The sequence below is a fragment of the Microbacterium sp. A20 genome (genome assembly GCF_004794515.1).
Lineage (GTDB): Bacteria > Actinomycetota > Actinomycetes > Actinomycetales > Microbacteriaceae > Microbacterium.
The window spans coordinates 1-50,485 of the sequence record NZ_SSDF01000037.1; the positions used below are offsets into that span (position 1 = coordinate 1).

Genomic DNA, 50,485 nt, shown 5'->3' on the forward strand with positions numbered 1-50,485 from the left:
GGCGCCGTCGCGCGAACCCGTCGCGCGCTTCACGGCGGTGCAGATGGAGGCCCTGCTGGTCGAGCTCGGCGACCTGGTCCGCGCCCGCGGCGACCAGCCGACCGGCCCCGTCGCACAGCTCCTGGCACAGGACCGGGAGAAGGGCACTCACCTGGTGGAGACTCTGCGGGCCTGGCTCGACGCCTTCGGCGACGTGGCGGTGGCGGCCGGCCGGGTGTACACGCACCCCAACACGTTCCGGTATCGGCTGCGCCGGCTGTCGGAGATCAGCGGGCTGGACCTGACCGACCCGGAGGCGCGGTTCTCCGCGATGGTGCAGCTGCGGCTGCTCGTGCCCGGCGACTGAGGAGACGGGGCCGGCTGAGGCTCGTGGCCCGTCGCCGTCGACACCCGGCGTGTGCGGCTTGTGGCCTTCCGTCGAGTGCGCGTGATGCCCGCTCGTGGCCGGCATCCTGCGTTCTGACAGATATCTCACCACGAGATGCGCATTCAGACCATAGAGTGATTTCCGATTGATCGATCCGATCAATCTTGACCGCGCGAGGAAGGCGACGGTGATCGAAATGGCCACTCTCGATGAGACCGACCGGAGGATCCTCGGGGTCCTCGACACGGACCCCCGGCGTCCGGTCGCCCTGATCGCCCAGGATCTGGGCCTCGCCCGCGGCACCGTGCACGCACGGCTCGATCGACTCGAGTCCGGTGGATACCTGCGCGCGCACAGCTCCCGCATCCTCCCGCAGGCGCTGGGCCGCGGCGTCGCGGCCTCGATCCTCGTCGAGCTCGATCAGCACAAGATCACCGCCGCGATCGACGCGCTCAGTCGCGTACCCGAGGTTCTGGAGTGCTTCGCCCCCGCCGGCGACACCGACCTGCTGCTGCGGGTCGTCGCGAAGGACCCGGACGACCTCTACCGGGTGGCCGAGGTGGTGCGACTGTGCCCCGGCATCCTCCGCACCTCGACGAGCCTGTTCCTGCGCGAAGTGATCCCCTACCGAGTGAGCGCACTGCTGAACGCGGAGTAGTGCGCGGCGGTCAGCCGATGATGCGGGCGCCGGGCACCGGACCGTGCACGTGCAGCGGATCGAGGCCGATATCGCGCAGGGAGGACTGCACGTCCTGCGCCGTCTCGGGGTTCGGGCAGAGCAGCGCGACCGTGGGGCCGGATCCGGACACGATGCCCTGGAGCGCCCCGGCGGCGACTCCCTGACGGATCGTCTCGGCGAGGTCGGGCCGCTCGTACAGCGCGGCGGCCTGCAGGTCGTTGTACAGGGTGTCGGCGAGCTGGGCGGGGTCGCCCGTCCGCAGGGCCTGGAGCACCGGGATCGGCACATCGAGTGACAGCGGCGGGTCGTCGGCGAGAGCGCCCTCTTCCTCCCGCATCAGGTCGAGACGCTCATAAACCACCGGCGTCGAGAGTCCCTGGTCGCTCGGGACCAGGATCCAATCGAAGCGGCCGCGTGCGAGCGCCGGATTGAGCTGATCGCCACGGCCGGTGCCGACCGCCGTGCCGCCGTGCAGAGCGAACGGCACATCGGCGCCGAGACGGGCGGCGAGGTCGTGCAACCGCGCCGGCGACAGCCCCGTGCCCCACAGCGCGTCGCAGGCGACCAGAGCGGCCGCGGCATCCGCCGACCCACCGCCCATGCCGCCGGCGACCGGAACGCTCTTGCGGATCTCGAGCGCGACGCCGCCCCGATGGTCGACGGCGAGCGCGAGGAGTTTGGCGGCGCGCATCGCGAGGTTGCGGTCGTCGAGCGGGACGGAGTCGATGTCCTCCACTCCGGTGACCGTCACCGAGAAGTCGTCGGCCGGGCGCGCGATCACGTCCTCATACAGCGAGACCGCCTGGAAGACCGTCGCCAGTGCGTGGTAGCCGTCGTCGTGCCGCCCGCCGACCCCGAGGTAGACGTTGATCTTCCCCGGGGCGCGCACGTGCACGGAATCGGTGAACGCGGCGTGGCTCATGATGGGGTCACAGCTCCGAGGACTTCGCCCACAGGTTGACGTCGATGGCACCCGCGAGCTCGTCGATGCGGGCCAGCTCCTCGGTCGTGAAGGCCGGGCCGTTCACGGCCGCGATGTTCTCGTCGAGCTGCTCCGGACGCGAGGCCCCGATCAGCGCGGATGCGACGACCGGATTGCGCAATGTCCACTGCAGCGCCAGCTGCGCGAGCGACTGGCCACGCCCCTGCGCGACGTCGTTCAGCGACCGCAGGGTCTGCACGGCCTCATCCGTCAGGCGGCCGTCCGGCAGCGAGCCGCGCTTCTGCGCACGCTCGGCCGTGCCGTCGCCGAGGTACTTGTCGGTGAGCAGCCCCTGTGCCAGCGGGGTGAAGGCGATGGCGCCGAGTCCCGACTGCTCGAGGGTGTCGGTCAGGCCGTCTTCGACCCAGCGGTTCAGGATCGAGTAGGCCGGCTGGTGGATGACGAGCGGCGTGCCGAGCTCCTTCGCGACGGCGACGGCCTCGGCCGTGCGCTCGGCACTGTAGGAGGAGATGCCCACGTAGAGGGCCTTGCCCTGGCGCACGAGCGTGTCGAGCGCGCCCACGGTCTCGGCGATCGGCGTGACCGGGTCGACACGGTGGGAGTAGAAGATGTCGACGTAGTCGAGGCCCATCCGGGTCAGCGACTGCTCGGCGCTCGCGAGGATGTACTTGCGGCTGGCGAAGTCGCCGTAGGGCCCGGGCCACATGTCCCAGCCGGCCTTCGACGAGATGATCAGCTCGTCGCGGTACGGGCGGAAGTCCTCGGCGAAGATGCGTCCGAAGTTCTTCTCGGCCGAACCGTAGGGCGGGCCGTAGTTGTTCGCCAGGTCGAAGTGCGTGATACCGCGGTCGAACGCGTGGCGCAGCAGGGCGCGCTGGTTGTCGAGCGGGATGTTGTCGCCGAAGTTCCACCACAGCCCGAGCGAGATCGGGGGCAGGTACAGACCGGACGTGCCGACCTGGCGGTAGGAGAACTGCTGGTAACGGCTCTCGTCCGCCGCGTACGGGCGGTGCAGCTCGGGGACATCGGGACGGAAGCGGGGGGAGTCGGTCACGGTGCCAGATTAGTCCCTGGTGCCTGTGCGGCGATGCGCTGGTAGTCCTCGACCGTGAGGTCTTCACCACGGGCCGTCGGCGCGACCCCGGCGGCGATCAGCACCTCGGAGGCGGCCGCCGAGCTGCCGAAGATGCCCGACAGCGCCTGACGGAGCATCTTGCGACGCTGGTTGAAGGCCGCATCGACGATCTGGAACGTGCGACGCCGCTCCTCCTCCGTGCCGCGTTCCCCTTCGGAGCGGTCGAAGCCCACGAGCAGGCTGTCGACGTTCGGCACCGGCCAGAACACCTGGCGCGAGACGTTGCCGGAGAGCTTCCACTCGCCGTACCAGGCCGCCTTGACGCTGGGCGAGCCGTAGATCTTCGAACCCGGCTTGGCGGCCAGCCGCTCGGCGACCTCGGCCTGCACCATCACGACGCCGCGCTGCAGGTACGCGAAGTTCTCGAGGAAGTGCAGCAGCACCGGGACCGAGACGTTGTACGGCAGATTCGCCACCAGCACGGTGGGCTCCCCCGGCAGTTCGGTGATGCGGAGCGCATCCGCGTCGACGACCGTGAGCCGGTCGGCCTCGACCCCGTGCTCGGCGGCGGTCTGCGCGAGGCGTGCCGCGAGGCGGTGGTCGATCTCGACGGCGGTGACGGAAGCCCCGGTCTCGAGGATCGCGAGGGTCAGGGAGCCGAGCCCCGGACCGACCTCGACCACGCGCTCGTGCGGCTGCACACGAGCCGCCTGCACGATCTTGCGGACGGTGTTCGCGTCGGTGACGAAGTTCTGGCCGAGCTTCTTGGTCGGGGTGACGTCGAGCTCGGCGGCGAGTCGGCGGATCTCGGTGGCGCCGAGCAGGGTGACGGTCATCCTGCCATTGTCCCCTACTCTCGCGGTGTCCCCCGCCCGCCGATGTCCCCCGCCGTCAGTAGTCTTCTCTGGTGCCCTCCCTCGGTGAACTGATCGCGCCCCGCCGCATGGGCCGCGATTTCCGCTGGCTCCTCGCGTCGTCGTGGACCAGCAACATCGGCGACGGCGTCGCGCTCGCGGCGGCACCCTTGCTGATCGCCTCGATGACCTCGTCGCCGATCCTGGTGGCGGCCGGCGCGATCCTGCAGTTCCTCCCCTGGCTGCTGTTCGGGCTGCACGCCGGGGCGATCGCCGACCGCTTCGACCGACGCCGACTGGTCATGTTCGCCAACGCCGCACGAGCCGTCGTGCTCGCGGCGCTCTGCGTGTTCCTCGTCACGGGCGTCGCGAACATCTGGATCGTGCTCGCCGTCGCGTTCCTCTACGGCACCGCCGAGGTCTTCGTCGACACGGCCGGCAGCACGCTGCTGCCGATGCTGGTGAAGCCCGCCGACCTGGGCATCGGCAACGCACGACTGCAGGCCGGGTATCTGGTCGCGAACCAGTTCGCCGGCCCGCCGCTGGGCGCGTTCCTGTTCGCCGCGGGCTCCGCGTGGCCCTTCCTGCTCGAGGTGGTGTGCGTGAGCTTCGCCATCGTCCTCATCTCGCGCATGGCGAAGACGCCCGTCCCGCCCCGCGAGAGCGACACCCATCCGCCCGTGCACACCGACATCGCCGAGGGCATCCGCTGGCTGTGGCGCAACCCACCGGTGCGCATGCTGGTGCTCATCATCCTGGTCTTCAACATCACCTGGGCGGCGCCCTGGGGCGTGCTCGTGCTGTACGCGACCGAACACCTGCACATGGGCGCTGTGGGCTACGGAGCGCTCACGACGGCATCCGCGGCGGGCGGCATCCTCGCCACCCTCAGCTTCGGCTGGCTGGAGCGGCACGTGTCGTTCGCGACACTGATGCGGGTGGTGCTCTCACTCGAAGTGCTCATGCACCTGTCGTTCGCGCTCACCACGACCGGCTGGGTGGCCCTGGTCATCATGTTCTTCTTCGGCGCCTACGCGTTCGTGTGGGGCACGATCTCCACGACCGTGCGGCAGCGGCTGGTCCCCGCCGAGCTTCAGGGGCGCGTCGCCTCGGTGAACATGGTCGGGGTGTTCGGCGGCATGGTCGTCGGCCAGGCGCTCGGCGGCGTGATCGCCCAGGTCTGGGGGCTCACGGCACCCTGGTGGTTCGCCTTCGTCGGCGCGGCGCTCACGCTGCTGCTGGTGTGGAAGCCGATCTCGCAGATCGTGTCGGCGAAGCCGGTGGACGAACCGGAGAGTCAGTCGGCGAACGAGCCGTAGACCCGCAGGGTGTTCTCGGCCAGCTGGGCGCACAGCTCATCGACCTCGATGCCGAGCTCGGCCGCCATGAAGCGCACCGTGATCGGCACGAGGTAGGGCGCGTTCGGGCGGCCGCGCAGCGGTACGGGAGTGAGGAACGGCGCATCCGTCTCGACGAGGATGCGGTCGAGCGGGGTGACCTTCAGCGCATCCCGCAGGTTCTGCGCGTTCTTGAAGGTCACGTTGCCCGCGAAGGAGAGGTGGTACCCGGCATCGGCGCAGATGCGGGCCATCGCGTCGTCGCCCGAGAAGCAGTGGAACACCGTGCGCTCCGGGGCGCCGACGCGCGTCAGGGTCTCCAGCACCGCATCGTGCGCGTCACGGTCGTGGATCTGCATCGCGATGCCGTGCTTCTTCGCCAGCGCGATATGCGCCTCGAACGAGGCGAACTGTGGCGCCCGGCGCTCGGGCTCGGTGCGGAAGAAGTCGAGTCCCGTCTCGCCGATCGCCCGGGTGCGCGGGTGCCCCGCGAGCTCGTCGATCACCGCGATCGCCTCATCCAGGCGCCCTTCTTCCGCATAGGTCGGCGCGTCGTTCGGGTGGATGGCGACGGCGGCGAGCACGCGCGGATCGGATGCCGCGGCCTCGACCGCCCACCGCGACGACTCGATGTCGCCCGACGCCTGGATGACGCCGGCGATGCCCACGGCCGCCGCCCGATCGAGCTGCTCGGTCAGCGACAGCGGGTCGTCACCGTCGACGATCTCCAGATGCGCATGGTTGTCGTACACCGGGACCGTGAGCGGCTCAGGAGCGGCCGGATACTTCAGATCCTTGCGTCCGTCGCCGTCACGGCGCTGCACATACGTGCCCGACATAGACGTGCCCGACCTCTCCGTCCCCGACCTGGCTCAGGCCGTGGACTCCACCCGCGGGAACAGCGGCGCGAGGCCGTTGACGCTGGTGCCGGGGCGCAGCACACCCCAGGCTCCGGCCTCGCGGAGCGGCTGGTCCTGCAGACGACCTAGGGTCTCGGCGGCGCCGAGCGCGACCCACAGCTTCTCGGTCGACTGCGGCATCACGGGCGAGAGCAGCACTGCGAGCGCGCGCAGGCCCTCGGCGCAGGTGTACAGCACGGTGCCGAGGCGCGCGCGCTGGCCCTGGTCGCGAGCGAGCGCCCAGGGCTCGTTCTCCGTGATGTAGCCGTTGAGCGCATCGACGATCGTCCAGATCGAGGAGATCGCCTCGTCGATGCGGAACTGCGCGACAGCGGCATCCGCGTTCGACCCGGCGTCCGCGACGATCTTCTGGATCGCGAGGTCCTTCTCGGTGTACTCGGCCGCGGGCGGCACGACGCCCTCGAAGTACTTCTCGATCATCGCCGTGGTGCGCGAGGCGAGGTTGCCGAAACCGTTCGCGAGCTCGGCCTGGTAGCGGGCCGAAAGGTCTTCCCACGAGAACGAGCCGTCCTGGCCGAACGCGATCGCCGAGAGGAAGTAGAAGCGGTACGCGTCGGAGCCGAACACGTCGGTGATCTCGGTCGGCGCGATACCGGTGAGCTTCGACTTCGACATCTTCTCGCCCCCGACCAGCAGCCAGCCGTGCGCGAAGACGCCCTTGGGCACGTCGAGCCCGGCCGCCATCAGGAGGGCGGGCCAGATCACCGCGTGGAAGCGCAGGATGTCCTTGCCGACCACGTGGTACGCGGGCCACCGGCGCTCGAACGTCTCCTCATCGGAGCCGTAGCCGACGGCCGTGGCGTAGTTGAGCAGGGCGTCGACCCACACGTAGATGACGTGCGACTCGTCCCACGGCAGCGGGATGCCCCAGTCGAAGGTCGAGCGCGAGATCGACAGATCCTTGAGGCCCTGGCTCACGAACGACACGACCTCGTTGCGCGCCGAGTCCGGGCGCACGAAGTCGGGCTGCGTCTTGTACAGCTCGAGCAGGCGGTCCTGGAACTCGCTGAGCTTGAAGAAGTAGTTCTTCTCCTGCAGCAGCTCCAGCGGCTTCGAGTGGATCGCGCACACCTTCAGCCCCTCGAAGGGACCGGTGCCGTCGACGATCTCCGACTCGGGCTTGAACTCCTCGCAGCCCACGCAGTAGAGCGCCTCGTACTCGCCCGCATAGATGTAGCCGCGGTCGTACAGCCGCTGGAAGAACGTCTGCACGTTCGTCTCGTGGCGCTCCTGCGTCGTGCGGATGAAGTCGTCGTTCGCGACGTCGAGGGTCTTCAGCAGCGGGAACCAGCTCTCGCTGACCAGCTTGTCGACCCACTCCTGAGGAGTGACGTTGTTCGCCGCCGCGGCACGCAGCATCTTCTGACCGTGCTCGTCGGTGCCGGTGAGCATCCAGGTGTCATCCCCCGCCTGGCGGTGCCACCGTGCGAGCGTGTCGACGGCCACCGTCGTGTACCCGTGGCCGATGTGCGGCACGTCGGACGGGTAGTAGATGGGCGTGGTGATGTAGAAGGATTCGCCTGCGGGCATGGAGCAATTCTAGGTGTCCGGGCACGGGTGGTTACGCGCTCAGGCCACCGAGACGTCGATGCGATGCCATCCCTGTGCACCGTCGGGTGCAGGTGGCGCCGGATCCGACGTCTGGGTCTCCCCGTCGACGCTGAGCGCCCGGCACTCGATGGTGTGCGATCCGCTCTCCGCCGTCCAGTCCAGGCTCCACTGCACCCAGGTGTCCGCGGAGATGGCGGTCCCGAGTTCGGCACGACGCCACGGCCCGTCGTCGACGCGCACCTCGACCCCCGCGATGCCGACCTGCTGCTGCCACGCCATCCCCGCGATCACCGTGTCACCGGCCGGGACCGACTGGCCGCGCCGCGGCACATCGATGCGGGACTGCAGCTTGATCGGCCCGCGCTCAGACCATCCACGTGTGGTCCAGTACGCGGTGGCGCGGTCGAAGCGGGTGACTTCCAGCTGGGTGACCCACTTCGTGGCGGACACGTAGCCGTAGAGCCCCGGGACCACGAGTCGCGCCGGGAAGCCGTGTTCGATCGGCAGCGGCTCACCGTTCATGCCGACGGCCAGCAGGGCGTCGCGGTCGTCGGTGAGGGCCTCGATCGGTGTGGATGCCGTGAAGCCGTCGGACGAGGTCGACAGCACCATGTCCGCGTCGGGGTCGACGCCCGCGCGGGCGAGCAGCTCCCGCACCGGGACGCCCAGCCAGCGGGCGTTGCCGATCAGCGAGCCGCCGACTTCGTTCGACACGCACGCGAGGGTGACGTCCGACTCCTGCATCGGCAGGGCGAGCAGCTCGTCCCACGTGAGGCGCACCTCGCGCTCGACCATGCCGTGGATGCGCAGCGACCAGTCGACCGGATCGATCCGAGGGACGATCAGTGCGGTGTCGATGCGGTAGAACTCGGCGTTCGGGGTGACGACGGGAGCGAGTCCGGGGATCTTCAGGTCCGCACCGGCGGGGATCGGTGCCGCCGTTCGCGCGGCCTTCGGCAGCCGCAGCGCATCGCGGACCGCTTCGATCGAACGGGTGGCCCCGCGCGCGACGTTCCCGACGATCAGGAACACGAGTCCGGCCGCCGCGGCACCCGTCGTCCAGATCAGGAACCGGCGCCGGTCGATCTCGTCCGGGGCGAGGCCCGCGACCGGCCGGAGCCGCTGCACCAGCATCCGCAGGGCGATCACCGCGACGAGACCGGCGACGAGGCCGGGGAGCCAGGCGAACGGCCCGGCGCCGGGGCGGATCAGCGCGGCCACGACGGCGAGCGCGCCGAGGGCGGCGAGGATCACGGCCCCGATCGGCGGACGCCGCAGCTCCAGGATGCCGGCGAGCGCGGCGACGACCGCGAGGACGATGGCGACGCCCACGATCAAGGCCACCTTGTCGCCGGTGCCGAACAGCGCGATCGCCGTGTCCTTCGCCCAGCTCGGCGCGAGATCGATGAGTCCGCTGCCGATCACGGCGAAGGGGCTCGCGCTCGGCTCGACGATCGCCGCGACCAGCTCGGCCAGGCCGACCGCGACCAGGGCCGCGACCAGGCCGGCGGCCGCGGCCCGGAGCGTATCCGATCGCCTGGCGTGCATCGCGGGGGTCATGTCCCGAGGGTAACCCCCGGCGCGCGTTCGCGCGCCGCATCCGGTTCGCGCGCGTGCCTCGGCCTTCCGCGCTTCCCTCGGCCGAATTGCGGGGAATCGGCCGAGGGAAGCGCGTTTGTCCGAAAGTGGTGCGGGCACCAGCGGACGCGGATGCTCAGAAGTCAGAGCGCATTGCGGCGCGCGACCTCCCCGAGCCAGGCGAGCGAAGGCTTCGGCGAGCGCTCGAACGTCTCGCGGTCGAAGCCGATCAGGCCGAACGTGGGGGCGAAGCCGCTGGCCCACTCGTAGTTGTCGAGCGCACTCCAGTGCTGGTACGCGCGCACGTCGATGCCGTCGGAGATCGCGCGGTGCAGCCCCTCGAGCGCACCCTGCGTGTAGGCGATGCGGCGGGTGTCGTCGGCGGTCGCGATGCCGTTCTCGGTCACGAGCACCGGCACCCCGCCGCTGCGCTCCCACGCGCTGCGCACACCCATCTCGAGCGCCTCGGGGAAGAACTCCCAGCCGGTCAGTGTCGTCTCGACATCGGGCGACACGGGCCGCGGCCCCTCCGGACCGATGAAGGTGCGCGTGTAGGCCTGCACACCCACGAAGTCGTCGCCGGCCGACTGATCCAGGTACCAGTGGTCGCGCGGGTCGCCGTACTCGGCGAGCATCTCGTCGGCGCCGGGCTCACCGGTGGAGTGGAAAGCCTGGGTGGCGATCGTCCAGCCGGCCTTGACCCCGGACACCGAGTGCAGGATCTCGGCGGCACGGTGGTGCGCATCGAGCAGGGTGTCGGCCACGGCGAGGTCGGGGTTCGGGAGGCCGAAGGCCACGAGGTTCGCGGCATCCTCTCCCCCGGCCAGCATCGCGGCGATGTTCGGCTCGTTGATCGTGCACACGTACTCGACGCCGTCGAGGATCGGGAGCACGGTCTCGACGTACCGGGCGAACAGGTCGACCGCGTCATCCGCACGCCAGAAGCCGTCTTTCTGGAACCACTGCGGCACCGTGAAATGCATGAGCGTGACCGTGGGGTCGAGCCCGTTCTCGCGCGCCGTGTCGATCATGCGGCGGTAGTGGTCGAGCATCGCCCGGGAGACGAAACCGCGCTCGGGCTCGATCCGCGCCCACTCCACCGAGAACCGGTAGGAGTTCAGCCCGGCGGCGGCGAGCAGCCGCATGTCCTCCGGGTAGCGGTGGAAGTGGTCGGCGGCGTCACCGGAGGGCTCCACCATGGGCGAGCCGGGCGCATGTTCCATCGCCCACCAGTTGCTCGTGGTGTTGTTGCCCTCCACCTGGTGGGCCGCTGTCGCGGCACCCCACAGGAAGCCGTCGGGGAATGCGAGCACGAGTGCTCCTTTCTTTGTGGATGTCGTCGGGAGGATCAGTGAATTCGTGCCGGGTTGGGCACGGCGTCCAGCAGCTGGATCGTGTACGGATCCTCCGGATGCTGCAGCACCTCGGCGGTCTCTCCGCGTTCGACGACGCGGCCGCCGTTGAGCACCAGGATGTTCTGCGTGACCAGTCGCGCGCTCAGCAGATCGTGCGTGATGTAGAGCATGCTGATGCCCCATCGCTCGCGCAGATCCTCCAGCAGCGCCAGCACGCCCGCGCGGAGCGAGACGTCGAGCATCGAGACCGGCTCGTCGGCGATCAGCACCTGCGGGTCGCTCGCGAGCGCCCGGGCGATCACCACGCGCTGCCGCTGTCCACCCGAGAGCTGATGCGGCAGTTTCGCCGCGAACTGCTCCACGGGGGTCAGGCCGACCGTCTCCAGCAGCTCGAGCACCCGAGCCCGCGCCTCCTGTCCGCGCAGCTTCGTGTAGTTCATGACCGGGCGGGTGAGGGCGTACTCGACCGTGTGCAGCGGGTTGAGCGCCGCATACGGGTCCTGGAACACCATCTGCACGTCCTTGCGCAGATCACGGAGCCCCCGGCGCTTGAGCGTGGCCACGTCGGTGTCGCCGAAGCGGACCGTGCCGGAGGTCGGCTTCTCGACGCCGGTGAGCATCTTCGCGATGGTCGACTTTCCCGAGCCGGACGCGCCGACGAGCGCGAGCGCCTCCCCCGGTTCCAGTCGGAACGACACGTCGTCGACCGCGGTCACTGCTTCCTGCCCACGGCGCGGAGCCGGGTAGTGCTTGGATACCCCGTCGACCACGATCGCCGCATCCGCACGGCGCGAATCCCGCGACGACACGGTCGGCAGGGTCTCGGTGACATCGGTGCGCGCACGGCCTTCGCTGCGCCGCGTTCCGAGGTCGACGAAGCCGGGGATCGACAGGGTCTTGGCCCGCGGGTCGGCGTAGTGGCTCAGCAGCATCCGCGTGTACTCGTCCTGCGGCCGCTGCAGGATGTCGATGCTCGGCGCGTCTTCCACGATGCGTCCCTCGTGCATCACCATCACCCGGTCGGTCGCCTCGAGCACGATGCCGAGGTCGTGGCTGATCAGGATGGCCGTGAACTGCTCGGCCCGCTGCAGCTCCTTGATCGTGTCCATGACCGCGTGCTGCACGAGCACGTCGAGCGCGGTGGTCGGCTCGTCGAACACCATGAGCTGCGGTTCGAGCGAAAGCGCGAGCGCGATCGAGGCGCGCTGGCGCATACCGCCGGAGAGCTCCCCCGGGTAGCGGGCGAGCACCGATGCGTCGAGCCCGACCTTGCCGATGAGCTCGCGGGCCCGCGCATCCCGCTCGCCCTTGGGCACGTGGCCGTGGGCGGCGAAGATGTCGCGGAAGTGGTTGCCCACCGTGCGCACCGGGTTCAGTGCGTTCATGCCCGACTGCAGCACCATGGCGAAACCGCCCTGACGCTGACGACGCAGCTCCTCGGCATCCAACTCGCGGATGTCGCGCCTGCCGAAGAGGATGCGGCCTCCGCTGATGCGCGCCGGCGGCTTCTGCAGCCGGGTGAGCGCGAAGCCGAGGGTCGACTTGCCCGACCCCGACTCGCCGACCAGTCCGACGAACTCGCCACGCCGCAGCGAGAACGAGACGTCATGGACGGCGGCGACCGGCGTCGCTCCGGGTGAGGCGTATTCGACGGAGAGGCCCTGCACGTCGAGCAGGATGTCGTGGCCCGTGGTTGTCGTCTCGGGTGCCATGGCGGTCATCGGCCCTTCCCCTCTCGCAGGCGCGGATTGGAGATGCCGTCCACGCCGAAGTTGATCAGTGTCAGGCTCAGAGCCAGCAGTGCGATGCACAGACCCGGGGCGAACAGCAGCAGCCACTGCCCGGTGAGCAGGGAGTTGGAGTTCTGCGCCCAGTAGAGCATGGTGCCCCAGCTGACGATGCTGGAGTCGCCGAGTCCGAGGAACTCCAGCCCCGCCTCGGCGAGGATCGCCGCCGTCGCCGCTCCGAAGAGCGTTCCGGCGATGATCGACGTCATGTTCGGCAGGATCTCGCGGAACACGATGCGCGTCCGGCTGTCACCCGAGAACTGCGCCGAGGTGACGAAGTCGTTGCCCCGGAGCGACTGGGTCTGGCTGCGGAGCACGCGAGCGCCCCATGCCCAGCCGGTCACCACGATCACGGCGATGATCATCAGGATGCCGCCGTTCTGCAGGTACGCGGCGATGACGATCATGAGAGGCAGGCCCGGGATCACGAGGAAGAGGTTGACGATGAAGCCGACCACCTCGCCGAGGAAACCGCGCATGTACCCCCAGCTGAGGCCGATCAGTACGGCCACGATGGTGGAGAGGATGCCGGCGGCGAAGCCGACCAGGAGGCTGACCTGCGCGCCGAAGATGAGCTGGCTGAGCACGTCCTCCCCCGCGGCCGTCGTCCCGAGCCAGTGCTCCCAGGACGCGTCGGCGTTGCGCTCGAAGCCGTTGTCCTTCGCGCCGTAGGGAGCGAGCACCGGGGCGAACACCGCCACCAGCACGAAGAAGGCGAGGATGCAGAGGCCGAGTCGGGCCTTGCCGTTCGACCAGAGGGTGGCGACCATGCGCCCGAAGGCGCGCCACGGGCTGGGCGCGGCGATGCGCTCGGCGGGGATCTTGACGTTCATGGTGGAAGTCATCGGCGTGTCCTCGGGTCGAGAACCCCGTAGAGGATGTCCACGAGGAAGTTGGCGATGAGCACGCTCACGGTGATCATCAGGAAGAGCGCCTGCATGAGCGGGTAGTCCTGCCCGATCACGGCGTTGAAGAGCAGGTATCCGATGCCGGGATAGCCGAAGACCTGCTCCACGAGGATCGATCCGCCCACGACACCGCCGAGCGTGAGCCCGAAGCCGGTGAGGTTCGGCAGGATCGCGTTGCGCGCGGCGTAGCGGAGGGCGATGGTGCGGCCGTGCAGGCCGTTCGCCTCGCCGAAGGTGATGTAGTCCTCACCGAGCGTGTTGATCATGGCGTTGCGCATGCCGATGATCCAGCCGCCGAGGGAGGTGAGCAGGATCGTGAGGGCCGGCAGGAACGCGTGGCTCAGCAGGTCTCCGAGGAACTCCCACGTGAATCCGGGGGTCGTCGTCGCGGAGTAGGCGCCCGTCGTCGGGAACCAGTGCAGCACGTAGCCGAAGAAGAACAGCAGCAGCAGCGCGGTCCAGAAGTAGGGGAACGTGCTGAGGAACGAGCCCGTCAGCGTCGGCAGCGTGTCGAGCCAGGTGCCGCGGCGCCAGGCGGCCGCCACGCCGATGAGCGTGCCGATCACGAACGCGAGGATCGTGACGATGCCGACGAGGCCGATCGTGTACGGCAGCGCGGTCGAGACCATGCTCGACACCGACTGCGGATAGAAGGTGTAGGAGACGCCGAAGTCGAGTCGGACGACCTGACCGAGGTAGGCGATGTACTGATCCCACAGCGAACCCGTCGGCACACCCAGCTGGGCTTCGATGGCGGCGCGCGTGGCATCCGACACAGGCCCGTTCTGGGACAGCTTGGCGATGGCGGCATCCGCCGGCGAGCCCGGCATCATGCGCGGGAGGAAGAAGTTCAGGGTGACCGCGGCCCACAGGGTGAGCACGAACAGGCCGAACTTCTGGAGCACGTACTTCACTTGTCGTCCTCCTTCACTCGCTCGAGCCGCGTGAAGATGCCCAGCGGCGCGGAGTCGTAGTTCTGGGGAATCATGTACGGGTCTTCCTCGCTGGGCCAGCCGGTGAACTTGGCGTCGTTGAACAGACCCCAGATGCCGCCGTAGTACAGGCCGATCACGGGCAGTTCGTCGTAGACGATGCCCTGCAGTTCCTTCACGATCTCCGCCTGGCGGTTCGTGTCGACGGTCTCGCGGTATTCGGCCAGCAGCGCATCGACGTCATCCGAGCGGTAGCGCTCGAAGTTGTTCGCGGTCGGTTCGCCCGACGGCACGTAGAACTCGCTCGAGAGCAGGTTGTTGTAGGCCTGGTAGACGTCGCCGTTGCCCATGCCGCCGATCGCCATCTCGAAGTCGCCGTTGCTGATCGCGCTCTGGTAGCCCGCGGGCTGCGGGAGCTTGAGCGTGACCTTCACACCGACCTCGGCGAGCTGGCTGCGCACTGTCTGCGCGGCCCTGGTCCAGTCGGTGAAGCCGTTGGCCGTGGTGAGGGCGAATTCGAGCTGCTCGCCGTCGGCGTCCACGAGCCGGTCGCCGTCGAGGGTGTAGCCGGCTTTCTCGAAGGCCTCGAGCGCGGCGTCCGCATCCTGGGTGATCATGCCGCCGTCGGGGATGCTCGGGTCGAGGTACTCCTCCTGGTTCGGGAGGATGAGTCCGGTCTGACCGGCCGGCTTCATGTAGCCCTCGGAGGCGGTCTCGGCGATCTCCTCGCGATCGAGGGAGAGCGCGATGCCCCGGCGCACGTTCACGTCGTCGAACGGGGCGACCTCGAGGTTCGGCATCAGCGCGATCACGCCGCCCGGCGGGAACCACCACTTGTTGTCCGGACTCGCGGCACCCCAGGTGCCCTCGACGTCCGAGATGAACGAGTAGGCCCAGTCGTACCCGCGGCTCACGGTGTCGAGCTGCGAGTTGGTGGCGGGCAGGATGATGTGCTCGATCTCGATCTTGTCGGCCTGCCAGTAATCGGCGTTGCGGTCCATCGAGTACTGCTGGTCGTTGTAGTTGCCCAGCACGAACGGCCCGGTCCCGACCGGTGTCTCGTTGCGGTACGTGGCAGGGTCCTTCACGTCGGACCAGAGGTGCTCCGGCACGATCATGGTCTGGCCGAGGATCGGCAGCGACGGCGCATCCTCGGTCTGGAGGTGCATGATCACGTCGTCGCCCTCGGTCTCGACGCTCTCCAGGTGCTGCCAGGCGCCCTTGATGTCGAGCGCGGGGTTGTCCTTCAGCAGCTGGAACGTGAAGGCCACGTCATCGGGGGTCAGAGCCTCGCCGTCGCTCCACTCCACGTCGTCTCGGATCGTCATGACGATGGTGCGGGCGTCGGGCTGGCTCCATTCGGAGGCGAGCCAGGGGTTCTGGGTGCCGTCGAGCGGGTTGACCAGGATCAGCGGCTCGTAGATCCACCGCGACGCCGTGCGCGTGTTGGTGAGATACGGGTTGAAGTTCTTCGTGAAGAACGGGTTTCCCTTGTCGGCGTTGATCAGCATCGTGTCGTCGCCGATCGACGGATCGGGTTGCGACGTGATCTGGATGCTGCAGCCGCTCAGTGCGACCGCTGCTGCCGCGAGGCCCACGATCGCCGCTCTGCGCCAGCGCTGGATCACGCGCCCTCTCGGTGTTCTGCCACCGGACATCTGCCACCTCATGTCGTCTCTGTCATGACCGGCGGCCCGCGCCGCCTCAGTGATTGTAAGCGCATACATTTTTCGAAAGCAACCCCTTGACACCGGCGTGGCGCCGTGCCGCGGGGCGTCAGGAAGGGCGCTGCGAGCTCTCGCGCAGGATGATCTGCAGCGGCAGGCGAGCCAGCACCGGCTCGGCGTCCACGCTCTCCAGACGCCGCGCGAGCACCTGCACCGCCGCTCGCCCCAGGTCGATCATGGGCTGGCGGATCGTGGTGAGCGGGGGGCGCGACAGCGCGGCCGCCTCGATGCCGTCGAACCCGGTCACGAGGACGTCTTCTGGCACGCGGATCCCGGCGCCGCGGAACACGTCGAGCGCGCCGAGCGCCATCTGATCGTTCGCGGCGATCAGGGCCGCCGGTGCAGCGGATGCGGCGAGCTCCTCGGCCGCACGGCGGCCGGATCCGCGCGTGAAGTCGCCGCGGAGGACGCTCACGTCGTCGAGGGATCGGCCCGCAGCCGTCACCGCCGCGGCGAACCCCTCCAACCGCTGCTGGCCGTCCGGCGAGTCCGCCGGTCCCGCGAGGAAGGCGAGCCGTCCGTCCCCCACCTGGGCCAGGACCTGCCGGGTCAGCTCGGCCATCGCCTCGGCGTTGCTCACGGTGACGTGGTCGTAGTGGTCGCCGCGCGGGGGGCCGGAGAGGACCACGACCGGGATGCGTCGCGCGAGGCGCGCCAGCACGTCGTCGGGCACACTGCTCGCGAGCACCATCAGACCGTCGACACGGCCGGCCATGTCTCGCACCGTCGATCGGTCGGGATCGTCGCGTCCGACGCCGACCATGAGCACGAAGCCCTGCTTCCACGCTTCCAGCTCCGCACCGCGGAGCACCTCGTCGAGGAAGAGCATCGAGGTGTGCCCGTCGTCGGCATCCGCGTCATCGCGGACGAGCGCGAACGGTGGTGCATCGGCGGCGGAGAGCGCGTCCAGCGGCGGAGCGTCTTCGGCGGCGTCGAAGCCGGGGAAATACAGCCCGAGCACCCCGGTGCGGCGCTCCGCGAGCCCCCGGGCACTGCCGCTGGGCACATAACCCAGTGCGGCGACGGCGTCGAGCACGCGCTCCCGCGTGATCGGGCGCACGGCATCCGGCGAGCGCAGCACGCGCGACACGGTGGCGATGGACACACCGGCCCGATCGGCCACGTCGTACACGGTCGCCGCCTTGCTCACGGTCATGCCCCTCCGGAGCGGGCGGCGAGCGCGGCCTGGTAGAGGTCGCGGGAGGAGAGGCCGGTGAGCGCGGCCACCTCCGAGGCGGCATCCTTCAGGCGGATGCCGTCGGCGACGAGCTTCTGCACCTGGGTGAGCGCGTCCTCCGGCGAGGCGTCCCGGCGGGCTGCACCCTCGACGACCACGACGATCTCGCCCTTGACGCCGTTCTCGGCCCAGGCGACCAGCTCGGATGCCGTGCCGCGGCGCACCTCCTCGTACAGCTTCGTGAGCTCGCGGCACACCGCGATCCGGCGCTCGTCTCCGAACGCCGCCCCCATGTCGGCGAGCGCGCTCGCGAGGCGGGCGGGTGACTCGAAGAACACCATGGTCCGCGGTTCGGCGGCGAGAGCGCGAAGGGTCGAGCGGCGCTCTCCCGGCTTGCGCGGGAGGAAGCCCTCGAAGGTGAAGCGGTCGGTGGGGAGGCCGGAGATCGCGAGTGCCATCAGCACGGCGCTCGGACCGGGGATCGCGGTCACCGTCACGCCCTGCGCCACCGCCTCGGCGACCAGCCCGTAGCCGGGGTCGCTCACGGTCGGCATCCCGGCGTCGCTCATCACGACGATGTCGGTCTCCGCAGCGAGGGCGGCGAGCTCGGCGGCCTTCTGCTTCTCGTTGTGGTCGTGCAGCGCGATCAGGCGCGGACGGTTCTCGATCTGCAGCGCCTTCAGGAGTCGCACCGTGGTGCGGGTGTCTTCCGCGACGACGACCTCGGCGTTCTCCAGCACCTCCACCAGGCGGCGGGACGCGTCGCCGAGATTTCCGATCGGAGTGGCGGCGAGGATGATCACCCGCCCAGCTTAGGCGCGTTGTCTAGGCTGGACCGGTGACCGCGCCCGTGCCCCTGCTCCCCGCCCCCGAGGCACGGCTGACGCGCTACGGACGACTCCGCGATCGCGTGCTCCTCGACCCCGACTGGGGCCGCGCGATCCGCTGGCTCGCGCCGCTGGTCATCACCGCCGTGGCCGCCGTGCTCCGCCTCATCGGCGTCGCCCATCCACATGAGCTGGCGTTCGACGAGACCTACTACGTCAAAGACGCCTGGTCGCTGTGGACCCTGGGCTACGAGGGCACGTGGGGCGATGGCGCGAACCAGGCGTTCCCGAGCGGCGAGGATCTTCCGCTCTCCGATCAGGGCGCGTTCATCGTGCATCCGCCGCTGGGCAAGTGGCTGATCGCGCTGGGCATGGCGATCGGCGGCCCGGAGAACAGCGGCGGCTGGCGGCTGGCCACGGCCCTCTTCGGCACGGCATCGGTCTTGCTGGTGTATCTGATCGCCCGACGCCTCAGCGGCTCGGTGGTCGTCGCGAGCGTGGCCGGCACCCTGCTCGCGATCGACGGGCTCAGCATCGTGATGAGCCGGATCGCCCTGCTCGACGGCATCCTCACCTTCTTCATCCTGCTCGGCGTGCTGTTCGTGCTGATCGACCGGCAGCGGACGATCCCGGTGCTCGAGCAACGCGACCCCGACGCACCCGACCCGTTCTGGGGACCCGTCCTGTGGCGGCGTCCGTGGCTGGTCGCCGCGGGGCTCGCCCTGGGCGCGGCGTGCGCGGTGAAGTGGTCGGGACTCTACGTCCTCGCCGGCTTCGGGCTGTACGTCGTGGTCACGGACGCCCTCGCTCGGCGCCGCGCGGGCGTGGTGCTCTGGCCGACCGCCGCCGCATTCCGCCAGGGACCCGTTTCCTTCGTGCTCCTCGTCTTCCCGGCTCTCGCGGTCTACCTCGTCAGCTGGACCGGCTGGCTCGTGACCGCCGGTGGATACGACCGCAAGAGCGACGCCAACCCCCTGCTCGCGCTGTGGAAGTACCACGAGTCGATGCTCGGATTCCACGTCGGCCTGAGCCGCGGGCACCCTTATGCGAGCCCGGCGTGGGAGTGGCCGCTGCTGCTGCGCCCGACCGCCGTCTGGGTCGACCCCTCCCCCTCGGGATGCGGCACGGATCACTGCATCGGCGTGATCTCCGCCGTCCCCAATCCACTCATCTGGTACGGCGGGGTCGCCGCGGCCGTGTATCTGATCTACCGGCTGGTGCGCAGCTGGATCACGCGACAGCCGGTCGGGCCGGAGCTGACCGTTCCGCTCGTGGGACTCGCCGTCACCTACCTGCCGTGGCTGATGTTCCCCGAGCGCACGATCTTCCAGTTCTACACGGTCGTGATGATGCCGTTCCTCGTGCTCGCGCTGGCGATGACGCTGCGGGTCATCGCCGGAAAGCGCGAGGACCCGTTGTACCGGCGGCAGTCCGGCGAGCGCACGGTGATGATCTTCCTCGTGTTCGTCGTGCTCGTCTCGGCGTTCTTCCTGCCGCTGTGGACCGGGATGAGCGTGCCGTACGAGTTCTGGCTGCTGCACAACTGGCTGCCCGGCTGGGTGTGAGGCGCTAGGCGGGATCGTCTGTCGCGACGTGATCCACCAGCGGGAGCACGCGCCCGGAGAGGTGCGTGCGCATCGCGATCGATGACGCCGTGCGCGCGACGCCGGGCACGAGCGCGACCCGGTCGAGCACCTCCTGCAGCCGCGTGGCATCCCGCGCCACCAGCCGCAATTGCATGTCGCTCGCCCCCGTGACCGTGTGCATGTCGACGATTTCGGGCACCGCGTCGGCGAGGGCCGTCGCCACCTCGTCGTGCCCGACCTTCTGATCGATCTCGACCAGGCAGAAGGCGACCACGCCGTAGCCGAAGCCGGCCGGGTCGACGCGCGGCACGATCGCCTCGATCACCCCGCCCTCATGCAGGCGCGCGAGACGGCTCGTCGCGGTGCCGCGGGCGATCCCGAGCCGCCGCGCGACCTCGAGGATCGGCAGCTGCGGCGACTCGGTGAGCAGCCGGATGAGCTGGGCGTCGAGGCGATCGATGCGCATCGGCTACTCCCGGGGTACGCCGGGCCGGGCGACTCCCCTGGTCGCCCGGGCGACGAGGAGCAGCACACCGGTGAGCGCGAGGGTCAACAGCAGCTGGATGCGCGCCGCCTCATCGATCATCGCGAGCGCGATCACCGCGGCGAGCAGCACCAGGCAGAACCAGGACAGCCACGGGAAACCCCACATCCGCATCGGCATCTCCTCGCCCGCGCGGTCCGCGCGAGTGCGGAGGATGATCTGCGCGATCGCCGTCGCCGTCCAGATCACGAGCAGCGTCGAGCCGACGACGTTGAGGAGGGCCGGCAGGACGACATCGGGGAACGCCCAGTTGAGTCCCACCGTCACGAAGCCGAAGGCGACCGAGGCGAGCACGGCGACGAACGGCACGCCCTTGAGGCTCGTGCGGGTGGCGGCCAGCGGAGCGAGGCCGCGCTCCCCCAGCGAGTACGCCATGCGGGAGGCGCCGTAGATGTTCGCGTTCATGGCCGACAGCAGCGCGATGATCACGATCAGGTCCATCACGAGGCCGACGCCGGGCACGTTCAGGGTTTCGAGCACCGCCGAGAACGGGCCGTCCTTGACCGCGGGGTCGTTCCACGGCAGCACCGCGACGATCACGAAGATCGACCCGACGTAGAAGACGAGGATGCGCACGAGCACCTCACGCACGATGCGGCGGATGTTGTGTGCGGGGTCGTTCGACTCGGCGGCGGCGATCGCAACGACCTCGGTGCCTCCGAATGCGAACACCACGATGAGCAGCGCACCCGCGATGCCGGCGATGCCGTTCGGGGCGAAGCCGCCGTTGTCGACGAGGTTCGCGATGCCGGTCGCGGGCACCCCGGGATGAGCCCGACGATCGCGCACACCCCCACCACGAGGAAGGCGATGATCGCCGCGACCTTGATCGCCGCGAACCAGAACTCGAAGCGACCGTAGTTGCGCACGCCGAACAGGTTCACCGCGGTGAGCGCCACGACGAAGATCAGCACCCACACCCAGGCGGGGATGCCCGGCGTCCAGTTGGCCACGATCGCACCGGCGCCCGTCGCCTCGGCCGCGATCACGACGACGAGCTGGATCCAGTAGAGCCATCCGACCGCGCTGCCGACGCTGCGCCCCATCGCCTTCTGGGCGTACGAGCTGAAGGCACCGGAGCTCGGTCGTGCCGCGACCATCTCGGCGAGCATCGCCATCACGAGCACGACGATGCCGCCGGCGACGAGGTAGGAGACCAGGACGGCGGGACCGGCGATGCTGATCGCCTGCCCGGATCCGACGAACAGGCCGGCGCCGATCGCGCCGCCGAGCCCCATCATCGAGATCTGGCGACGGGTGAGCCCCGGATGCAGACCCTTGGTGGTCGTGGTGGTGGGCGGGAGTTCGGTAGTCATGCAGCAGCCTCCGAAGTGGATGCGGTGAGCGCCTGTTCCACGCGATCGATGTCGGTCGAGGAGCCGGAGGAGATGCGGATCCCCTCCCCGGCGAAGGCCCGCGCGATCACGCCTCCCGCCTGCAGCAGCTCCTCGAGCTCCGGGGTGCGACCGCCGGACGGAACCCAGACGAAATTCGCCTGCGAGCGGACGGCGGGCCAGCCCGCGACGGTGAGCACGTCGTGCAGGCGCTCTCGTTGCTCGATGACCTCGCCGATGCGTGTGGCCAGCTCGTCCTCGGCATCCAGCGAGGCGAGGGCGGCGGTCTGGGCGAGGTCGGTCACGCCGAACGGCACGGCGACCTTGCGCTGGTTCTCGGCGACGGCAGCCGGGGCGATCGCATAGCCGATGCGGAGCCCGGCGAGCCCGTAGGCCTTCGAGAAGGTGTGCAGCACGGCCACGTGCGGGTGGCGGCGGAACAGCTCGATGCCGGCACCGCGGCTCTCGGTCGTGTCGAAGTGCACGTACGCCTCGTCGATCACCACGAGCACGTCGTGCGGCACGGCGGCGACGAAGCGCTCCAGCTCGTCGGCGCCCACAACGGTCCCGGTGGGGTTGTTCGGGTTGCACACCAAGATCAGGCGGGTGCGCGGGGTGATCGCGGCGAGCATCGCGTCGAGGTCGTGCACGTGGTCGGCGTCGAGCGGCACGGCCACCGGCGTGGCCCCGGCGATGCGGACCAGCGAGGGGTACGCCTCGAAGGACCGCCAGGCGAAGACGACCTCGTCGCCGTCGCCCGCCACCGCGTGGATGAGCTGCGCGGCGATCTCGACCGAACCCGCACCGACGGTGACCTCGGCGGGATCCACGCCGTAGCGGGCGGCGAGGCGCTCACGAAGGGCGGCGGCACTCATGTCCGGGTAGCGGTTGATACCGTCGATCCGGTCACGCACGGCCTGTGCGACCGAGGCGAGCGGCGGATGCGGCGATTCGTTGGAGGAGAGCTTCGACGCACCGGCCGGGGCGGAGCGCCCCTGACGGTACGCGGGAACGGCGTCGAGTCCGGCGCGGGTGGGGAGGGGCATCGTCAGAGCATCCTTGCTGTGATCGCGGGTGGGGTCGCGCAACAGTAGAACGGATGCCGGGCACTGGGCAATCGGTTCATTGGATGCTGCGCAACCCGCGCAACCGGACGGTGCCTGCGGGGGAATCGCTGTGCAGATTGTGCACCGCGGCCGGAGTGTCAGCGGGAGGTGGAGACCTCCGCCGGGTCACTCACGGGCAGGCGGCACACGAACGCACGGCAGTCGTAGGCGCGCTCTGCGGACGCGTCCTTGCCCTCGAACAGCTCGAACCCGGCAGCGGCGAACGCCTGCGCCTGCGCGGGAGTGACGACGGCGATGGCCTCGGCATCCGCGGCCCGGGCTGCTGCGGCGAGCGCACCGTCGCGGTCGGCCGTCGTCACCACGAGCTGCCGAGGCGGAAGGGCGAGGCCCGCCGCCACCCGCAGCAGCGTGCCGTGGGCGAAAGGCTGCTCGATCGCGCGCGACGCGAGGGCGCTCACGGTCGCGGCGGCGGCCTCGCGATAGCGGTCTCCTGCACCCAGCCACCAAGCGGTGAGCGCGGCCCCGGCAACGGCTGCGGCATCGGACGGCAGGTCACCGTCGGTCTGGTCGGGAGAGGTGGCGATCCCCTGCGCCGAGAGCAGTGGATCGTCGCCACCGGTGCCGGCGAGAGCGTCGTCGAGGATGCCGCGTGCGGTCACGGCCCACTCGGCGTCCCCGGTCGCCAGGGCGAGCGCGAACAGGCCGTCGGCGAGGAGCCCGAGGTCTGCGGGCGTCGCGACGGCGGCGGATGCGCGGCCGTCGAGCGATGTGCGCACGAGCGCACCCGCGGCGTTCCGATTGACCCGCAGCACGTGGTCGGCGGCGGCAGCGGCGGCGTCGATCCAGCCCTGTGCGCCGTAGGCCGCCCCCGCCCGGGCGAGGGCGCCGATCGCGAGCCCGTTCCACCCCGTGATCACCTTGCCGTCGACGGCGGGAGGCTCCAGGCCCGTCCGGTCGGCGACGGGACGCATGTAATAGCCGCCCTCGCTGCGGGCGCCGTCGATCGTCGACTCGGAATCCTGCGCGGCACCGAATCCACCGCCGTCGCGCCGCAGCACGTCGACCAGGAAGGCGGCGATTCCTCGCACCGTGGACTCCTCCCCCGCGTCCCGCGCGACGTCGAGCAGCTGCGCGTTGTCGGTGAGCATCCGTTCATAGTGCGGCACGGTCCAGTCACGCTGGGTGGCGTAGCGGAAGAAGCCGCCGTCGGCATCGCGGAGGTCGGAACCCGCCATCGCAGCGAGCGCCCGTGCCGCCGACGCCGCCGCCTGTGGAGCGCCCTCCCGCACCACCGGATGCTGCAGGAACCGCAGCGTGGTGGCGACGGGGAATTTCGGGGCGCCGCCGAAGCCGCCGTAGACGCGGTCCTCCCGCTGCGCGATCGCCTCCGCCGCCGTCGCGATCGCCACCACGTCGGGCAGGTCGGAGGGCCTGGAGTTCGCCGCGCGAGCGAGGGCGTCGGTCACGGCATCCGCCGACTCCTCGGCCTGCGCGCGCCGCAGCGTCCAGGCCTCCCGCACCGCGGCGAGCACGTCGCGGAACCCGGGCATCTGACCACGGGCTTCCGGCGGCCAGTAAGTGCCGGCATAGAACGTGCGACCTCGAGGCGTCGTGAAGACCGTGAGCGGCCAGCCGAGATTCTGCGTGAAGGCGGAGGCCGCGGCCATGTAGGCGCCGTCGACGTGCGGATGCTCCTCGCGGTCGACCTTCACCGCCACGAAACCGTCGTTGATGAGGGCGGCGGTGTCGGGGTCGGCGAACGACTCCCGCGCCATAACATGGCACCAGTGGCAGGTCGAGTAGCCGATCGAGATCAGCAGCGGCACGTCGCGGCGCCGGGCTTCGACAAACGCCTCCTCACCCCACGGGTACCAGTCGACGGGGTTGTCGGCGTGAGCGCGGAGGTACGGACTGAGCGTGTCGGCGAGCCGGTTCGTCATGCCCTCACGCTACGCCGTAGGGAGGGCGCGCGGTCAGCTGACGAGAAGCTCGACCGGGCGCGCAGCCGCGTAGCCGACCAGCGGCAGGGCACGCTCGGCGGCCAGCGCGATGCGCGCCTGCAGCACATCCGAGGCGATCTCGTACCCGTCGAAATCGGTGTTGCTGGCGTAGACCCCGACCGGGAGGGTGAGCGCCTGGAAGAACGCGAACAGCGGCCGCAGCTGGTGCTCGATGATCAGCGCGTGCTTCTCCCCGCCGCCGGTCGCCGCGAGCAGCACGGGCTTTCCCACCAGGTCGTACTGGCCGACGAAGTCGAAGAGGTGCTTGAAGAGTCCGGTGAACGAGGCGCGGTAGACGGGGCTGCCCACGATCAGCAGGTCGGCCGACTCGATGGCCTGCAGCTGCGCCTCGACCTCGGGCGGCAACTGGTCGCGCTGGAGCGCGCCGGCCAGTCCCGGGCCGATCTGCGTGAGCTCGATGAGCTGCGACTCGACCTCGGCACGATCGGCGATCGCGTCCGTGATCGCGCGGACGAGGGCGGTCGTCTTGCTCGGCTCGTGCAGGGATCCCGACACGGCCACGACGCGGAACGGAGCTGTCATGCCTCGAAGCTACTCACGACGACGCCCCGTGTCGCGCGGAGCGACACGGGGCGTCATGTGGGCCCGAGGGCCGGAATGGGCGACCGGGGTCAGTTGACCTCGTCCGGGTGCGAGCCGACACGGCCCGAGCCGTCGAGCGGGTCGAGGGCGTCGATCGCCGAGATCTCGGCGTCGGTCAGCTCGAAGCCGAAGACGTCGAGGTTCTCGCGCAGGCGCTCCGCGCGCACCGACTTCGGGAACACGATGATCCCCTTCTGCAGGTGCCAGCGCAGCACGGCCTGCGCGGGGGTGACCCCGTGCGCGGCTGCGGCATCCGCCACCGCGGGGGTGCCGAACAGGTCGTACTTGCCCTGACCGAGCGGACCCCAGGCCTCGATCTTGACGCCGTTCGCGTCGGCCCAGGCGACCACGTCGCGCTGCTGGTAGGCGGGGTGCAGCTCGATCTGGTTCACGGCCGGCACGACGCCGGTCTCCTTCACCGTGCGCTCCAGGTGCGGCACGAGGAAGTTCGAGACGCCGATGCTGCGGGTCAGACCCGCCTCACGGAGTTCGATGAGCTTCGCGAAGGCGTGCACGTAGTCGTCCTTGGCCGGGGTGGGCCAGTGCACCAGGTACAGGTCGACCTTCTCGAGGCCGAGCTTGTCGAGGCTCTCGCCGATGGCCGCGCGCGGCTCGTCGTCGTGGTGGCGGTCGTTCCAGAGCTTGGTCGTGATGAACAGCTCGTCGCGGGCGATTCCGGAGGCCGCGATCGCGGCACCGACGCCCTCTTCGTTGCCGTAGATCGCGGCGGTGTCGATGTGGCGGTAGCCGATCTCGAGCGCCTCGCTCACCGCGCGCTCGGTCTCTGCCGGCGGCACCTTGAAGACGCCGTAGCCGAGCTGCGGGATGGAATTGCCGTCGTTCAGTTCGAGTGCAGGAATGCTCATTGCTCCAGCCTATGACCGGCATCCGACGTCGAGGCCGCCGGGTGAAGAAAGAAGTCAGGGCAGGCAGTCAGCGCCGCGGGACGGCCGCCATCGCAGCCGCCCCGCGACCGACGAGTCGTTCCAGCGGTCCTCGGCCGAAGAACATCGACCAGAGCGTCGTCGCCACCAGCAGTCCGATGGCGGTCGCCGCCCAGAGCGCGTTGCTGGAGAAGAAGCCTCCGGGGCCGCCGACGAGGACGATCGACAGCACGTGCGCACTGTATGCCGTTAGCGGCATGGAACCCAGCGCACCCAGCGGCAGCAGGACCCACCGCAGCGGCCTGCTCAGCAGCAGGCACAGCGCGATCACCGCCAGCGCGAAGCCGCCGGAACCGAGCACCTCCGCCGTGCCGCCGCTGTGCGGCTCGACCGCGAACACGGCAGCGAGCACCGCGCCCAGCGGGTCGGAGGCCGCCAGCGCCTGCGGATACCCCTCCCACCCGCTCGGCGTCGACACCGCGCCGCCATCGCTCTCGGGGAACGACCCATCGAAGGAGCTCTCGCTGAACGAGGAATCGACGAACGATGAACTGCTGTCCTCCGCAGGCGTGCTGAAACCCGCTGCCTGGCCGATGCCCCCGAGCCCGTAGCCGACGACCGCGAGCACGACGCCGATGGCGAGCGCGATCACCGCGGTGCGCACGCGCTCGACCTGCATCCGCCCCAACGCCAGGCCGCCCAGCACGAGGGCCAGCCACACCGTGATCGGGTAGGTGCCGTAGAGCACGAAGCCGATCCCGGTGCCGAACGGCTGCAGCATCACGGCACCGAGGAACGCGAGCAGCGCCGGGCCGATCAGCGCGAGCACGGCCGCGGCGAGCAGCAGCTGCCACGGATGCCACCGGAGGAACGGGATCACCGCGACATAGAGGATGCCGTACAGGGTGAGGATCACCGCGATCGGGGTGTTCAGCATCTCCAGGGCCAGTCCGATCAGGAAGATCACGGCCCCGCGCCCGACCAGGTTCAGGCGGATGCTCGGGAGGCGCTCGCGCTCGGGGAGCACGCTGCGTCCGGTCATCAGGGCGATGGACACCCCGGCGAGGAGTGCGAAGAGGATCGACGACCGCCCGTGCACGAGGTCGGTCCACGTCGTCGGGTCGAGCCACTCGAAGGCCTCGGTCTCGCCGATGTGCGCGCCGGCCATCCCGAGGATCGCCAGTCCCCGAGCGACGTCCAGGCCGAGGATGCGCGGCGGGCGCCCGAAGTCGCGGAACCAGCGGACGGGGGCGAGCGCGGTGATCACCAGATGATCGTAGAGGGGGATTCCCGTCATACGATGGAGGGCTATGTCCTCCCCCGTGATCTCCTATCCCCCGGAGCTGCCCGTCAGCACTGCCCGGGGCGAGATCGGCGACGCCATCCGCGACCACCAGGTCGTGATCGTCGCGGGCGCCACGGGCTCGGGGAAGACGACCCAGCTGCCGAAGATCGCGCTCGAGCTGGGTCGGGAGCGCATCGCGCACACCCAGCCCCGCCGCCTCGCCGCGCGGACGATCGCCGAGCGGGTCGCGGAAGAGCTCCAGGTCGAGCTGGGCACGCTCGTCGGCTACAAGGTGCGCTTCACCGACAAGGTCTCCGATGCCACCCGCATCGCTCTGATGACCGACGGCATCCTGCTCAACGAGATCCACCGCGATCGGCTGCTCACCCGCTACGACACGATCATCATCGACGAGGCGCACGAGCGCTCCCTGAACGTCGACTTCCTGCTCGGCTACCTGGCCCGCATCCTGCCGGAGCGCCCCGACCTCAAGGTGATCATCACCTCGGCCACGATCGATCCGGAGAGCTTCGCGAAGCACTTCGCCGCCCCGGACGGCACACCGGCGCCGATCATCGAGGTCTCGGGCCGCACCTACCCCGTGGAGATCCGCTACCGCGGTCCGGTCGAGGATGCGGACGACGAGAGCGCACCGGCCGAACCGGAGGACGAGGTCTCGGCGATCGTCGCCGCCCTCCGGGAGCTCGACCGCGAGGCGCCGGGCGACGTGCTCGTGTTCCTCCCCGGCGAGGCCGAGATCCGGGATGCGGCCGACGCCGTGAGGGGCGCCTACGCGAACGACCGCGCCCCCACCGAGGTACTTCCCCTGTTCGGACGCCTCTCCGCCGCGGATCAGCACCGCGTGTTCGAGCGCAGCCGGGTGGCGGGCGTGCGCCGCCGGGTGATCCTCGCCACGAACGTCGCCGAGACGAGCCTCACGGTCCCCGGCATCAAGTACGTGATCGACACCGGCACCGCGCGCATCTCGCGCTACAGCAATCGCTCCAAGGTGCAGCGACTGCCGATCGAGGCGGTCTCGCAGGCCTCGGCGAACCAGCGATCCGGGCGCGCGGGCCGCACCAGCGACGGCATCGCGATCCGCCTCTACTCGGAGGAGGACTACGACCGGCGACCGGAGTACACCGAGCCCGAGATCCTTCGCACTTCCCTCGCCTCCGTCATCCTGCAGATGCTGTCGCTCGGCTTCGGCGACATCACCGCGTTCCCGTTCCTCACCCCGCCCGACTCGCGAGGGGTGAAGGCCGCGTTCGACCTGCTCACCGAGCTCGGTGCGGTCGCCCTTCGGCCGGCTCAGGGACCGGATCAAGGATCCCCGCACCTCACCCGCACCGGCCGCGACATCGCGCGGATGCCGATCGACCCGCGGTTCGCGCGGATGCTGATCGAGGCGGGGCGCCCTTCGACGGGCTCAGGGACCCAGGGCGGAGGCTCAGGGACCCACTCGTCGGTGACGCGCGACGTGCTCGCGATCGTGTCGGGCATGACGATCCAGGATGTGCGGGAGCGGCCGGAGGAGCGCCGTGAGGAGGCCGACCGCCTGCACGCCCGCTTCGTCGACCCGACCAGCGACTTCCTGACCCTGCTGAACCTCTGGAACCACCTCCGCGAACAGCAGCGCGAGCTCGGATCGAGCGCGTTTCGCCGGCTGTGCCGCTCCGAGCACCTCAACTACGTGCGGGTGCGCGAGTGGTTCGACGTGCACCGCCAGCTGCGCACGCTCGTGAAGACGTCCGGCCGCGAGGGCGAGGCCGGTGGCACGAGCGACCCCGACGCCATCCATCGCGCCCTGCTGGCCGGCCTGCTCTCGCAGATCGGCATCCTCGACGAGCGCACCGCCCCTGCGGGCAAGTCGCACTCCCCGGCGAAGGAGCCGAAGGGCCGACGCATCGCGGAGTACCGGGGCGCCCGCGGCATCCGCTTCTCGATCTTCCCCGGCTCGGGCCTGCGCAAGAAGAGCCCGCAGGCGGTGATCGCAGCCGAGATCGTGGAGACCTCCCGCACGTTCGCGCGCACGGTCGCCGCGATCGATCCGGCCTGGGCCGAGTCCCTCGCCGGCGACCTCGCCAAACGGCAGGTGACCGAGCCGCACTGGTCGAAGGATGCCGGTGCCGCCGTCGCGTTCGAGAAGGTGACGCTGTTCGGGCTCGAGATCATCCCGCGTCGCCGCGTGCAGTTCGCGCGCATCGACCGGGCGGCCTCGCGCGAGCTCTTCGTGCGCCACGCGCTCGTCGAGGGCGAGTGGGATCCGACGCGGATCGACAAGCGGGTGAGCGCGTTCTGGCGCAGCAATGCCGAGCTGCGCAAGCGCCTCGAGAAGCTGGAGGAGCGCGAGCGCCGCCGCGACATCCTCGCCGGCGACGAGGCCGTGTTCCGGTTCTACGACGAGCGCATCCCCGCCGACGTGTTCGACGTGCGCTCCTTCGAGAGCTGGTGGCGCGAGGCCATGGCGACGACGCCGAAGCTGCTCGTGATGCGCGAGAGCGACCTGATCGACGACGAGGAGCGCGCGGACCAGCGCGAGTTCCCGACACGATGGACGCAGGGCGACCAGGTGCTGGGGCTGGCGTACCGGTTCGAGCCGGGCGCCGACGACGACGGTGTGAGCGTGGTCGTGCCACTGCCCCTGCTCGCGCAGCTCGAGGACCGCGGATTCGACTGGCAGGTCCCGGGCCTGCGCGCCGAGCTCGTGACGGGTCTGCTGCGCGCCCTCCCCAAGGCCATCCGCCGCCACGTCGTCCCCGCCGCGGACTGGGCCGAGAAATTCGGGGCCGAGCTGGCCGAGCAGGGGCCCGAATCACACGGCGGCCTGCCGCCGCGCACGCTCAAGGAGGCGCTGGCCCGACTCATCCAGCCGCTCGCCAACCAGCTCGTGTCCGCCGCCGACTTCGACGACGACCGCGTGCCGCCGCACCTGCGCATGAACTTCCGCGCGGTCGATGAGCGCGGTCGGGTGGTCGGGTCCGGGCGTGACCTGCGGGCACTGCAGACGCAGCTGTCCGACCGTGCGCGCAGCAGCGTGGCCCGCTCGATCGCCGCGCCACCGAAGTCGGGGCCCGTGCAGCCGGGGGCTCTGAGCGCGCCGAAGCGCCCGCAACTGGAGCAGACCGGCCTCACGGCCTGGACCTTGGGAGACCTGCCCGAGGTGCTCGACACCCGCGTCGCCGGCGGCGTCGTGCGCGGCTACCCGGCGATCGTCGATCAGGGCAAGAGCGTGTCGGTGCGGGTCGAGTCGACCCCGGATGCCGCGGTCGCCGCCACCCGCGACGGCGTGCTGCGGCTCGTGCTGCTGGGCGTCCCCTCCCCCTCCTCGTACGTGCAGGAGCACCTGACGAGCCAGGAGAAGCTCGCGCTCGCCGCCTCGCCCTACCAGTCCGCCGCCGCCCTCATCGAGGACTGCCGCGCGGCCGTGGCGCGGCAGGTCATCGAGCAGGCGGCGCCGGGCGGCATCGTGCGCAGCGAAGCCGACTTCGCGCGGGTGCGCGATGCGGTCTCGGCCGTCCTGGTGGATCAGCTCTTCGCGTGCGTCTCGCTGGTGGCCCGCATCCTCACGAAGTCCCGAGACGTCGAACGCGGCATCAAGTCGCAGAACTCGCTCGCTCTGCTCGGCCCGCTGAACGACATCCGCACGCAGTTGAGCGGGTTGCTGCATCCGGGCTTCGTCTCGGCCGCCGGCGTCGACCGTCTCGCGCACTTCCCGCGGTACCTCGAAGGCATGCTCGACCGGCTGAAGACGCTCGGGAGCGAACCGGGCAAGGACCGCGCGCGCATGACCGAGTACGAGCGGATGGCGAAGGCGTTCGAGGATGCCGGGGGCACGATCCCCCTCACCCGCGACGCTCCCCCCGCGCTCGTCGAGGTGCGCTGGCTGCTGGAGGAGTACCGCGTCAGCGTGTTCGCGCAGCGTCTCGGCACCGCGCAGCCGGTGTCGCCGCAGCGGATCATGAAGGTGCTGTCCGGGCGCTGATCCGCGACGGCGGGCGTGCGGCGCGGGTAGCCTGAATCCATGGCACGCGCGATCGTCTACACCGAGCTCGGCTCCCCCGATGTCCTGCACCTGATGGAGATCCCCGATCCCGTCGCGGCCCGCGGCGAAGTCGTGGTGCGCATCGAGGCGGCGGGGGCGAATCCCATCGACGCCAAGCTGCGCAGTGGCAAGCGGCCGTCACCTCCCATCACCGAGCCGCGTCCGGTGGGCTTCGACGGGGCGGGCGTCATCGAGCTGCTCGGCGAGGGCGTCGATGATTTCGCCGTCGGCGACCGCGTGGCGATCCGCGACGGCCACGGCACCTATGCGTCGGCGCTCGCCATCTCGACCGAGAAGGTCGCGACGCTCCCCGACTCGGTCACCACCGCCGAGGGCGCGGCGATCGGTATCCCCGCGGGCACCGCCTACCAAGCGCTGCGCTCGCTCGGGGTGACCGAGGGCGACGTGCTGCTCGTACACGGCGGCTCCGGCTCGGTCGGACAGGCCGCGGTGCAGTTCGCCGTGGCCTGGGGCGCGACCGTGATCGCGACGGCGAGCCCCGCCCGCCACGACCAGCTGCGCGAGCTCGGCGCGATCCCCGTGGCCTACGGCGACGGGCTGCTCGACCGCGTGCGCGACACCGCCCCCGAGGCCGTCACCGTGGCGCTGGACTGCGCCGGCACCGACGAGGCCATCGAGACGTCGCTCGCACTCATCTCCGACCGCGACCGGATCGCGACGATCGTGCGCGGACCGGATGCCGCATCCTTCGGCATCCGCGCCTTCTCCGGCGGTTCACCCGTTCCCCTGACCGAGGAGGAGCTCGCCTGGCGGGCCGACGCTCTGCCCGAGACGATCGCCCTCCTCGACGCCGGCGACTTCGTGATCGAGCTCGGCCCCCAGCTGCCGCTGACCGAGGCGGCGCAGGCCCATGAGCTCATGGAGTCCGGCGCCGCCTCGGGCAAGATCATCCTGGCCCCCTGACAGCGGGACCCTAGAGGTCCATCAGGCCGGGGCCACCGGCCGTCCGATCGACAGCATCAGCCGGTTCGCCCAGTTGAAGAACGCGGCGCCGTGGATGAGGTCCGAGATCTCCAGGTCGTCGAGTCCGGCGGCACGCAACCGCACGATCTCGTCCTCGCCGAACACGTTCGGGGTGTCGGTCAGGGCGACGGATGCCGCGACGATCGCGTTCCAGCGCTCGCCGAGGTCGGCGTCCACCCCCTCGTCGAGAAGCAGGTCGACGTCGTCGACACGCTTGCTGTGGTGCGCGGCGAAGCGCGAGTGCACCGAGGCACAGAACACGCAGCCGTTGCGGCGGGAGGCCGCGGTCGCCGCGAGCTCCCGATCGGCGCGGGGCAGACCCTCCGCGGCGTTGTAGAAGATGTCCTTGTCGACCAGCGTGCGGGCCTTCAGCACCTCGGGGTCGCGGGCCAGCAGGCGGAAGTAGTCGTTCTTCGCACGAGCGGCATCGACGAGACCGTCGTAGTGACGCTCGGTGAGCTCGTCCTCGGCGAGGGGCTCGAGGTGCGGAACCCACCCGACCTCACCGCGGGTGAACGCGTGCGGGTGCGGAGCGTCGTCGTGCTGCAGCACGCTCTGTTCGGCGGTCATGCGGCCTCCTCCTCGGAGTTCTCGGCGGTCAAGCCCACAGCGACGAGCACGCGGAGTCCCGTGACGACGCGCTGCTGGAAGGCGAGGAACGACACCAGCTGCGACAGCGTCACGATGCCGTCCGCCGACCAGCCCGCGTCGAGCAGGCGACCGAGGTCGGCGCCCGCGGCCTCGCGGGGGCGGAACACCAGCAGGTGCGTGTGGGCGAGAGCGGCGGCGAGACGCTCGCCCACGCTCGCGATGACGGCGTCGGACGGCACGTAGCGCACGCCATCGGTGTTCTCGGCCTGCAACCCCAGCTCGGTGTAGGTGCCGAACGGTCCGGCGGTCGCTGCCTGGGCAGCCTCCGCAAGAACGACGGTGGCCGGCTGCGGGTCGGCCTCCTGTGCACGCGCGGCGTAGAACGCGGCGGTCGGGTCGTCGGCGCCGGCGAGACCGGTGGCGAAGGCAGCCACGAGCTCGCGTTCGGCCTGCGACACGTGCTCCACGCTCACCGGACGGAAGAGGGCGTCGAAGCTCGCCTGCAGCTGCTCTCTGGTCACCGGACGGCGGCGGCGCAGGGCATCCAGCTCCGGCGTCACCTCCGCGATCCGATCCACGATGTCGTCGGTCATGCGTTCTCCTTGAGGGTGAGGTTCTGGTCGGTGCTGATGCGGTCGGGTGTCGGGGTGAGCGCGTAGCCGAGGGCCGGGGCGACCTCGTCGGCGAAGAGTGCGATCGAGCGCAGCACGTGCTCGTGCGGGGCGTCGACCGAGTGCACCTGGAAGGCGACCTCGGTCGCCCGGGCGAGAGTGGTGTCGGCGGCGAGCGATTCCGCCACCTGCTCGGGCGTGCCCAGGTGCGTGTCGAGCGCGGCGATCAGCTCGTCGATGCTGTCACCGGGGATCGTCTGGCCCTGACGGCGGAAGCCCTCGGCCGCCCGGCGCAGACCGACCTCGGCGAAGCGCAGCGCCTCGGCGCGGTCGTCGGCGACGAACACGGTGCGCGAGGCGGTGATGCGCGGCGCCACCCCCTCCGGCAGCGCGTCGAGGTAGGCGTCGATGATCGGATCCTGCAGTGCGGAGAGCGGCGCGTGCAGCCGGTCGGCGCTGCGCGGCTGCGTGCGCGAGAGCAGCAGACCGTGCCCGTGGATGCCGGCGCGATGCCCACCCGGAGCGGAGAACGTCGCCTGCCACACGCGGTCGGCGAGGTCCCCGGCATCGGGATAGAGGGTGTTGCCCGCACCGACGTCACGCCCGGCCAGACCGTCGAGCAGGGTCCGCAGCTTCCGGTCGTAGGTCGGCGCCTTGTCGCGCACGTCCTCCCCGAACGGCACGAACGACGACGGGGTGCCGCCGCTGCCGAGTCCCAGATCCACGCGCCCCCCGGAGAGCAGATCGGCGACCACGGCATCCTCCGCCACCCGCACCGGATCCTCCAGCGGCAGGGTGATCACTCCCGTGCCGAGGCGGATGGTCGAGGTCACGGCCGCGACGTGCGCGAGGAACACCAGCGGCGACGGCAGCCCGCCCTCTGCCGCATGGAAGTGGTGCTGCGCGACCCAGGCCCGCCCGATGCCGTGGCGCTCGGCCTGCTGGATCTGCGCGGTAGCGAACGCGTAGCGCTCGGCGGGGGCGGCATCGTCGAGCAGACGGGTGAAGAAGGCGACGGTGGGTGCGGTCATGCGGGTACCTCTCTGGTGCCGGAGACTTCTCTGGTGCCGGGCACTGCGGCCAGCAGTTCCCGGGTGTAGTCGTGCTGCGGGTCGCGGAAGAGGTCTTCGGTCTGCCCCTCCTCGACGATCCGGCCGCGGCGCATCACCGAGACCGTGTGGCTGATCCGCCGCACCACCGCGAGGTCGTGCGAGATGAACAGGTAGGTGAGCCCGAGCTCGGCCTGCAGCGAGGTGAGCAGCTCGAGGATGCGGGCCTGCACCGTGACGTCGAGTGCCGACACCGCTTCGTCGAGCACCACGATGTCCGGGTCGATCGCGAGCGCGCGGGCGATCGCGACGCGCTGCCGCTGACCGCCAGAGAGCTCGCGCGGAGTGCGCCGTGCGACATCGGCAGGAAGCGACACCCGATCGATGAGGGCGAGTGCACGCTCCCGGCGCTCGGCACGGTTCCCGACGTCGAAGTTCACCAGCGGCTCGGCCACGATGTCCGCGATCTGCTGGCGCGGGTCGAGCGACGCGAACGGGTTCTGATAGACGAGCTGGATGCGGCGGCGGAGCACCCGCAGCTGCTCGCGCTTCGCGTGGGTCACGTCGTCACCGTCGACCTCGATGGTCCCGGCATCCGGCTGGTGGAAGCGGGTGACGAGCCGCGCCGTCGTGGTCTTGCCCGAGCCCGACTCCCCCACGAGAGCGTGCGTGGTGCCCTTGCGCACCCGGAACGACACGTCGTCGACGGCACGGAAGCGCTCGCGCCCGGCCACGCGGAACTCCTTCACGAGTCCGTCCGCGACGATCGCCCAGGGGTTCTCGGCGGCGACGGCGGCGGCATCCCGGAGGAACGGCGGGGCGTCGGGGCGACGGAAACCTGTCGCGAACGCCGGAGCGTCGGCGAGCAGCTGCTTCGTGTACGGGTCGAACGGAGCCGCGAGCACCGCCTCGCTAGAGCCCTGCTCGACGATCCGCCCGTCTTTGAGCACGACGAGCCGCTCGGCCCGGTCGGCCGCGACGCCGAGATCGTGGGTCACGAGGAGGATGCTGGTGCCCTCCTCGCGCTGCAGCTCGTCGAGCAGGTCGAGCACCTTGCGCTGCACCGTGGCGTCGAGCGCGCTGGTCGGCTCGTCGGCGATCAGCAGCCGGGGCCGCAGGGCGATCGCCGTGGCGATCAGCACGCGCTGACGCATGCCGCCGGAGAGCTCGTGCGGATACTGGCGCGCCCGCAGGTCGGGGTCGTCGATGCCGACACGGTCGAGCAGCTCAATGGCCCGCGCCCGCCGCGAACGCCGATCCCGGTGTCCGTGCAGACGGAGGATCTCCTCGACCTGCGCGCCGATCGTGCGCACGGGATCGAGCGAGGTGGTCGGATCCTGCGGCACGAGGCCGATCTCGGGACCGCGGATGCCGCGCAGCGCACGGTCGGACCAGCCCGAGATGTCGAGGTCGCCGAGAAGCACCCGACCGCCGTCGACGCGACCCCCCTCCGGCAGCAACCCGAGCAGGGCGTGCGCGGTGGTCGACTTGCCGGAACCCGACTCCCCCACGAGCGCCAGGGTCTCGCCCTCGGCGATCTCGAATGAGACGCCGTGCACGACCTGCTTCCCGGCGTACGAGATCCGCAGGTCGGTGGCGCTGATCACGGCACTCACTTCGCACTCCTTCCGATGCGGTGGCTGATCCGGTTGGCACTGAGCACCACGATCACCACGACGAGACCGGGGAGGGCGGTGAGCCACCACGCGGTTCCCACGTAGTTGCGGCCGTCGGCGATCAGCAGGCCCCACTCCGGCGTGGGCGGCGGTGCCCCGTAGCCGAGGAACCCGAGCGTCGAGATCGCGAGGATCGCCGTGCCGAACTGCAGGGCGGCGAGCGCGACGATCGGGGTCAGCGAGTTCGGCAGGACGTGCCGTCGCAGGACGGTGAAGAACGTGCCGCCGCTGCCGAAGGCGGCCTCGACGTACTCGGTGCGTCGCACCCGGGCGACCTCTGCGCGCATGAGCCGGGCGAACGCGGCGACGCTGCCGAGACCCACCGCGATCGCGGCGTTCACGGTGCCGAAGCCGAGCAGGATGATGACGGTGAGGGCCAGCAGCAGCCCGGGGATCGCGAGCAGCACGTCGACGACCCGCATCAGCACGTCGTCGACCACACCCCCGACGGCGCCGGCGACCGCGCCGATCAGCGTGCCGAGGGCGAGGCCGACCGTGACGGCGATGAGCGCTCCCGAGAGCGAGTGCACCGCGCCGTGCACGACCCGACCGAACAGGTCGCGGCCGAGGGTGTCGGTGCCGAACCAGTGCGCGGCACTCGGTGGCAGCAGCTTGTCGGCCGGGACGCCGGTGAGCGGGTCGCCGGGGGCGAACACCCCCGGGATGACGGCCCAGAGCACGGCGACCGTGACGACGGCGAAGGCGAGGTAGAGGCCCCAGGCGCGCCCGCGCAGTCGGCGCCGTGGAGTGGATTCGGGCTGGAGCCCCGCCGGCTGCGCCGGCGCGGCCGGGTCAGCACCCACCACAGGGTCGATGATCACGGGAGCGGTCATGCGGTCGCCTCCTGGAGTGTGCGCCGCGTCGACGCGCGGGCGACGGTGCGTTGGCGGGGGTCGATGAGCGGGGTCACGAGGTCGACCGCGAAGCTGATGATCACGAAGCCGAGGGCCGAGAGCAGCACGACGCCCTGCAGCACCGGGATGTCCTGGTTCGCCACGGCCTGCTCGGTGAGGCGGCCGATGCCCGTGCGGCCGAAGACCGTCTCGGTCACCACGGCCCCGCCGACGAGCTCGCCGAACAGCACACCGGCGATGGTCAGGGTCGGCACGGCGGCGTTGCGGGCCACCGAGCGGGTGAGCACCCACAGCGGCGGGGCGCCCTTCGCCCGCACCACCGTGACGAACGGCTGCGCCTGCACCTGGTCGATCGAGCGCACCAGCACCTGTGCGAGCGGTGCCGAGATCGGCACGGCCAGGGTCAGCACCGGCAGGACGAGTCCGCTGACCGGGTCGGCTCCGACGATCGGCACCCAGCCGAGCCCGAACGAGAACACCTGGATGAGCAGGATGCCGAGCCAGAAGACCGGCACCGCCACGAACAGCCCCGGCACCTGGCGCAGCCCGTCCCTCAGCCACGCGAACGGGGCGAGGGAGGAGAGCCCCGCGATGAGGACCGCGAGGATCAGTGCCACGACGAGTCCGAGCGACGCGAGCAGCAGGGTCGCGGGGAGCGCTTCGCCCAGCATCGTCAGCACCGGAGTGCCGAACTGGGTCGAGAACCCGAAGTCCCCGGCGAGGAAGCCGAGGCCCGCGTGCACGTACTGCTCCCACCACGGCAGGTCTGCGCCGTAGGTGGCGCGGATGCTGTCGAGCTGGTCCGGCGACAGCCCGAGGCTGGGGTCGGAGAACTTGATCAGGATCGCATCGCCCGGCAGCAGCTGCAGCAGGAAGAAGGTGGCCGTGAAGGCCGCGATCAGAACGATCGCGGCCTGCCCGGCTCGTCGGAGGACGAAGCTCATCGTGTCACCGGCGCTCTCAGTGCTCGGCGAGCCAGACGCCGGAGAACGTCGGCCGCCCCACCGACTCGAAGGCGACGCCGTGCACGTAGGTCGCGGTGCCGTAGACCTGCGGCTCCTCGAACAGCGGGATCACGTACGCCTGCTCGGCGATGTAGTCCTGCACGGCCTGAGAGGCGGCGATGCGCTTGTCGGCGTCGGGCTCGGAGGCCACGGCGAGCAGCAGCTCGTCGAGCTTCGCGTCCTTCGAGATCAGCACGTCGCGGTTCTTCGTGAAGTACTGACTCTTGATCACGTCGAGGTCCGCACGGCCGACCATCGAGTGGTAGAAGCCGGTCTTCAGCGGATCACGGGTGTCTTCGGCCGCGCTGCCGGCGTCGCCGGGCTTGACCGAGAGCTCCACGCCGACCTTCGCCAGCTGTTGCGCCACGAGTTCGAGCGTCTGCTTCGACAGCGGCTGCGGCTTGGCCTCGTAGACCGTGATCGACAGGCGCTCGCCGTCCTTCTCACGGATGCCGTCGGCGCCGGGCTCCCAGCCCGCCTCGTCGAGGAGCTCCTCGGCCTTGTCGGGGTCGTAGGCGTAGTGCGCGGACTCGTCCTTGTAGCCGACGGCCTGCGACGAGAGCACCGACGTCGCCACCGGGTAGTTCTCGGTGAAGAGCGTGTCGACGACCTCCTGCGCGTCCACGGCGGCGATGAGCGCCTGGCGCACGCGGATGTCGCCCAGCAGCGGGTTCTCCGGGCGCAGGGCGATCGAGTTGTTCACGCCGCGGGTCTGCGGGGCGTAGAGCGTGAAGCCGGCGCCTTCGACGCGGTCCTCGTCGAACGCCTGCACGTAGCGGACATAGTCGGCCTGACCCGCGAGCAGCGAGCCGATGCGCACCGAGTCCTCGGGGGTGATCAGCACGTGCACGGCGTCGAGGTAGGGGCGCCCGGCGTTGTCGACGCTGTCCGGGCCCCAGTCATAGTCGTCGCGGGCGGTGAGTGTGTACTCGGTGCCGAGCTTCTCGTCCGTGACGGTGAAGGGGCCGGAGCCGATGATCTCGGCCGCGTTGCCCGCGCCGAAGTCCTCGATCGTGCCGTCGAGCGTCTCGGGCGACAGCAGACCCGAGTTGATGGTCGAGGTCGCCTGCAGGAAGCCGGGCGACGGAGCGCTGAAGCGGAACGTCACGGTGTCCTCGTCGACGACCTCGCTGCTGGCGTAGTTGTTGATGGCTTCAGAGACCGTGAGGCCGCGGTCCGCGTCGCCCAAACCGTACGTGTCGAAGTTCTTCGCGACGGCCGCGGCGTCGAGCGCCGTGCCGTCCGAGAAAGTGACGTCGGGGTTCAGGTCGAACGTGTACTCGGTGGCATCCGCGTTCACGGTCCAGTCCGAGGCGATCCACGGCTCGATCTCGAGCGTCTCCGGGTTCTGCCAGGTCAGGCGGGCGGCGATGTTGTTGACGATGCAGCCGTTCGGGTAGAAGCCGGCCTGCGGCGGGTACAGGTTCGTGTATGCCTGGTGCTCGAGGTAGGTGAGCGTGCCGCCGGTGACGGGGTCGCCGCCCTCGGCGGGGGCGTTCCCGGTGGCGGGCGAGGATGCGCAGGCGGCGAGGCTGCCCGCGAGGACGAGCGGGACCGCGATGGCGGCGGCACGGATGAGACGGCGGTTCATGCGGAGGGTCTCCTGGGCTTCGGGTGTCGGGATGTGTTCACGGTAGGAATCGGAGCGGCCGTGCCGCGAGGCGGCGGACACCGGGTGTCGCGCGACGACACGTGTGGTCACGCGTCGACATACGAGGAAATGCGCAGGCGGTCGCGAAGGGTCTCGCCCTCGCCCTCCGCCGCGTCTCGCAGCAGCCCGCGGCGGCGCAGCTCGGGGGCGGCGTGCCGCGTGAACGCCTCGAACTGGGCGGGTTGGAAGGCCGACAGCACGTTGAACCCGTCCGCCGCGCCCTCGTCGCGCCAGGTCTCGAAATGGTCCGCGATCGTGCGGGCATCGCCGACCACGAAGGCCGCCGGCACCGCGTTGGCAGCCACGAGGTGTCGCCAGGTGAGCGGATCGCCGCTCGCGCTCCCGGACTCCGAGACGCGCAGGCCGGCGATCCCGGCGAGCCGCTCGATGAGCGCGGCACCCCGCTCCCCCAGCCGCACGGCCTCGGCGGCGGTCACGGGACGGTCGAATGCGGCAGTGCGCAGCGGATCATCCGCGGCGACGTCGAACGCGTCGGCGAGCGCGGCCACCGTGCGGTTCGGCGGGAACGCGGTGCGGGCGGCCTGATGCCCCTCGGCGAGCGGCACGAGTGCCAGCAGGCGTTCCACGATGCGGCGGGCGTCGGCATCCGTATCGGCGACGACGGGCAGCACCGGGGCGATCACCTTCACCGCATCCGGAGATCGCCCGGCCTCGGCGGCGATGTCCCGCAGCAGGCGGCGGGTGGCGATCGCGTCGGCGAGAGTCGGCGCAGCGGTCAGCGCGAGGTCGGCCTCGGTCGCGGCGAGCGCGCGCGACCGCGGAGACGTGCCGGCGTGCACGATCGGGATCTGCCCCTGCGGTGGGCGGGCGACGTTGAGTGGACCGGTGACCCGCACCTGCGAGCCCTGCAGGTCGGCGGCGCGGAGCCCCTGCGGGTCGATGAGCACGCCGCGGGCGGCATCCGCGATCCAGGCGTCTTCGTCCCACGAGTCCCAGAGGCGTCGGAGCGCCTCGACGAACTCCTCGGCGCGGTCGTATCGCGTCTCGTTGTCGGCGTGCGCGTCGCGTCCGTGGTTGCCCGCCGCGCGCGGCTCGGCGCCCGTGACGAGGTTCACGCCCGCACGCCCACCGGTGAGCACGTCGAGCGACGCCAGCGAGCGGGCAGTCGTGTACGGGTCGGCGTAGGTGGTGTTGACCGTGGCGATCAGGCCGATGCGCGAGGTCACGCCGGCGAGGAACAGCACCGCGCTCACCGGGTCGATGCGCGCCAGCAGGTACGGGTCGCGGAACTCCAGATCGGGGCCGGTCGCGAGCCAGTCGCCGAAGAAGAGGTAGTCGAGTCCGGCATCCTCCCCCTCGCGAGCGATGTGGCGCAGGATGGCGGCGTCGGCGGCGGGATCGCGGTGCGCGCCGGGCTGCCGCCAGCCCGAGGGGTACGCCCCCAGGGTGCGCACCATGGCGCCGATGATGAGGGGTTCGGTCATGCTCGTCACGGTAGGAGCGCATGCGCACCGCCGGCCACGCGACCGATGCCGGGGGTCATCGGGTGTAACAGTCCGTCATGCGCACCCCACCCCGTACGCTGAGACCATGACTGGTCTTCGTTGGGGAATCCTCGCGACCGGCGGCATCGCCGGCGCGTTCGCATCCGATCTGCGCACGGCGGGGCTCGACCTCGTGGCGGTGGGCTCGCGTTCTCAGGAGTCGGCCGACGCGTTCGCCGCCCGCTTCGACATCGCGCACGCACATCCGTCGTACGAGGCACTGGTGGCCGACCCCGACGTCGACATCATCTACGTCTCCACGCCGCATCCGATGCACCACGAGAACGCGCGGCTCGCGCTCGAGCACGGCAAGCACGTGCTGGCCGAGAAGGCGTTCACTCTGAACCGCGCCGAGGCGGAAGACCTGCAGGCGCTCGCCGCCGAGAAGGGCCTCCTGGTGATGGAGGCGATGTGGACGCGGTATCTGCCGCACATGGTCCGCATCCGCGAGTTGATCGCCGATGGCGCCCTCGGCGAGATCCGCGCGGTCAGCGCCGATCACACCCAGCTGCTGCCCTCCGACCCGGCGCACCGGCTCAACGCCCTGGAGCTCGGCGGCGGCGCGCTGCTCGACCTCGGCATCTACCCGATCTCCTTCGTCTGGGACATCCTGGGCGCTCCCACCGACATCCGCGCCGTCGGGCGCCTGATCGAGACGGGCGCCGACGCCGAGGTCGCCACCGTCATGACGCACGAGGGCGGCGCGATCTCGACCACGCTCTCCTCCTCGCGGGCATCCGGCCCGAATGCGGCCAGCATCATCGGCACCGAGGCGCGGATCGACATCGACCGCGTCTGGTACACCCCCACGACGTTCCGCGTCATCCTCCCGGACGGCACCGTGCAGGAGGAATACGTGTCCGAGGTCGACGGCCGCGGCATGCAGTACCAGGCCCTCGCCGCCGAGCGCCTGGTGCGCGACGGCATCCTCGAGGGCGACCTCCTTCCGATCGCCGAGAGCGTCGCCATCATGGGCACTCTCGATGAGATCAGGGCGCAGATCGGCGTCCGCTACCCCCGTGAGGAGGCCTGATCATGGCCGAGGCCACCGATGCCCGCGTCGCCGTCTACCTCGACTTCGACAACATCGTCATCTCCTGGTACGACCGGGTGCACGGGCGCAACGCCTACGGCAAAGACAGGCAGCGGATCACCGAGAACCCGAACGACCCCGACGTCGTCGAGCGTCTCAGCCGCGCCATGATCGAGGTCGGCGCCATCATCGATTACGCCGCGTCCTTCGGCACGCTCGTGCTGACGCGCGCGTACGCCGACTGGTCGTCTCCCGTGAACGCCGTTTACCGCTCGCAGCTCGTGGCGCGTGCCGTCGACCTGGTGCAGCTCTTCCCCGCCGCGGCCTACGCCAAGAACGGCGCCGACATCCGGCTCGCCGTGGATGCGGTCGAAGACATGTTCCGCCTGCCCGACCTCACGCACGTCGTGATCGTCGCCGGCGACAGCGACTACGTGCCGCTCGCGCAGCGCTGCAAGCGTCTCGGACGCTACGTGATCGGCGTGGGTGTCTCCGGTTCGACGGCCAAGTCGCTCGCCGCGGCCTGCGACGAGTTCGAGTCGTACGACTCGCTGCCCGGCGTCGTGCGTCCGGTGAAGGCGGCTCCCGCTGTCGCTGCGAAGGCCGAGGCCGTCGCGGAGCCCGCACCCGAGACGGTGCCGGACGCGGCCGACGCGGCGGATGCACCGAAGGCCAAGACCCCGCGCCGCGCGAGGTCGAAGGCGGCCGCACCCAAGGTCGAGGAGCCCAAGCTCGACGAGCAGGGCGAAGCGACGCAGCTGCTGGAGCGCGCCCTGCGTCTCGGCCACGACAAGGCCGATGCCGACGAGTGGCTGCACAGTTCCGCCGTGAAGACGCACATGCGTCGCATGGACCCCTCGTTCAGCGAGAAGGCCCTCGGCTACCGCTCGTTCTCCGATTTCCTCAAGTCGCGCGACGACATCGCGGAACTCGAAGAGACCGGGCACGAGCGTCTGGTGCGGTTGCGCGAGCTCACGAGCTGAGTTTCCTGGTGAGCACCGACTCCACGAATCCGGCACCCATCATGCCGTCTTCGGGAGTGGTCGGGCTGCCCTTGGGCATGACTTCCGACCGGAGCCACTTGCTGGGGTCATCGCTGTCATAGATCACCCGCATGATGATGCCCCTCAGCGGTTCCTGCTGGAACAGGATCGGCATCGGCCACTCCTCCCGGCGCCAACCATCTTGGCGACCGAGAATCGGCCACGTGCGCTCTCTCAATCCCATGTCGCCGAACCTCCCCTGGAGTATCGACGTCGCGGGAGTCAAATCGCTCACGTCGGCGAGCGTGGGGAGCGAGTCATGTCGGGGTCCGAAGAAGTAGCCCGCAAGGATGCCCGCGCGGCTCGCGCGCGCGACGATCCCGATCGCGTAACCGCCACCCTCGCGAAGCGGCACAGCGAACCACTTGCCCTCGCGGTCATTGACTCCGACCATCTCAACTCCTCTTCACACGCGAGATGCGAACACAACTCATTCGGTCGAGTCCTCCCAGAGGTGATTCGTGAGCGCCGCATCTCCTCCTAGAGCAGACCCGATGACTTCGAGCCCCCGAATAGTCTCAGGACGCAACGAAATCTCCCACTCGTGTATCTGCGTGCACAGTGTTTCAAAGGCGACCAGCGTCTCTCCGACATCGATCAGCGACTGTACGTTTTCGTAGTCCTCGGCAGGAAGCCCGGGTGTTGCACGCAGCGCCTGCCGCAAGAGTGCCTTTGCTTGCTCGGGTGAAAGTTCTGTTGTCATTGAATCGGGAACCCCGTGATGCTGCTCAGGACCTGGGAAATTCCCTGATCTCCGACGAAAATACGTCGCCGTGGTTGCGCCTTTGAAGTGAGCGACACCTCCCGCTCATGCAGTTCTACCAGTCTCAAACACAAGGACTCCTCGCGCCTCCATCTGCTGGAGCAAATTGGCAATCTCCTGAGCCATGACGTATTTGTCGGCGTCGATCGCGAATAGGATCGGGGACGACCATTCGACCAACCCGCCTAGCGCTTCGATAGGACGAACCACATCCGGGGCGCCCGAGGAGGTCGAATTCTTCAAGTGAACTCGGAAGACATATCGACCCGAGTGCTCGACTACGCGTTGGACTGTGAGGGACGCGTCTACTTCGACTACGCCGCCCAGGGCAATGTCATACGCGAAAAAAGGTATGCAGCAGATTTCGAATCTAGACTCCGATATTCTTCTCGCCCACAACTGCTCAGTCGCTACATCAGTACTCCCCGGGGCTATCGGGATTCCGATGACAAAATCCGATCGCTCACGCCACACAGGCTCGCGGTGCACTGCTTCCTGATGAACCATCTACTATCAACACCATTCTGGAGGTCAAGCTCCTCGATACCCCGAGGGAAGGGTCAACCGGACAGTAGCGCCCTCCTTGGAGTCGTTGCACCGTTCTCCTCTTCAGCGCCGGCTTCCGCCACGCTGCGCTCAGAATAGCGTTCGTCGGCGGATTGTCGGACTGACGATGCATAGATGGCATGTTCGACGATAGGATCTCGATCGACCGCGAAGCGACCGGGCGAGCGGCCCAACGATTCAACCCCGACGAGGGGGATATGGATTCGATCCTCGATGATCCTTTCGGAAGTGTTCGCCGCCGCTCGTTCGAGCCGGATCGAATGGGACGGCCCGCTTTATGGCCTGTACCCACTGCCTACGGAATCTTCGGCGTTGCGCCTGTCCTTCCGGTCGCAGAGCTCCAGGTTGCGTCAGGGGATTTGCTTGAAGATCTCTAGCGGGAGCCTGGTAGTGAATGGTCACACGGCACGGGATCTCGTGCTCTGGGAGGACACCGCGCCCCGTGATGTCGAAGTCTTGGTGAGATGGCACGGCGCCTCCGACCGGTCGTTGCGCGTGTGGAACTGTTGGGAACGCAACGGCCTCACAGATGCGTGGACGGGCAACTCCGGCTTTCGTGTTGAAGAAGTAGGCGACGGCGTGGTCGTGCTTCGGTGCAGCGACGGGGATGGAGATCCAGATTTTCAGAACTTGGTCGTCTCCATCCAGATCGAACTCGAGGTCGTATCTGCACAGCGAGCAACGGAATCGATCGAATGAATGCACCTGGTCTTGACTTCGCGGTCGGCGGGGCGCTCGGCGACTCAGACCCCGCGAGTCTCACCTGGAAGCGTGCTATTGCCAGCCTTGGACAAGAGGTCCAAATCCTCTCGCAGGATGTGGAGACCCCAATGCGCGTGAACGTGGTCTTCTGCGTCGCGGGTCGGTTGTGGTCCCCCGAATATCAGGGAGTTCGCGCTCGGAGAATGAGTGCGAAGTACAAGCTGCTGATCGTCAACGTGGGGATTGTGGAGGAACCTGTGCCGGACTATCGGGAACACTTGTTGACGGTGCTCGCCGCCGCCGTCAGCGAAGCCGACCGCGTAGCCTCCCGCAAATTCCCCGGCGGCCTCGCGGAGATTCGCGCGATCGTCGCGCGACTGTCCGTAACCGAGCCTGCCTTGGCGCAGCCTAAACCAAGCAGGCTGAGCAAATGAGTGATTTTGTCGATCTGTTCGCCAAAAGGAACCGCGGGTGGCCGTGGCCGGAGAGGTCGTTCGGCCTGACACCGATGTATGGCGAGGACGGTTGGTGTCATGCCTGTGGTGTGCCGAGTCGTCAGCAGCAGGGCTCGCTCATCCTCCAGCAGCGTGGACTGACCGTGAGCGGCGCGTGGATGCCGAACTGGCGATTCGACACTCTTTGCATGGCGCGGGATGTGGCGGAGGAAGTTTCTTCGCGATTCGACATCGAAACGCGTGAAGTGAAATGGGCGAGAAGCTCGCCTGGTGATGCGGTTCAGATCGTGATCCCGTCGACGACGGAGAAGTGGTTCGAGGGCGAAGCCCTGGCCGCCAACGCTATTGGCCTGCATGGTAAGGCCGGTGCCGTGTGCGGAACGTGCGGCATCTGGCGTTGGATGCCCCTGTGGTGGGGAAAGCTCCCGCCTCTCGTCGACACGTCGATTCTCGGTGGTTACGACATCGTGGCGAGCCCGGAGTGGTTCGGGGCTGGTTGGAAGGCATTCCGTCAAGTTCTTGTGCGAAGAGAGCTGGCAGAGGCGCTCGCGACGGCCAGTCCTCGGGACTTCGCCGTAAAGGAGGTTTCCGAGTTGACCGCTGGTGTCGCGGGAGCTGGACAGCAGCAGTCGGACGTTCCACGCAGGTCTGTGTCGGTGCCGGCAGGTGCCGTATCGGAGGTCTTCGGTGCGGAGTTGCTGACTGCATCTGCTGTGCAAGGGGCGCCGTCTCCGGACGCGCGGCGAGCAGCGGAACACGCCCGGGCGATGTTGCAACGGAGCAACGGTCAGGCGAGTGCGGATGCGTTGGCAGAAGTTGCCCGGACCATGTTCGACGGGGGCGAAATCGCCGAGGCCTTGTCGTTGTGGCAGCAGGCCGAAGCACACGGGAGCGTCGCAGCTCACCGTGCACTGCGCTCGATCGGCTACGGGGAGTCCGACCGATGAGGGAGTATCTGGGTTGGGACGATAAGCACTGGATCCTCATTGCTTTCGTCTTCGACGTGGGCGGCCGAGTGACGGCAGACCGGCTGGCGGCATCTGCCTCGTCCCCGGACCGTGTGGAGCCCTATGTGCTGTACGGACCCACGGACGTAGCAGATAAGCCCTCGGGGATCATCGAACTCGACTTCTACTTCTCGACCTTCCCGGCGCCGCTGGATCAGACCATCCAGACAATCTCGAGCGAGATACTCGCGCTGGGTGGTCAATTCCTCTGGTTTGGTTTCGAAGGCAGCTTTCAGTACGAGAACCTTCTCGTGGCGCGAGATGTCTATGCCGTCTCGACAAGCGAGGGCCTGGCGATCGCGTCGACAGAAGAGAAAAGACGATCCGCCAGGTGGGAATCCACGCTTGCTGGCGCGAGCGTAGAGATCTACGCCCTGCTCGAAGGGGTGATGCCGGGTCTCGCGGCTGCTGGATATGGGACCACTGTCCCGTCCAGCGTCAACCCCGCGGACGGACCGATCGGATGAGTGCTCCGGAGTGGGTCTTTGCGGTCGGCACAGTTCTCGGGGACTCGGATTCCACGAGCCTCGGCTGGAAGCGTTCCACCACGAACCTCTCAAAGGAAGTTCGAACTCTCGCTACCGATCTGTCCAGTCCTGTGCGGCTGAATGTGATCTTCCATATCGATGGACGACTGTGGCCGATCAAGTTCCACGGAGTCCGCGCGCGAAGGATCAACGCCAAACGGAACCTCCTGGTCGTCGATGTGGGTGTTACCAAGGATCCGGTCGATGACGCCAGAGCCCACTTGTTGGCGTTGCTCGTATCCGCGGTGGACGAAGCCGACAAGGTCGTGTCGAGTAGATTCCCCGAGGGGTTGCGAGAGATTCGCGCGGTCGTCGCTCAACTCTCCGTGGACTGCTCGCCCATCCAGACCGAAAGACCTCGATGAGACGATGACCACGTCAACTGAACTTCGTAAGGCGTACTCGCGAGCACTGCGAGAAGCAGGGTTCACGGGTCGACGTTCGGTGTGGCGCTATCTGGGCCACGACCTTCAATGGACTTGTCAGATCAGCGTCTCGAACTGGGGGCGACAGGTGTCCCTGGATATCGGCCTCGATCCTCTGACCCACGAAGTTCTTTCGCGCGCGGACGACTCTCCGATAGTCCTGTACCTGGAGACCTTTACCGGTCTGGACGATGCGCTTGAGGCAGCGGGCACCGATCGCATCGAGGTCAGCCGGGCCGGGCGGCTCGATTCTGACCTCGGTGTCGACGAGCGCGAGGTCGTGATCGTGATGGCTGCGGCAGCTGTGCACTCTTACGTACAGGCCAGGGAGGATCTCGATTCGGTGCGCTCCGCCTTTCGGCGAGGCGAGTTTCGCACCGGGTTCATTCGCAAGGACGTGAGAGAGGCGCTTGCCAGAGAATGACTGAGAACATCGACGGCGGCTGTGCAAGCGGGATTCAGCGCAGACTACCTGGTGGCGGAGCACCTCCGTCCGGGAGCGCGAATGATGGTGATTTACGACCAGGAATGGAGGAATACCTCGTCCGGGTGCAGGAAACGTTGCGTCAGGCAGCGGAATACCTTCCGTCGGAGTCATTGCGTTATGCACGGAGCATGATCGAGCACGGCGAGGCCCCAGAAGGACTATGCCAGCTGGCGTGGGCCATCGTTACGGAGAAAGCCAGTGTTCCTCGGAGCCTTGTGGACGCGATTCATCGAGACATCGACGGCCTTGTCGAGGATGAATTCATGCCGCCGAACCTCAGCGAGTACATCTCGTCGAGCGAAGGCGGCGAGACGAGCCTGTAGTTGATCAGTGAGCTGAGGAGACGATGAGATGAAACTCTTGGAACCCGATAGTCGTGACGCCGAGAAGCACCGTATCGGCGAAGAAGAAGTCACGATTGTGGCCACGAGGAATGAGCTCATGCTGCTGGCCAACTCGCTCAATGAGGCGCTTGAGGCCGTTGAAGACTGGGAGTTCGAAGCGGAAGGGGCCAGCATGGAGGGTGAACGTGTCGACCTCAAGGACATGGATCGCGACGAGTTCACCCGATTTCTCGTGCGGCTGGCGAATTCTGCGCAAGAGACGCCCGAGGCGTGGGAGAACGCTTCCGTTCCTGATTTCCTTCGAGCATGGGCGGGATGGATCAGCGATATGGATGGATACTTCCTGAACAGCGGACAGGATATCCCCCAGGGAGCTTCATGGCAGCTGATCGCGCAGTCCCTTCTTGCCGCTCGAGTGTACGAATAGGATGGCCAGCCACGCGCGTGCCGCGCTCCCCCACCATGTCCCGACGACCACGCACATCGATGTCGTGAAATGGGGAGGCGGAGTGCTCACCTGGCTCACCGATAGAGGAGAGTACGGATCTCCGATATCACCAGAACAACCTCTCGAACCGGCCAGCGACGAAACCCTTGAACTACTGCGCGGCTACTACAGAGACCGAGAGAGACTCGATGTTTGATCAGTTCCGGTCGGCGTATCAAGTCGATCCCCGCGAGCCAGGCGCGGAGACTGACCTGTGGCGACCTCAAGACTCCGACAGGATCAAGGGGTTCGATCAGTTCGCGGACGAGTTCACCGGTGCGTCGTTCAACGGTGGGCTGTATCGGTTCCACGATGAGCACTCGGCCGCACTTGCGGCGACGTTCATCAACCAGACATTCCCCCAGTATTCGGAGCGTACCCTGCCGTTCGGATACGACTGGTTGGGGCGACACTTCCTGTGCGACTTCCGGCGCCAGGTGCGCGATGAACCACAAGTTCTGCTGATCGATCCCGGCGCTGGCGAGGCCTTGGAGGTACCCGTCAACTTCACAGAGTTCCATGACGTGGAGCTCGTCGTGGAATCCGACGCCGCGGTAGCAAGCTCCTTGCATCGCGAGTGGCTCAGCAGCCAGCCCTCCGCAGTCGCACCCATCCTCAGATCGCAATGCGCCGGCTACTACGTGCCGCTCTTCCTCGGGGGCAGCGACACCGCCGACAACCTCTCGCTGACGGATCTCGAGGTCTACTGGGACCTGAGTTCGCAACTATGGAGAATGGCGAACGCGCATGACCCGAGCAACTGAAGGTTCCTGGACTCCGATTCTCGCGATCGGCCCTGACGTGTGGCTCGGGCTTCGCGACGACTCGCTCGCGCTCGGCGATCGAATCGCACCCAAACGAGACGTCGACGTCACTAATCCCGTCGGTCTCCTCCCCTGCCTCGAACGCCCGTACCGAGACGTCGTGGACGAGCTCAACGTGCGCGAGGCGGAACTGGGGCTGCGGCCCGGAGAACTCCTGGGCCGAGTGCCGCTCGGCGCGCTGCCACGACTTGCCGTGGACATTCGGATGGACCATTGGGCTCTGCGCGCGTTGGAATGGCTGCCGGACATCGCCTCCAAGGAAGAGGCGGAACGTCTCCTCACGCTCGTCGTGGATGCCGAGTGGGCATCGCAGCACACGCGCCATGTGGCGAGCCGGATGCGGGGGAAGCATTCGGTCTCGTGACACCGCGCGACGACATCACCGAGCTCATTCCCGAACGCAGAACCCTCAGTCCACGAAGTCGTACTCCTGGAACTCGGCGACCTCTCGCGAAGACTGCCCAACCACCGATCCCTGGCACTCGTGCTCCCTGACTGGCCGGACGCCCGTCAGCGGGACCGCGCGATCGA

At 69.1% G+C, this 50,485-nt stretch carries 48 protein-coding genes and 1 pseudogene; 18 read left to right on the top strand and 31 right to left on the bottom strand.

What is annotated here, in order from left to right; translation table 11 throughout:
- Together DW298_RS01945 and DW298_RS01950 are read left to right on the top strand one after the other, a co-directional pair.
- A partial coding sequence (locus DW298_RS01945; RefSeq protein WP_136040832.1) for a helix-turn-helix domain-containing protein occupies nt 1-346 on the top strand: 346 nt, incomplete at its 5' end.
- Nucleotides 347-563: 217 nt separating this feature from the next.
- Entirely contained in the window at nt 564-1,025 is a 462-nt protein-coding gene (locus DW298_RS01950) for an Lrp/AsnC family transcriptional regulator (protein ID WP_136040833.1), read from the top strand.
- A gap of 10 nt (nt 1,026-1,035) precedes the next feature.
- Here DW298_RS01950 and DW298_RS01955 read toward each other — a convergent pair whose 3' ends face one another.
- The 3 genes from DW298_RS01955 to rsmA are packed head-to-tail and all read right to left on the bottom strand — an operon-like array spanning nt 1,036 to nt 3,900.
- Nucleotides 1,036-1,968: a 4-(cytidine 5'-diphospho)-2-C-methyl-D-erythritol kinase gene (locus DW298_RS01955; RefSeq protein ID WP_136040834.1), complete on the bottom strand. Its 933-nt coding sequence runs from the start codon at nt 1,966-1,968 to the stop codon at nt 1,036-1,038.
- 7 nt (nt 1,969-1,975) lie between these two features.
- Complete coding sequence (gene mgrA, locus DW298_RS01960; protein ID WP_136040835.1) at nt 1,976-3,043, bottom strand: L-glyceraldehyde 3-phosphate reductase; 1,068 nt, start codon at nt 3,041-3,043, stop codon at nt 1,976-1,978.
- Nucleotides 3,040-3,900 (bottom strand): 16S rRNA (adenine(1518)-N(6)/adenine(1519)-N(6))-dimethyltransferase RsmA, encoded by an 861-nt coding sequence (gene rsmA, locus DW298_RS01965; protein WP_136040836.1) that lies wholly within the window; start codon nt 3,898-3,900, stop codon nt 3,040-3,042. The genes mgrA and rsmA overlap by 4 nt, the downstream gene beginning before the upstream one ends.
- A gap of 71 nt (nt 3,901-3,971) precedes the next feature.
- Between rsmA and DW298_RS01970 the strand changes: the two genes are divergently transcribed.
- Nucleotides 3,972-5,237: an MFS transporter gene (locus DW298_RS01970; RefSeq protein WP_240744983.1), complete on the top strand. Its 1,266-nt coding sequence runs from the start codon at nt 3,972-3,974 to the stop codon at nt 5,235-5,237.
- Here the strand turns inward: DW298_RS01970 and DW298_RS01975 are convergent.
- The 10 genes from DW298_RS01975 to rsmI all read right to left on the bottom strand — a co-directional run bounded on the left by DW298_RS01975 (nt 5,216) and on the right by rsmI (nt 17,993).
- Nucleotides 5,216-6,094 carry a TatD family hydrolase gene (locus tag DW298_RS01975; protein ID WP_136040837.1) on the bottom strand — a complete coding sequence of 293 codons (879 nt, stop codon included), beginning with the start codon at nt 6,092-6,094 and terminating at the stop codon, nt 5,216-5,218. The two genes, DW298_RS01970 and DW298_RS01975, sit on opposite strands and share 22 nt — an antisense overlap.
- Before the next feature lie 33 nt (nt 6,095-6,127).
- The gene (gene metG / locus DW298_RS01980; RefSeq protein WP_136040838.1) at nt 6,128-7,705 is read right to left on the bottom strand and encodes a methionine--tRNA ligase; all 1,578 of its coding nucleotides are present in this window, start codon (nt 7,703-7,705) and stop codon (nt 6,128-6,130) included.
- A 39-nt stretch (nt 7,706-7,744) separates the two neighbouring features.
- Nucleotides 7,745-9,286, bottom strand: coding sequence for a molybdopterin-dependent oxidoreductase (locus DW298_RS01985; RefSeq protein ID WP_240744984.1), 1,542 nt, complete (start codon nt 9,284-9,286; stop codon nt 7,745-7,747).
- Nucleotides 9,287-9,447: 161 nt separating this feature from the next.
- Complete coding sequence (locus DW298_RS01990; RefSeq protein ID WP_136040839.1) at nt 9,448-10,617, bottom strand: family 1 glycosylhydrolase; 1,170 nt, start codon at nt 10,615-10,617, stop codon at nt 9,448-9,450.
- A 35-nt stretch (nt 10,618-10,652) separates the two neighbouring features.
- Nucleotides 10,653-12,380: an ABC transporter ATP-binding protein gene (locus tag DW298_RS01995; RefSeq protein ID WP_136040840.1), complete on the bottom strand. Its 1,728-nt coding sequence runs from the start codon at nt 12,378-12,380 to the stop codon at nt 10,653-10,655.
- Complete coding sequence (locus DW298_RS02000) at nt 12,377-13,291, bottom strand: ABC transporter permease (RefSeq protein ID WP_136040841.1); 915 nt, start codon at nt 13,289-13,291, stop codon at nt 12,377-12,379. The genes DW298_RS01995 and DW298_RS02000 overlap by 4 nt, the downstream gene beginning before the upstream one ends.
- A complete protein-coding gene (locus DW298_RS02005; protein WP_021199908.1) occupies nt 13,288-14,268 on the bottom strand; it encodes an ABC transporter permease in 981 nt (326 codons plus the stop codon). Before DW298_RS02005 ends, DW298_RS02000 begins: the two co-directional genes overlap by 4 nt.
- Nucleotides 14,265-15,914, bottom strand: coding sequence for an ABC transporter substrate-binding protein (locus DW298_RS02010; protein WP_136040842.1), 1,650 nt, complete (start codon nt 15,912-15,914; stop codon nt 14,265-14,267). The genes DW298_RS02005 and DW298_RS02010 overlap by 4 nt, the downstream gene beginning before the upstream one ends.
- Nucleotides 15,915-16,062: 148 nt before the next feature.
- Nucleotides 16,063-17,169, bottom strand: a complete 1,107-nt coding sequence (locus DW298_RS02015) for a LacI family DNA-binding transcriptional regulator (protein ID WP_136040843.1) — start codon at nt 17,167-17,169, stop codon at nt 16,063-16,065.
- Nucleotides 17,166-17,993, bottom strand: coding sequence for a 16S rRNA (cytidine(1402)-2'-O)-methyltransferase (gene rsmI, locus DW298_RS02020; RefSeq protein WP_136040844.1), 828 nt, complete (start codon nt 17,991-17,993; stop codon nt 17,166-17,168). Before rsmI ends, DW298_RS02015 begins: the two co-directional genes overlap by 4 nt.
- A 35-nt stretch (nt 17,994-18,028) precedes the next feature.
- Here rsmI and DW298_RS02025 point away from each other — a divergent pair, with 35 nt between their 5' ends.
- Nucleotides 18,029-19,582 (top strand): phospholipid carrier-dependent glycosyltransferase, encoded by a 1,554-nt coding sequence (locus DW298_RS02025; RefSeq protein WP_136040845.1) that lies wholly within the window; start codon nt 18,029-18,031, stop codon nt 19,580-19,582.
- Between the two features lie 4 nt (nt 19,583-19,586).
- On the opposite strand, the gene DW298_RS02030 is transcribed toward DW298_RS02025, so the two are convergent.
- The 8 genes and pseudogenes from DW298_RS02030 to DW298_RS02060 all read right to left on the bottom strand — a co-directional run bounded on the left by DW298_RS02030 (nt 19,587) and on the right by DW298_RS02060 (nt 27,302).
- Nucleotides 19,587-20,069: an Lrp/AsnC family transcriptional regulator gene (locus DW298_RS02030; RefSeq protein WP_029262641.1), complete on the bottom strand. Its 483-nt coding sequence runs from the start codon at nt 20,067-20,069 to the stop codon at nt 19,587-19,589.
- A 3-nt stretch (nt 20,070-20,072) separates the two neighbouring features.
- Nucleotides 20,073-20,909 (bottom strand): amino acid permease, encoded by an 837-nt coding sequence (locus DW298_RS19700; protein WP_275087533.1) that lies wholly within the window; start codon nt 20,907-20,909, stop codon nt 20,073-20,075.
- 65 nt (nt 20,910-20,974) lie between these two features.
- A pseudogene (locus DW298_RS19705) lies at nt 20,975-21,463 on the bottom strand (amino acid permease); the annotation flags it as partial.
- The gene (hisC, locus tag DW298_RS02040; protein ID WP_136040846.1) at nt 21,460-22,527 is read right to left on the bottom strand and encodes a histidinol-phosphate transaminase; all 1,068 of its coding nucleotides are present in this window, start codon (nt 22,525-22,527) and stop codon (nt 21,460-21,462) included. The gene hisC and the pseudogene DW298_RS19705, both read right to left, overlap by 4 nt.
- Nucleotides 22,528-22,685: 158 nt before the next feature.
- Entirely contained in the window at nt 22,686-24,488 is a 1,803-nt protein-coding gene (locus tag DW298_RS02045; protein WP_136040847.1) for a DUF255 domain-containing protein, read from the bottom strand.
- Between the two features lie 33 nt (nt 24,489-24,521).
- Nucleotides 24,522-25,091: an FMN reductase gene (gene msuE / locus DW298_RS02050; protein ID WP_136040848.1), complete on the bottom strand. Its 570-nt coding sequence runs from the start codon at nt 25,089-25,091 to the stop codon at nt 24,522-24,524.
- 89 nt (nt 25,092-25,180) lie between these two features.
- On the bottom strand, nt 25,181-26,017 hold the full coding sequence (locus tag DW298_RS02055; RefSeq protein WP_136040849.1) for an aldo/keto reductase: 837 nt from the start codon (nt 26,015-26,017) through the stop codon (nt 25,181-25,183).
- A 67-nt stretch (nt 26,018-26,084) separates the two neighbouring features.
- Nucleotides 26,085-27,302 carry a heparan-alpha-glucosaminide N-acetyltransferase domain-containing protein gene (locus tag DW298_RS02060; RefSeq protein ID WP_240744985.1) on the bottom strand — a complete coding sequence of 406 codons (1,218 nt, stop codon included), beginning with the start codon at nt 27,300-27,302 and terminating at the stop codon, nt 26,085-26,087.
- Nucleotides 27,303-27,345: 43 nt separating this feature from the next.
- On the opposite strand from DW298_RS02060, the gene hrpA reads away from it, so the two are divergent.
- Nucleotides 27,346-31,305: an ATP-dependent RNA helicase HrpA gene (hrpA, locus tag DW298_RS02065; RefSeq protein WP_136040851.1), complete on the top strand. Its 3,960-nt coding sequence runs from the start codon at nt 27,346-27,348 to the stop codon at nt 31,303-31,305.
- A gap of 39 nt (nt 31,306-31,344) precedes the next feature.
- Entirely contained in the window at nt 31,345-32,289 is a 945-nt protein-coding gene (locus DW298_RS02070) for an NADP-dependent oxidoreductase (RefSeq protein WP_136040852.1), read from the top strand.
- A 21-nt stretch (nt 32,290-32,310) separates the two neighbouring features.
- Here the strand turns inward: DW298_RS02070 and DW298_RS02075 are convergent, their stop codons facing one another.
- The 8 genes from DW298_RS02075 to DW298_RS02110 form a co-directional block, all read right to left on the bottom strand.
- Nucleotides 32,311-32,919 carry an alkylhydroperoxidase domain protein gene (locus tag DW298_RS02075; RefSeq protein ID WP_136040853.1) on the bottom strand — a complete coding sequence of 203 codons (609 nt, stop codon included), beginning with the start codon at nt 32,917-32,919 and terminating at the stop codon, nt 32,311-32,313.
- Nucleotides 32,916-33,533 (bottom strand): CMD domain protein, encoded by a 618-nt coding sequence (locus DW298_RS02080; RefSeq protein ID WP_136040854.1) that lies wholly within the window; start codon nt 33,531-33,533, stop codon nt 32,916-32,918. The genes DW298_RS02075 and DW298_RS02080 overlap by 4 nt, the downstream gene beginning before the upstream one ends.
- Nucleotides 33,530-34,582 (bottom strand): putative FMN-dependent luciferase-like monooxygenase, encoded by a 1,053-nt coding sequence (locus DW298_RS02085; protein WP_136040855.1) that lies wholly within the window; start codon nt 34,580-34,582, stop codon nt 33,530-33,532. Before DW298_RS02085 ends, DW298_RS02080 begins: the two co-directional genes overlap by 4 nt.
- A complete protein-coding gene (locus DW298_RS02090) occupies nt 34,579-36,216 on the bottom strand; it encodes an ABC transporter ATP-binding protein (protein ID WP_136040856.1) in 1,638 nt (545 codons plus the stop codon). Before DW298_RS02090 ends, DW298_RS02085 begins: the two co-directional genes overlap by 4 nt.
- Nucleotides 36,213-37,109 carry an ABC transporter permease gene (locus DW298_RS02095; RefSeq protein WP_136040857.1) on the bottom strand — a complete coding sequence of 299 codons (897 nt, stop codon included), beginning with the start codon at nt 37,107-37,109 and terminating at the stop codon, nt 36,213-36,215. The genes DW298_RS02090 and DW298_RS02095 overlap by 4 nt, the downstream gene beginning before the upstream one ends.
- Nucleotides 37,106-38,074: an ABC transporter permease gene (locus tag DW298_RS02100; RefSeq protein ID WP_136040858.1), complete on the bottom strand. Its 969-nt coding sequence runs from the start codon at nt 38,072-38,074 to the stop codon at nt 37,106-37,108. Before DW298_RS02100 ends, DW298_RS02095 begins: the two co-directional genes overlap by 4 nt.
- Before the next feature lie 16 nt (nt 38,075-38,090).
- Complete coding sequence (locus tag DW298_RS02105; protein ID WP_136040877.1) at nt 38,091-39,725, bottom strand: TIGR04028 family ABC transporter substrate-binding protein; 1,635 nt, start codon at nt 39,723-39,725, stop codon at nt 38,091-38,093.
- Nucleotides 39,726-39,832: 107 nt separating this feature from the next.
- Nucleotides 39,833-41,230, bottom strand: a complete 1,398-nt coding sequence (locus tag DW298_RS02110; RefSeq protein WP_136040859.1) for an NtaA/DmoA family FMN-dependent monooxygenase — start codon at nt 41,228-41,230, stop codon at nt 39,833-39,835.
- Nucleotides 41,231-41,336: 106 nt separating this feature from the next.
- On the opposite strand from DW298_RS02110, the gene DW298_RS02115 reads away from it, so the two are divergent.
- Nucleotides 41,337-42,323, top strand: a complete 987-nt coding sequence (locus DW298_RS02115) for a Gfo/Idh/MocA family oxidoreductase (protein WP_136040860.1) — start codon at nt 41,337-41,339, stop codon at nt 42,321-42,323.
- A gap of 2 nt (nt 42,324-42,325) precedes the next feature.
- Complete coding sequence (locus DW298_RS02120; RefSeq protein WP_136040861.1) at nt 42,326-43,306, top strand: NYN domain-containing protein; 981 nt, start codon at nt 42,326-42,328, stop codon at nt 43,304-43,306.
- Here DW298_RS02120 and DW298_RS02125 read toward each other — a convergent pair.
- Both DW298_RS02125 and DW298_RS02130 read right to left on the bottom strand, forming a co-directional pair.
- Nucleotides 43,296-43,760 (bottom strand): Imm26 family immunity protein, encoded by a 465-nt coding sequence (locus DW298_RS02125; RefSeq protein ID WP_136040862.1) that lies wholly within the window; start codon nt 43,758-43,760, stop codon nt 43,296-43,298. The two genes, DW298_RS02120 and DW298_RS02125, sit on opposite strands and share 11 nt — an antisense overlap.
- Before the next feature lie 36 nt (nt 43,761-43,796).
- Nucleotides 43,797-44,069, bottom strand: coding sequence for a MafI family immunity protein (locus DW298_RS02130; RefSeq protein ID WP_136040863.1), 273 nt, complete (start codon nt 44,067-44,069; stop codon nt 43,797-43,799).
- An 840-nt stretch (nt 44,070-44,909) separates the two neighbouring features.
- On the opposite strand from DW298_RS02130, the gene DW298_RS02140 reads away from it, so the two are divergent.
- From DW298_RS02140 to DW298_RS02185, 10 genes are all read left to right on the top strand, one after another.
- Nucleotides 44,910-45,395: a hypothetical protein gene (locus DW298_RS02140; protein ID WP_136040865.1), complete on the top strand. Its 486-nt coding sequence runs from the start codon at nt 44,910-44,912 to the stop codon at nt 45,393-45,395.
- A 206-nt stretch (nt 45,396-45,601) separates the two neighbouring features.
- Complete coding sequence (locus DW298_RS02145; RefSeq protein WP_136040866.1) at nt 45,602-45,832, top strand: hypothetical protein; 231 nt, start codon at nt 45,602-45,604, stop codon at nt 45,830-45,832.
- Nucleotides 45,829-46,800, top strand: a complete 972-nt coding sequence (locus tag DW298_RS02150) for a hypothetical protein (protein WP_136040867.1) — start codon at nt 45,829-45,831, stop codon at nt 46,798-46,800. The genes DW298_RS02145 and DW298_RS02150 overlap by 4 nt, the downstream gene beginning before the upstream one ends.
- Nucleotides 46,797-47,327: a hypothetical protein gene (locus tag DW298_RS02155; RefSeq protein WP_136040868.1), complete on the top strand. Its 531-nt coding sequence runs from the start codon at nt 46,797-46,799 to the stop codon at nt 47,325-47,327. Before DW298_RS02150 ends, DW298_RS02155 begins: the two co-directional genes overlap by 4 nt.
- Complete coding sequence (locus DW298_RS02160; RefSeq protein WP_136040869.1) at nt 47,324-47,752, top strand: hypothetical protein; 429 nt, start codon at nt 47,324-47,326, stop codon at nt 47,750-47,752. The genes DW298_RS02155 and DW298_RS02160 overlap by 4 nt, the downstream gene beginning before the upstream one ends.
- A gap of 79 nt (nt 47,753-47,831) precedes the next feature.
- Nucleotides 47,832-48,236 carry a hypothetical protein gene (locus DW298_RS02165; RefSeq protein WP_205820224.1) on the top strand — a complete coding sequence of 135 codons (405 nt, stop codon included), beginning with the start codon at nt 47,832-47,834 and terminating at the stop codon, nt 48,234-48,236.
- Nucleotides 48,233-48,622: a hypothetical protein gene (locus DW298_RS02170; RefSeq protein WP_136040871.1), complete on the top strand. Its 390-nt coding sequence runs from the start codon at nt 48,233-48,235 to the stop codon at nt 48,620-48,622. The genes DW298_RS02165 and DW298_RS02170 overlap by 4 nt, the downstream gene beginning before the upstream one ends.
- Nucleotides 48,623-48,650: 28 nt before the next feature.
- A complete protein-coding gene (locus DW298_RS02175) occupies nt 48,651-49,070 on the top strand; it encodes a hypothetical protein (protein WP_136040872.1) in 420 nt (139 codons plus the stop codon).
- 209 nt (nt 49,071-49,279) lie between these two features.
- On the top strand, nt 49,280-49,894 hold the full coding sequence (locus DW298_RS02180; RefSeq protein WP_136040873.1) for a T6SS immunity protein Tdi1 domain-containing protein: 615 nt from the start codon (nt 49,280-49,282) through the stop codon (nt 49,892-49,894).
- Complete coding sequence (locus DW298_RS02185; protein ID WP_136040874.1) at nt 49,878-50,318, top strand: hypothetical protein; 441 nt, start codon at nt 49,878-49,880, stop codon at nt 50,316-50,318. Before DW298_RS02180 ends, DW298_RS02185 begins: the two co-directional genes overlap by 17 nt.
- Nucleotides 50,319-50,485: the final 167 nt, after the last annotated feature.

What these genes read in the sequence shown, in the direction of transcription:
- DW298_RS01950 (WP_136040833.1), top strand. Translation starts at nt 564, where the DNA reads ATGGCCACTCTCGATGAGACCGACCGGAGGATCCTCGGGGTCCTCGAC.
- DW298_RS01955 (WP_136040834.1), bottom strand. Translation starts at nt 1,968, where the DNA reads ATGAGCCACGCCGCGTTCACCGATTCCGTGCACGTGCGCGCCCCGGGG.
- rsmA (WP_136040836.1), bottom strand. Translation starts at nt 3,900, where the DNA reads ATGACCGTCACCCTGCTCGGCGCCACCGAGATCCGCCGACTCGCCGCC.
- DW298_RS01975 (WP_136040837.1), bottom strand. Translation starts at nt 6,094, where the DNA reads ATGTCGGGCACGTATGTGCAGCGCCGTGACGGCGACGGACGCAAGGAT.
- metG (WP_136040838.1), bottom strand. Translation starts at nt 7,705, where the DNA reads ATGCCCGCAGGCGAATCCTTCTACATCACCACGCCCATCTACTACCCG.
- DW298_RS01985 (WP_240744984.1), bottom strand. Translation starts at nt 9,286, where the DNA reads ATGACCCCCGCGATGCACGCCAGGCGATCGGATACGCTCCGGGCCGCG.
- DW298_RS01995 (WP_136040840.1), bottom strand. Translation starts at nt 12,380, where the DNA reads ATGACCGCCATGGCACCCGAGACGACAACCACGGGCCACGACATCCTG.
- DW298_RS02000 (WP_136040841.1), bottom strand. Translation starts at nt 13,291, where the DNA reads ATGACTTCCACCATGAACGTCAAGATCCCCGCCGAGCGCATCGCCGCG.
- DW298_RS02015 (WP_136040843.1), bottom strand. Translation starts at nt 17,169, where the DNA reads ATGACCGTGAGCAAGGCGGCGACCGTGTACGACGTGGCCGATCGGGCC.
- DW298_RS02030 (WP_029262641.1), bottom strand. Translation starts at nt 20,069, where the DNA reads ATGCGCATCGATCGCCTCGACGCCCAGCTCATCCGGCTGCTCACCGAG.
- hisC (WP_136040846.1), bottom strand. Translation starts at nt 22,527, where the DNA reads ATGCCCCTCCCCACCCGCGCCGGACTCGACGCCGTTCCCGCGTACCGT.
- DW298_RS02045 (WP_136040847.1), bottom strand. Translation starts at nt 24,488, where the DNA reads ATGACGAACCGGCTCGCCGACACGCTCAGTCCGTACCTCCGCGCTCAC.
- msuE (WP_136040848.1), bottom strand. Translation starts at nt 25,091, where the DNA reads ATGACAGCTCCGTTCCGCGTCGTGGCCGTGTCGGGATCCCTGCACGAG.
- DW298_RS02055 (WP_136040849.1), bottom strand. Translation starts at nt 26,017, where the DNA reads ATGAGCATTCCTGCACTCGAACTGAACGACGGCAATTCCATCCCGCAG.
- hrpA (WP_136040851.1), top strand. Translation starts at nt 27,346, where the DNA reads ATGTCCTCCCCCGTGATCTCCTATCCCCCGGAGCTGCCCGTCAGCACT.
- DW298_RS02070 (WP_136040852.1), top strand. Translation starts at nt 31,345, where the DNA reads ATGGCACGCGCGATCGTCTACACCGAGCTCGGCTCCCCCGATGTCCTG.
- DW298_RS02075 (WP_136040853.1), bottom strand. Translation starts at nt 32,919, where the DNA reads ATGACCGCCGAACAGAGCGTGCTGCAGCACGACGACGCTCCGCACCCG.
- DW298_RS02080 (WP_136040854.1), bottom strand. Translation starts at nt 33,533, where the DNA reads ATGACCGACGACATCGTGGATCGGATCGCGGAGGTGACGCCGGAGCTG.
- DW298_RS02085 (WP_136040855.1), bottom strand. Translation starts at nt 34,582, where the DNA reads ATGACCGCACCCACCGTCGCCTTCTTCACCCGTCTGCTCGACGATGCC.
- DW298_RS02095 (WP_136040857.1), bottom strand. Translation starts at nt 37,109, where the DNA reads ATGACCGCTCCCGTGATCATCGACCCTGTGGTGGGTGCTGACCCGGCC.
- DW298_RS02100 (WP_136040858.1), bottom strand. Translation starts at nt 38,074, where the DNA reads ATGAGCTTCGTCCTCCGACGAGCCGGGCAGGCCGCGATCGTTCTGATC.
- DW298_RS02105 (WP_136040877.1), bottom strand. Translation starts at nt 39,725, where the DNA reads ATGAACCGCCGTCTCATCCGTGCCGCCGCCATCGCGGTCCCGCTCGTC.
- DW298_RS02110 (WP_136040859.1), bottom strand. Translation starts at nt 41,230, where the DNA reads ATGACCGAACCCCTCATCATCGGCGCCATGGTGCGCACCCTGGGGGCG.
- DW298_RS02115 (WP_136040860.1), top strand. Translation starts at nt 41,337, where the DNA reads ATGACTGGTCTTCGTTGGGGAATCCTCGCGACCGGCGGCATCGCCGGC.
- DW298_RS02120 (WP_136040861.1), top strand. Translation starts at nt 42,326, where the DNA reads ATGGCCGAGGCCACCGATGCCCGCGTCGCCGTCTACCTCGACTTCGAC.
- DW298_RS02125 (WP_136040862.1), bottom strand. Translation starts at nt 43,760, where the DNA reads ATGGTCGGAGTCAATGACCGCGAGGGCAAGTGGTTCGCTGTGCCGCTT.
- DW298_RS02130 (WP_136040863.1), bottom strand. Translation starts at nt 44,069, where the DNA reads ATGACAACAGAACTTTCACCCGAGCAAGCAAAGGCACTCTTGCGGCAG.
- DW298_RS02140 (WP_136040865.1), top strand. Translation starts at nt 44,910, where the DNA reads ATGATCCTTTCGGAAGTGTTCGCCGCCGCTCGTTCGAGCCGGATCGAA.
- DW298_RS02145 (WP_136040866.1), top strand. Translation starts at nt 45,602, where the DNA reads ATGAGTGCGAAGTACAAGCTGCTGATCGTCAACGTGGGGATTGTGGAG.
- DW298_RS02150 (WP_136040867.1), top strand. Translation starts at nt 45,829, where the DNA reads ATGAGTGATTTTGTCGATCTGTTCGCCAAAAGGAACCGCGGGTGGCCG.
- DW298_RS02155 (WP_136040868.1), top strand. Translation starts at nt 46,797, where the DNA reads ATGAGGGAGTATCTGGGTTGGGACGATAAGCACTGGATCCTCATTGCT.
- DW298_RS02160 (WP_136040869.1), top strand. Translation starts at nt 47,324, where the DNA reads ATGAGTGCTCCGGAGTGGGTCTTTGCGGTCGGCACAGTTCTCGGGGAC.
- DW298_RS02170 (WP_136040871.1), top strand. Translation starts at nt 48,233, where the DNA reads ATGACTGAGAACATCGACGGCGGCTGTGCAAGCGGGATTCAGCGCAGA.
- DW298_RS02175 (WP_136040872.1), top strand. Translation starts at nt 48,651, where the DNA reads ATGAAACTCTTGGAACCCGATAGTCGTGACGCCGAGAAGCACCGTATC.
- DW298_RS02180 (WP_136040873.1), top strand. Translation starts at nt 49,280, where the DNA reads ATGTTTGATCAGTTCCGGTCGGCGTATCAAGTCGATCCCCGCGAGCCA.
- DW298_RS02185 (WP_136040874.1), top strand. Translation starts at nt 49,878, where the DNA reads ATGACCCGAGCAACTGAAGGTTCCTGGACTCCGATTCTCGCGATCGGC.